Source organism: Heyndrickxia shackletonii (assembly GCF_001420715.1).
GTDB lineage: Bacteria > Bacillota > Bacilli > Bacillales > Bacillaceae_C > Margalitia > Margalitia shackletonii.
The window spans coordinates 1,950,177-2,007,847 of the sequence record NZ_LJJC01000004.1 but is presented as its reverse complement, the minus strand read 5'-3'; the positions used below and the strand labels follow the sequence as shown (position 1 = coordinate 2,007,847).

The 57,671-nt window shown below is 35.0% G+C and carries 67 protein-coding genes and 1 riboswitch (1 of these 68 only partly in view); of the genes, 7 read left to right on the top strand and 60 right to left on the bottom strand.

From position 1 onward, the window contains the following. The 7 genes in view from AN964_RS09570 to AN964_RS09540 are tightly spaced (at most 50 nt apart) and all read right to left on the bottom strand, a layout consistent with a single transcriptional unit that may run on beyond the window. A protein-coding gene (locus AN964_RS09570) for a biotin--[acetyl-CoA-carboxylase] ligase (protein ID WP_055739462.1) crosses the window boundary here: on the bottom strand, positions 1 to 399 show its 5' portion. The gene continues 582 nt to the left of window position 1, outside the view; the window shows 399 of its 981 coding nt (coding positions 1-399); the start codon lies at positions 397 to 399; its stop codon lies beyond the left edge, outside the window. Next, positions 372 to 1,577, bottom strand: coding sequence for a CCA tRNA nucleotidyltransferase (locus AN964_RS09565; protein ID WP_055739461.1), 1,206 nt, complete (start codon positions 1,575 to 1,577; stop codon positions 372 to 374). The genes AN964_RS09570 and AN964_RS09565 overlap by 28 nt, the downstream gene beginning before the upstream one ends. A gap of 50 nt (positions 1,578 to 1,627) precedes the next feature. After that, positions 1,628 to 2,791: an N-acetyl-alpha-D-glucosaminyl L-malate synthase BshA gene (bshA, locus tag AN964_RS09560; protein ID WP_055739460.1), complete on the bottom strand. Its 1,164-nt coding sequence runs from the start codon at positions 2,789 to 2,791 to the stop codon at positions 1,628 to 1,630. Beyond that, positions 2,776 to 3,495: a bacillithiol biosynthesis deacetylase BshB1 gene (gene bshB1 / locus AN964_RS09555; protein WP_055739459.1), complete on the bottom strand. Its 720-nt coding sequence runs from the start codon at positions 3,493 to 3,495 to the stop codon at positions 2,776 to 2,778. The genes bshA and bshB1 overlap by 16 nt, the downstream gene beginning before the upstream one ends. After that, positions 3,492 to 3,899 carry a methylglyoxal synthase gene (gene mgsA / locus AN964_RS09550; RefSeq protein ID WP_055739458.1) on the bottom strand — a complete coding sequence of 136 codons (408 nt, stop codon included), beginning with the start codon at positions 3,897 to 3,899 and terminating at the stop codon, positions 3,492 to 3,494. The genes bshB1 and mgsA overlap by 4 nt, the downstream gene beginning before the upstream one ends. A 24-nt stretch (positions 3,900 to 3,923) precedes the next feature. Then, positions 3,924 to 4,724 (bottom strand): 4-hydroxy-tetrahydrodipicolinate reductase, encoded by an 801-nt coding sequence (gene dapB / locus AN964_RS09545; RefSeq protein ID WP_055739457.1) that lies wholly within the window; start codon positions 4,722 to 4,724, stop codon positions 3,924 to 3,926. A gap of 40 nt (positions 4,725 to 4,764) precedes the next feature. Continuing rightward, positions 4,765 to 5,073, bottom strand: a complete 309-nt coding sequence (locus tag AN964_RS09540) for a nucleotide pyrophosphohydrolase (RefSeq protein WP_083489433.1) — start codon at positions 5,071 to 5,073, stop codon at positions 4,765 to 4,767. A gap of 202 nt (positions 5,074 to 5,275) precedes the next feature. Between AN964_RS09540 and AN964_RS09535 the strand changes: the two genes are divergently transcribed. Beyond that, a complete protein-coding gene (locus AN964_RS09535) occupies positions 5,276 to 6,148 on the top strand; it encodes a YitT family protein (RefSeq protein ID WP_055739455.1) in 873 nt (290 codons plus the stop codon). A 199-nt stretch (positions 6,149 to 6,347) separates the two neighbouring features. Here AN964_RS09535 and AN964_RS09530 read toward each other — a convergent pair whose 3' ends face one another. From AN964_RS09530 to AN964_RS09380, 30 genes are all read right to left on the bottom strand, one after another. Then, complete coding sequence (locus AN964_RS09530; RefSeq protein WP_055739454.1) at positions 6,348 to 7,031, bottom strand: zinc metallopeptidase; 684 nt, start codon at positions 7,029 to 7,031, stop codon at positions 6,348 to 6,350. 57 nt (positions 7,032 to 7,088) lie between these two features. Further along, positions 7,089 to 7,883, bottom strand: a complete 795-nt coding sequence (gene ypjB / locus AN964_RS09525; RefSeq protein WP_055739453.1) for a sporulation protein YpjB — start codon at positions 7,881 to 7,883, stop codon at positions 7,089 to 7,091. Positions 7,884 to 7,958: 75 nt separating this feature from the next. Next, the gene (lhaT, locus tag AN964_RS09520; protein WP_055739452.1) at positions 7,959 to 8,555 is read right to left on the bottom strand and encodes a lipoprotein heptaprenylglyceryl N-acetyltransferase LhaT; all 597 of its coding nucleotides are present in this window, start codon (positions 8,553 to 8,555) and stop codon (positions 7,959 to 7,961) included. Positions 8,556 to 8,639: 84 nt separating this feature from the next. Beyond that, positions 8,640 to 9,413, bottom strand: a complete 774-nt coding sequence (locus tag AN964_RS09515; RefSeq protein ID WP_055739451.1) for a menaquinol-cytochrome c reductase cytochrome b/c subunit — start codon at positions 9,411 to 9,413, stop codon at positions 8,640 to 8,642. A 51-nt stretch (positions 9,414 to 9,464) separates the two neighbouring features. Continuing rightward, complete coding sequence (qcrB, locus tag AN964_RS09510) at positions 9,465 to 10,139, bottom strand: menaquinol-cytochrome c reductase cytochrome b subunit (RefSeq protein ID WP_055739450.1); 675 nt, start codon at positions 10,137 to 10,139, stop codon at positions 9,465 to 9,467. A gap of 14 nt (positions 10,140 to 10,153) precedes the next feature. Then, the gene (locus AN964_RS09505; protein WP_055739449.1) at positions 10,154 to 10,663 is read right to left on the bottom strand and encodes a QcrA and Rieske domain-containing protein; all 510 of its coding nucleotides are present in this window, start codon (positions 10,661 to 10,663) and stop codon (positions 10,154 to 10,156) included. A 228-nt stretch (positions 10,664 to 10,891) separates the two neighbouring features. After that, on the bottom strand, positions 10,892 to 11,353 hold the full coding sequence (locus AN964_RS09500) for a YpiF family protein (RefSeq protein ID WP_055739448.1): 462 nt from the start codon (positions 11,351 to 11,353) through the stop codon (positions 10,892 to 10,894). 117 nt (positions 11,354 to 11,470) lie between these two features. Then, a complete protein-coding gene (locus AN964_RS09495; RefSeq protein ID WP_055739447.1) occupies positions 11,471 to 12,010 on the bottom strand; it encodes a ReoY family proteolytic degradation factor in 540 nt (179 codons plus the stop codon). Between the two features lie 186 nt (positions 12,011 to 12,196). Then, positions 12,197 to 13,459 carry a tetratricopeptide repeat protein gene (locus AN964_RS09490; RefSeq protein ID WP_055741199.1) on the bottom strand — a complete coding sequence of 421 codons (1,263 nt, stop codon included), beginning with the start codon at positions 13,457 to 13,459 and terminating at the stop codon, positions 12,197 to 12,199. A 25-nt stretch (positions 13,460 to 13,484) separates the two neighbouring features. Continuing rightward, positions 13,485 to 14,162 carry a hypothetical protein gene (locus tag AN964_RS09485; RefSeq protein WP_152982366.1) on the bottom strand — a complete coding sequence of 226 codons (678 nt, stop codon included), beginning with the start codon at positions 14,160 to 14,162 and terminating at the stop codon, positions 13,485 to 13,487. Between the two features lie 552 nt (positions 14,163 to 14,714). After that, entirely contained in the window at positions 14,715 to 16,007 is a 1,293-nt protein-coding gene (gene aroA / locus AN964_RS09480; protein ID WP_055739445.1) for a 3-phosphoshikimate 1-carboxyvinyltransferase, read from the bottom strand. 29 nt (positions 16,008 to 16,036) lie between these two features. Then, entirely contained in the window at positions 16,037 to 17,140 is a 1,104-nt protein-coding gene (locus AN964_RS09475) for a prephenate dehydrogenase (protein WP_055739444.1), read from the bottom strand. A gap of 39 nt (positions 17,141 to 17,179) precedes the next feature. Continuing rightward, positions 17,180 to 18,271, bottom strand: coding sequence for a histidinol-phosphate transaminase (gene hisC, locus AN964_RS09470; RefSeq protein WP_055739443.1), 1,092 nt, complete (start codon positions 18,269 to 18,271; stop codon positions 17,180 to 17,182). A 13-nt stretch (positions 18,272 to 18,284) separates the two neighbouring features. Continuing rightward, positions 18,285 to 18,653: a chorismate mutase gene (aroH, locus tag AN964_RS09465; protein ID WP_055739442.1), complete on the bottom strand. Its 369-nt coding sequence runs from the start codon at positions 18,651 to 18,653 to the stop codon at positions 18,285 to 18,287. A gap of 117 nt (positions 18,654 to 18,770) precedes the next feature. Then, positions 18,771 to 19,835 (bottom strand): 3-dehydroquinate synthase, encoded by a 1,065-nt coding sequence (gene aroB / locus AN964_RS09460; RefSeq protein ID WP_055739441.1) that lies wholly within the window; start codon positions 19,833 to 19,835, stop codon positions 18,771 to 18,773. Position 19,836: 1 nt separating this feature from the next. After that, positions 19,837 to 21,009 (bottom strand): chorismate synthase, encoded by a 1,173-nt coding sequence (aroC, locus tag AN964_RS09455; protein WP_055739440.1) that lies wholly within the window; start codon positions 21,007 to 21,009, stop codon positions 19,837 to 19,839. 153 nt (positions 21,010 to 21,162) lie between these two features. Continuing rightward, positions 21,163 to 21,936 (bottom strand): CheR family methyltransferase, encoded by a 774-nt coding sequence (locus AN964_RS09450; protein ID WP_055739439.1) that lies wholly within the window; start codon positions 21,934 to 21,936, stop codon positions 21,163 to 21,165. A 112-nt stretch (positions 21,937 to 22,048) separates the two neighbouring features. Further along, positions 22,049 to 22,495, bottom strand: coding sequence for a nucleoside-diphosphate kinase (gene ndk, locus AN964_RS09445; protein WP_055739438.1), 447 nt, complete (start codon positions 22,493 to 22,495; stop codon positions 22,049 to 22,051). Positions 22,496 to 22,682: 187 nt separating this feature from the next. Beyond that, positions 22,683 to 23,645 (bottom strand): heptaprenyl diphosphate synthase component II, encoded by a 963-nt coding sequence (gene hepT, locus AN964_RS09440; protein WP_055739437.1) that lies wholly within the window; start codon positions 23,643 to 23,645, stop codon positions 22,683 to 22,685. A gap of 16 nt (positions 23,646 to 23,661) precedes the next feature. Continuing rightward, complete coding sequence (locus AN964_RS09435) at positions 23,662 to 24,363, bottom strand: demethylmenaquinone methyltransferase (RefSeq protein ID WP_055739436.1); 702 nt, start codon at positions 24,361 to 24,363, stop codon at positions 23,662 to 23,664. A gap of 3 nt (positions 24,364 to 24,366) precedes the next feature. Further along, complete coding sequence (locus AN964_RS09430) at positions 24,367 to 25,185, bottom strand: heptaprenyl diphosphate synthase component 1 (RefSeq protein WP_055739435.1); 819 nt, start codon at positions 25,183 to 25,185, stop codon at positions 24,367 to 24,369. 311 nt (positions 25,186 to 25,496) lie between these two features. Next, entirely contained in the window at positions 25,497 to 25,730 is a 234-nt protein-coding gene (mtrB, locus tag AN964_RS09425; protein ID WP_055739434.1) for a trp RNA-binding attenuation protein MtrB, read from the bottom strand. Between the two features lie 25 nt (positions 25,731 to 25,755). After that, on the bottom strand, positions 25,756 to 26,322 hold the full coding sequence (gene folE / locus AN964_RS09420; RefSeq protein WP_126648624.1) for a GTP cyclohydrolase I FolE: 567 nt from the start codon (positions 26,320 to 26,322) through the stop codon (positions 25,756 to 25,758). 220 nt (positions 26,323 to 26,542) lie between these two features. Then, entirely contained in the window at positions 26,543 to 26,815 is a 273-nt protein-coding gene (locus tag AN964_RS09415) for an HU family DNA-binding protein (RefSeq protein ID WP_055739433.1), read from the bottom strand. A gap of 251 nt (positions 26,816 to 27,066) precedes the next feature. Beyond that, the gene (spoIVA, locus tag AN964_RS09410) at positions 27,067 to 28,545 is read right to left on the bottom strand and encodes a stage IV sporulation protein A (RefSeq protein ID WP_055739432.1); all 1,479 of its coding nucleotides are present in this window, start codon (positions 28,543 to 28,545) and stop codon (positions 27,067 to 27,069) included. Positions 28,546 to 28,837: 292 nt separating this feature from the next. Next, complete coding sequence (locus AN964_RS09405; RefSeq protein ID WP_055739431.1) at positions 28,838 to 29,548, bottom strand: LptM family lipoprotein; 711 nt, start codon at positions 29,546 to 29,548, stop codon at positions 28,838 to 28,840. 70 nt (positions 29,549 to 29,618) lie between these two features. Next, positions 29,619 to 29,822, bottom strand: coding sequence for a DUF2768 domain-containing protein (locus AN964_RS09400; RefSeq protein ID WP_055739430.1), 204 nt, complete (start codon positions 29,820 to 29,822; stop codon positions 29,619 to 29,621). Between the two features lie 416 nt (positions 29,823 to 30,238). Continuing rightward, positions 30,239 to 31,279 carry an NAD(P)H-dependent glycerol-3-phosphate dehydrogenase gene (locus AN964_RS09390; protein ID WP_055741197.1) on the bottom strand — a complete coding sequence of 347 codons (1,041 nt, stop codon included), beginning with the start codon at positions 31,277 to 31,279 and terminating at the stop codon, positions 30,239 to 30,241. Between the two features lie 19 nt (positions 31,280 to 31,298). Next, entirely contained in the window at positions 31,299 to 32,609 is a 1,311-nt protein-coding gene (gene der / locus AN964_RS09385) for a ribosome biogenesis GTPase Der (protein WP_055739428.1), read from the bottom strand. A 271-nt stretch (positions 32,610 to 32,880) separates the two neighbouring features. After that, complete coding sequence (locus AN964_RS09380) at positions 32,881 to 33,483, bottom strand: YphA family membrane protein (protein WP_055739427.1); 603 nt, start codon at positions 33,481 to 33,483, stop codon at positions 32,881 to 32,883. A gap of 183 nt (positions 33,484 to 33,666) precedes the next feature. Here AN964_RS09380 and AN964_RS25445 point away from each other — a divergent pair, with 183 nt between their 5' ends. Further along, the gene (locus tag AN964_RS25445; protein WP_083489282.1) at positions 33,667 to 33,801 is read left to right on the top strand and encodes a YpzI family protein; all 135 of its coding nucleotides are present in this window, start codon (positions 33,667 to 33,669) and stop codon (positions 33,799 to 33,801) included. Positions 33,802 to 33,864: 63 nt separating this feature from the next. Here the strand turns inward: AN964_RS25445 and rpsA are convergent, their stop codons facing one another. From rpsA to prsW, 8 genes are all read right to left on the bottom strand, one after another. After that, positions 33,865 to 35,004: a 30S ribosomal protein S1 gene (gene rpsA, locus AN964_RS09375; protein ID WP_055739426.1), complete on the bottom strand. Its 1,140-nt coding sequence runs from the start codon at positions 35,002 to 35,004 to the stop codon at positions 33,865 to 33,867. Between the two features lie 198 nt (positions 35,005 to 35,202). Continuing rightward, positions 35,203 to 35,784, bottom strand: coding sequence for a lysophospholipid acyltransferase family protein (locus tag AN964_RS09370; RefSeq protein WP_055739425.1), 582 nt, complete (start codon positions 35,782 to 35,784; stop codon positions 35,203 to 35,205). Then, positions 35,781 to 36,458: a (d)CMP kinase gene (gene cmk / locus AN964_RS09365; protein WP_055739424.1), complete on the bottom strand. Its 678-nt coding sequence runs from the start codon at positions 36,456 to 36,458 to the stop codon at positions 35,781 to 35,783. Before cmk ends, AN964_RS09370 begins: the two co-directional genes overlap by 4 nt. A gap of 134 nt (positions 36,459 to 36,592) precedes the next feature. Continuing rightward, a complete protein-coding gene (locus AN964_RS09360) occupies positions 36,593 to 36,775 on the bottom strand; it encodes a DUF5359 family protein (RefSeq protein ID WP_055739423.1) in 183 nt (60 codons plus the stop codon). Positions 36,776 to 37,060: 285 nt separating this feature from the next. Beyond that, on the bottom strand, positions 37,061 to 37,711 hold the full coding sequence (locus AN964_RS09355) for a flagellar brake protein (protein WP_055739422.1): 651 nt from the start codon (positions 37,709 to 37,711) through the stop codon (positions 37,061 to 37,063). Between the two features lie 136 nt (positions 37,712 to 37,847). Next, positions 37,848 to 39,197, bottom strand: a complete 1,350-nt coding sequence (gene ypeB, locus AN964_RS09350; RefSeq protein WP_055739421.1) for a germination protein YpeB — start codon at positions 39,195 to 39,197, stop codon at positions 37,848 to 37,850. 13 nt (positions 39,198 to 39,210) lie between these two features. Further along, positions 39,211 to 40,008, bottom strand: a complete 798-nt coding sequence (gene sleB, locus AN964_RS09345; RefSeq protein WP_055741196.1) for a spore cortex-lytic enzyme — start codon at positions 40,006 to 40,008, stop codon at positions 39,211 to 39,213. A gap of 228 nt (positions 40,009 to 40,236) precedes the next feature. Next, on the bottom strand, positions 40,237 to 40,911 hold the full coding sequence (gene prsW, locus AN964_RS09340; protein ID WP_055739420.1) for a glutamic-type intramembrane protease PrsW: 675 nt from the start codon (positions 40,909 to 40,911) through the stop codon (positions 40,237 to 40,239). Between the two features lie 149 nt (positions 40,912 to 41,060). Between prsW and AN964_RS09335 the strand changes: the two genes are divergently transcribed. After that, a complete protein-coding gene (locus tag AN964_RS09335) occupies positions 41,061 to 42,035 on the top strand; it encodes an asparaginase (protein ID WP_055739419.1) in 975 nt (324 codons plus the stop codon). Between the two features lie 101 nt (positions 42,036 to 42,136). On the opposite strand, the gene AN964_RS09330 is transcribed toward AN964_RS09335, so the two are convergent. The 5 genes from AN964_RS09330 to AN964_RS09305 all read right to left on the bottom strand — a co-directional run bounded on the left by AN964_RS09330 (position 42,137) and on the right by AN964_RS09305 (position 47,167). Beyond that, a complete protein-coding gene (locus AN964_RS09330; RefSeq protein WP_055739418.1) occupies positions 42,137 to 43,105 on the bottom strand; it encodes a YpdA family putative bacillithiol disulfide reductase in 969 nt (322 codons plus the stop codon). Positions 43,106 to 43,466: 361 nt separating this feature from the next. After that, the gene (locus AN964_RS09320; RefSeq protein WP_055739416.1) at positions 43,467 to 44,744 is read right to left on the bottom strand and encodes a Glu/Leu/Phe/Val family dehydrogenase; all 1,278 of its coding nucleotides are present in this window, start codon (positions 44,742 to 44,744) and stop codon (positions 43,467 to 43,469) included. A gap of 200 nt (positions 44,745 to 44,944) precedes the next feature. Next, positions 44,945 to 45,496: an adaptor protein MecA gene (locus AN964_RS09315; RefSeq protein ID WP_055739415.1), complete on the bottom strand. Its 552-nt coding sequence runs from the start codon at positions 45,494 to 45,496 to the stop codon at positions 44,945 to 44,947. Positions 45,497 to 45,597: 101 nt separating this feature from the next. Then, entirely contained in the window at positions 45,598 to 46,371 is a 774-nt protein-coding gene (locus AN964_RS09310) for a metallophosphoesterase (protein WP_055739414.1), read from the bottom strand. A gap of 163 nt (positions 46,372 to 46,534) precedes the next feature. Next, entirely contained in the window at positions 46,535 to 47,167 is a 633-nt protein-coding gene (locus AN964_RS09305) for a CBS domain-containing protein (protein WP_055739413.1), read from the bottom strand. A 166-nt stretch (positions 47,168 to 47,333) separates the two neighbouring features. Between AN964_RS09305 and AN964_RS09300 the strand changes: the two genes are divergently transcribed. The 3 genes from AN964_RS09300 to AN964_RS09290 are packed head-to-tail and all read left to right on the top strand — an operon-like array spanning position 47,334 to position 48,422. Further along, the gene (locus AN964_RS09300; protein WP_055739412.1) at positions 47,334 to 47,552 is read left to right on the top strand and encodes a spore coat associated protein CotJA; all 219 of its coding nucleotides are present in this window, start codon (positions 47,334 to 47,336) and stop codon (positions 47,550 to 47,552) included. A gap of 7 nt (positions 47,553 to 47,559) precedes the next feature. Continuing rightward, complete coding sequence (locus AN964_RS09295) at positions 47,560 to 47,820, top strand: spore coat protein CotJB (protein ID WP_055739411.1); 261 nt, start codon at positions 47,560 to 47,562, stop codon at positions 47,818 to 47,820. Positions 47,821 to 47,852: 32 nt separating this feature from the next. Beyond that, a complete protein-coding gene (locus AN964_RS09290; RefSeq protein ID WP_055739410.1) occupies positions 47,853 to 48,422 on the top strand; it encodes a manganese catalase family protein in 570 nt (189 codons plus the stop codon). A gap of 9 nt (positions 48,423 to 48,431) precedes the next feature. Here the strand turns inward: AN964_RS09290 and AN964_RS09285 are convergent, their stop codons facing one another. The 5 genes from AN964_RS09285 to AN964_RS09265 all read right to left on the bottom strand — a co-directional run bounded on the left by AN964_RS09285 (position 48,432) and on the right by AN964_RS09265 (position 52,909). Next, a complete protein-coding gene (locus AN964_RS09285; protein ID WP_055739409.1) occupies positions 48,432 to 48,887 on the bottom strand; it encodes a DUF2663 family protein in 456 nt (151 codons plus the stop codon). Between the two features lie 110 nt (positions 48,888 to 48,997). Then, positions 48,998 to 49,714, bottom strand: a complete 717-nt coding sequence (locus AN964_RS09280; RefSeq protein WP_055739408.1) for a LysM peptidoglycan-binding domain-containing protein — start codon at positions 49,712 to 49,714, stop codon at positions 48,998 to 49,000. Positions 49,715 to 49,730: 16 nt separating this feature from the next. Further along, positions 49,731 to 50,309: a CPBP family intramembrane glutamic endopeptidase gene (locus AN964_RS09275; protein WP_055741195.1), complete on the bottom strand. Its 579-nt coding sequence runs from the start codon at positions 50,307 to 50,309 to the stop codon at positions 49,731 to 49,733. A gap of 84 nt (positions 50,310 to 50,393) precedes the next feature. After that, complete coding sequence (locus AN964_RS09270) at positions 50,394 to 51,860, bottom strand: RecQ family ATP-dependent DNA helicase (RefSeq protein ID WP_055739407.1); 1,467 nt, start codon at positions 51,858 to 51,860, stop codon at positions 50,394 to 50,396. Between the two features lie 5 nt (positions 51,861 to 51,865). Further along, complete coding sequence (locus tag AN964_RS09265) at positions 51,866 to 52,909, bottom strand: YpbB family protein (RefSeq protein ID WP_055739406.1); 1,044 nt, start codon at positions 52,907 to 52,909, stop codon at positions 51,866 to 51,868. 190 nt (positions 52,910 to 53,099) lie between these two features. Here AN964_RS09265 and AN964_RS09260 point away from each other — a divergent pair, with 190 nt between their 5' ends. Beyond that, positions 53,100 to 53,348, top strand: coding sequence for a ferredoxin (locus AN964_RS09260; RefSeq protein ID WP_055739405.1), 249 nt, complete (start codon positions 53,100 to 53,102; stop codon positions 53,346 to 53,348). A 38-nt stretch (positions 53,349 to 53,386) separates the two neighbouring features. On the opposite strand, the gene AN964_RS09255 is transcribed toward AN964_RS09260, so the two are convergent. The 5 genes from AN964_RS09255 to AN964_RS25440 form a co-directional block, all read right to left on the bottom strand. Next, positions 53,387 to 53,944: an ECF transporter S component gene (locus tag AN964_RS09255; RefSeq protein WP_055739404.1), complete on the bottom strand. Its 558-nt coding sequence runs from the start codon at positions 53,942 to 53,944 to the stop codon at positions 53,387 to 53,389. 153 nt (positions 53,945 to 54,097) lie between these two features. Then, positions 54,098 to 54,232: riboswitch (FMN riboswitch) on the bottom strand. 99 nt (positions 54,233 to 54,331) lie between these two features. Then, on the bottom strand, positions 54,332 to 55,198 hold the full coding sequence (locus tag AN964_RS09250; RefSeq protein WP_055739403.1) for a peptidoglycan DD-metalloendopeptidase family protein: 867 nt from the start codon (positions 55,196 to 55,198) through the stop codon (positions 54,332 to 54,334). A gap of 397 nt (positions 55,199 to 55,595) precedes the next feature. Next, complete coding sequence (locus AN964_RS09245) at positions 55,596 to 56,762, bottom strand: RsiX family anti-sigma factor (RefSeq protein WP_055739402.1); 1,167 nt, start codon at positions 56,760 to 56,762, stop codon at positions 55,596 to 55,598. Next, entirely contained in the window at positions 56,755 to 57,291 is a 537-nt protein-coding gene (sigX, locus tag AN964_RS09240) for an RNA polymerase sigma factor SigX (RefSeq protein ID WP_055739401.1), read from the bottom strand. The genes AN964_RS09245 and sigX overlap by 8 nt, the downstream gene beginning before the upstream one ends. A gap of 238 nt (positions 57,292 to 57,529) precedes the next feature. Then, a partial coding sequence (locus AN964_RS25440; protein ID WP_200915575.1) for a transposase occupies positions 57,530 to 57,671 on the bottom strand: 142 nt, incomplete at its 5' end.

Genomic DNA, 57,671 nt, shown 5'->3' with positions numbered 1-57,671 from the left:
TTTAGGAGAATGCCAATTGCGTGCTAACCTTCCACGTCCGTTTGTTTGCTCTTCCGCAATCACTAGTGTCCCGTCCGGGCAACCTTCTTGCGCCAATTGATGGGCGACTTTTTGAGTGGAATCGGTTGATTCTAAATATTGAATGGTTTTGCCGAAAATGGTTGTTTTTAGTCCTAAGCGTAATTCATTTTCTGTCATATTTTTAGGAGTACTTATTATTCTGTACCCCTTATTGCGAATTGCCTCTAATTCAAATCCTTCCTTCCGCAATTCCTCTATATGTTTCCAAATTGCGGTTCTGGAACAACCTAAAATATTTGCTAAAGCTTGTCCTGATAAAAACTCTCCATTTGCATGAGAAAACGCTTCAATCAGTTTTGTTCTTGTTGGTGATTGCATTTATTTAATATCCACCCCTTAATAGCATCCTTACTATTTTTAATTTTTTTCAACAACACTGCTTCTTCTATAATGTTTAATGCCTCTTTAATCCAAGGGCCAGCGGGACGATTAAACCAACCGATTAAATCATTGCCACCCACTTGCAATTCCTCTCTGCTTTTAATAACTAATCTCTCATATTTATTGGAAATCTCATCATCAACGTTATCCACGCTCTGTTTTTGTAAGGTTCGATAAACCATTTCGATATCAATCGCCATTTGCAATTTTAACGGATATAAAGTCAGCTCGGACCATTCCCTGTTTTCTCTGACTTTTAATGATCGAAGACAAGTCGTTAAATATTTTACTTTTTGATTAGGAAGCCGCCATTTTTTTAAATACTCAGCAGGGTCACCATTCTGAAAGTATAATATTATTAACCACATTTGGTCCTCTGATAATATATCTATTTGATAATGGATACATTTGGTTAATGAATATTTAGTATCATAGGGATTCGGCATAAAATTGACCAAGGCAGACTCTAATAAAATGGAAATTGCCGCTGTTTTTGCCGTGCCTTTCAACAACTTAATAAATTCGTTTGTAATTCTTTCTACGGCAATAAAATGTAACAAATTGGCATGTTGAAACAGAGCATTACGTGTATCCTTATCAATCGAGAATTCAAGTTGACTTACAAATCGAACCGCTCTCATCATTCTTAATGCGTCTTCATGAAAGCGGCTTTCTGCTGCACCTACTGTACGGATGATTTTTCTATTGATATCAGTCTTACCATCAAATGGATCCTTTAGATTGCCGAACTGATCCATAGCGATGGCATTCATCGTAAAATCTCGTCTTTCTAAATCCATTTGCAGTGATCTGATGAACTCCACTTTATCCGGGTGCCTGTAATCCTTGTACTGCGATTCCGCTCGAAAAGTTGTCACTTCATATCTTTTATCTTTATGTAATACTAATACAGTGCCATGTTCGATACCAACATCAACTGTTCGGTCAAATATCTTTTTGATTTCCTCTGGGGTGGCAGATGTGGCAATATCAACATCCGATATGGTGCGATTTAATAAAAGATCTCGTATCGACCCACCAACAAAATATGCTTCATAGCCATAAGATTCTATTTTTTTCAATATCGGTATCGCCTGTAGGAATGGTTCTTGCATTTAACCACCTTTTTCCCTTTTCAAATATTAATAACTAAATACAAAATTTTTTATTCTAAAGCCAGCGATGATTTAAGAAAAGAGCCAGGCAATAATCGATAATAAATTTCTTCGTACTCACCCACGATATTTCGTGACATAAAATCTTCTTTTACGCTGGCAACAGCATTGCGAGAAAATTCTTCATGTAGAACCGGATCTGTTAATAAATACAGTGCTTTTTCAGCGATGGCTTCAATATCCCCAACCTCACAAATATACCCATTCTTGCCATCCTTGATTACTTCAGGAATTCCTCCAATATTGGTTCCTATACAAGGGACACCGCAAGCCATGGCTTCAAGAGCAACTAAACCAAAGCTTTCCTTCGATGAGAGCAATAATTTTAAATCACTTATTGAATATAATTCCTCTAGATTGTCTTGTCTTCCTAACAATAACACACGGTTCGAGAGGTTTAATTCATTAACTAATCTGCATACAACGGTCATTTCTGGTCCATCTCCAACCAATAATAACTTAGCAGGTATTGATTTACTTATTTTAGCAAATGCCTTTACTACATCCTGTACTCGTTTGACAGCACGAAAGTTCGATACGTGAATAATAACCTTTTCGTTCGGTAATATACCATATTCTTCGCGTAAATGATTGGAATTTACCTTTTTATATACCCGCTCGTCAATAAAATTGTAAACTGTCTGAATTTCCTTTTGTGGTTGAATGAGTTCATTGGTTTGCCCGACAAGTGCTTTTGAAACTGCGGTTACATAATCTGATTTCTCAATACCAAATCGAATGGCATCTGTTAAAGAAGGATCATATCCTAAAACCGTTATATCTGTTCCGTGGAGAGTCGTAACTATTTTTACATCCGTTCCGGCCATTTGTTTAGCAAGTATGGCGCAAATAGCATGTGGAATTGCATAATGAACATGAAGAATCTGTAAATTTTCCCGTTTCACGACCTCTGCCATTTTACTTGCCAACGCAATATCGTATGGAGGATATTGGAATACCGCATATTGATTTACTTCTACTTGATGATAATAAATATTATGATACATTTTATTTAATCTAAATGGGATACTAGATGTGATAAAATGAATTTCATGTCCTCGTTCTGCAAGAAGTTTTCCTAATTCAGTCGCTATGACACCAGATCCGCCAACACTTGGATAGCAAGTGATGCCAATCTTTAATTTATTTCCCATGTTGAATTCACATCCAAATTAAGTAAAATTGGTTTCTTTGTTTTAAAGCCTTCTGCATATGTAGTGCCAACTTCCTTGCCAAACATCCGTTCACGCGCCTGAACCGTTTCTATATATCCATCAGTAAGCGGTGTTTTAACCCCATCTTCTGTTTCTACAAACTGACTTTTATAGGCATAGAGGCTTTCAATCTTTTTTTCCATATAATCAGTGATATCCACAGCAAAGTCCGGACGATGGAAACCATTGATCATATAGTGGTAAAGGCTTTTCGGCTTATGTACAGCAGTGGCACCCTGTGTTTTAATCTTGCGTATTCCTGCAGAAAAAAAAGCCTCTTCCACTAAATAAGAACAATTTGCATGGTCCGGATGACGATCCTCATAGTATGGTGCAAATACTATGGCCGGTTTAAACTCGCGAATAATCTCCACAATTTTCAAGATATTATCCTCATTTTTGTATAGCCCACGATCAGGTATACTTAAAGTAAGGCGTTCTTTAACACCTAGTTTTTCTGCAGCATTTTTTGCTTCCACTTGCCTCATTTCAACCGTTCCATTCGAGGACAGTTCCGCTTTGGTTAAATCGCAAATAACTACTTTTTTTCCTTCGTGGACCCATTTCGCAATGGATCCGCCCATACCAATTTCAACGTCATCAGCATGGGCGCCAAATGCTAATATATCTATGTTGTAACTCATTGAATTTCACCTCTAATAATCGATCTCCAACTTATATCACCTTTTTCCAAGCCTCTGATTAACACCTCAGCTGTTCCCATATTAGTAGCTAAAGGTACAGAGTATACATCACATAATCTCATTAAAGCAGATACATCCGGTTCATGTGGCTGGGCAGTTAATGGATCCCGAAAAAATATTACTAAATCGAGAAGATTTTTTGCTATTAATGCACCAATTTCTTGATCTCCTCCGTATGGACCGGACTGGAAACGGTGCACACTCATCCCTGTCGCTTCCGTAATTCTTTTTCCAGTTGTTCCAGTTGCAAATAAGTGATGCTCCTGAAAAATATGCTTATATGCTGTTACAAATCGAACCATATCATCTTTCTTTTTATCATGGGCAATTAAAGCAATCTCCATCTTTTCCATCCCCTTCATTTGAAGTTAATCTAATATATTTTCAAGACCGTAGACGAGTGTGGAAAGGTTCAATACTGTCTCAATAGAAACCTTTACACCTGACATAAAGGATGCACGGTTATAGGAGTCATGGCGAATTGTTAATGTTTGACCGTCTGCACCGAATAATACCTGTTGATGGGCAATTAACCCCGGCAGCCTAACACTATGAATATGCATTCCGTCCATATTTGCTCCCCGTGCTCCACTCATGGTTTCCTTTTCGTTTGGATGTCCCTGCTCTTTCTTTTGTCTGTACTCCGATATCATTTGAGCTGTTTTTACAGCTGTTCCGGAAGGTGCATCCAATTTTTGATCATGATGAAGTTCAATAATTTCCACATCGGGAAAGAATTTTGATGCCATTTGAGAAAACTTCATCATAAGAACTGCTCCAATTGCAAAATTTGGAGCGATAATACAACCGATTTCCTTCTCAGCTGCCAAATCAGTCAGTTCCTCTAATTGTTCCTTTGTAAATCCCGTTGTACCGACAACAGGTCGAACTCCGTAAAGAATAGCTGTTTTAGTATGTATATAGCCTGATTCTGGAATAGTTAAATCAACGAGAACATCTGCATTGCTTTTTTGTAAGCATTCTTCAATATTTGTATAAATCGGTACATTAATGTTGGAAAATCCATCAATTTCAGAAAGCAGCATTCCGTCATTTTTATGATCGAGAACACTTACCAATTCAAATTCCTCAGTTTCTTGAACCATTTTCACCGCTTCTTGACCCATGCGTCCTCTTGGGCCAGCAACAATAATTTTTACTTTTTTCATCTTAATCTCTCTTTTCTATTTTTTATATGTAAAATGACGTTTATTTCTTTGTCCAACGGTCTTTATCTCTAGTATTAAATTTATGCATAACACGATTATGGGCTTCTTCTAAATCAATATGTAAGGAATTCGCCAGACACATTATAACAAACTGCAGGTCTCCTAGTTCTTCCTCTACAGTATTTTCTTTTTCCGTTACTTTCTTTGGTTTCTCGCCATAATAATGATTCACTTCCCTTGCAAGTTCACCTAATTCTTCAGTCAACCTTGCAAGCATGGCTAGCGGACTAAAATATCCTTCTTTAAATTGACTAATATATTGATCAACTTCAGATTGCATTTCTTTCATTGTTTTATGATCATTCAAGATATTGCACCCCAATCAAATATTCTGCCTCTAATCATAACCTTTTCCACCTTCCATGTTAGCCAATTATCTTTTTATTTACAAATGTTTTAAATCAATTTCATAATCTATTTGATAGTTTTCTTTCCATTATATATAATAAGGACGCCAAGCTTATGTTTACATATTCAGGAGGAACTGCTGCATGATTTTTGATTTAAAAATAAAAAATATCCTGTTTATATTATTAGGATCCGCCATCTTTGGTTTTGGTATCGTTCATTTTAATATAGAAAACCATTTGGCAGAAGGCGGTTTTACGGGTATTACTTTAATATTACTTGCCAAACTAGGGATAAATCCATCCTATACGAATTTAGCTCTAAATATCCCTGTTTTTATTATCGGGTGGAGAATGCTCGGAAAGAAGTCTTTCTTATACACTATCATCGGTACGGTTGGTACTTCTGTGTTCCTATGGATTTTTCAGCGGGATCATATAAGTTTTCCTCTAACTGATGATTTATTTCTTGCTTCCCTCTTTGCTGGGGCATTTATCGGAGTTGGATTAGGTATTATATTCCGTTATGGGGGAACCTCTGGTGGGGTTGATATTATTGCAAGATTATTTTTTAAATATAAGGGCTGGGCAATGGGTAGAACAATGTTTATTTTCGATGCATGTGTGATTACTCTTTCACTCCTTACCTATTTGGATTATCGTCATGCAATGTATACGCTTGTTGCCGTCTTCGTAGGTGCAAGAGTGATTGACTTCATGCAAGAGGGAGCATATACAGCTAGAGGAACTTTAATAATCTCCGAAAAGCATAATGAAATAGCGGATAAAATTTTAAAAGAAATGGAAAGAGGTGTGACAGTGCTAAAAGGTCACGGCTCTTATACTAAGGCTGATAAAGAAGTACTATACTGTGTAGTCGGAAAAAATGAAATTGCCGCATTAAAAGGAATTATAAATTCTATCGATCCGCATGCCTTTGTATCGGTAACCGTTGTACATGATGTATTGGGAGAAGGTTTTACCTTAGATGAGAATAAAGAACCCATTGAAAATTAAATAAGCGTAAGTGATGCAGTTCTACCGTACGGATGAGTGAATAGGAAGTACCAATTTCACTACCTAGTCATAGACGTGGGGCAAGTCATGTCTTAGACGCAGAAATCTGTTAGCCGATAGGCTGCTAGTACTAGATGGAGACAAAACTTATACTTTCATCTTTTTAAAACAAAACGGACTACTAGTGTAGTCCGTTTTGTTAATCGTCGTTTCGATTCATATTTGTAAAAATTAGCACCATACGCAGCAATTCAATAACAGCTACTGCAGCGGCAGCTACATATGTTAATGCAGCGGCATTTAAAACTTTCCTTGCTTGCCGTTCCTCGCGATTATTAATAATTCCCAATCCAACCACTTGATTCATCGCTCTTGATGAAGCATTAAATTCAACAGGTAATGTTACAAGCTGAAACAAAACTCCGGCCCCCATTAATATGATTCCTATCAATAACATATTGGGGATATGGGAGAATAATCCAATCATTAAAAATATCCATGAAGCATTTGATCCGATATTTGCAATTGGAACTAATGAATGGCGAAACCTTAATGCTGCATAATTTTCTTTATCTTGTATGGCATGCCCCACTTCGTGTGCCGCGACGGCAGCACCTGCAACAGAGTGGCCATGATAGTTTTCTGATGATAAATTTACTGTTTTAGACATTGGATTATAATGATCACTTAAAAAACCTTGATGTTCCAGTACTTTTACGTGATATAATCCATTTTCATCAAGAATTTTCCTTGCTACTTGTGCACCGGTCATACCTGCAGTTGACTCAACTTTGGAGTATTTTCCCATCGTACTTTTCACTCTTAGTTGTGCCCAAATTGGTATTAAAGCAATAATGATGAAGTAAATGAAAAACAACCCCATTTTCAACCTCCATTATCTTTATATTACTAATCATTCTAGTCAATTTTACAATAAAGGTCAATCATTATGCTCAGTACGTTTTCTATCTTCTTTTTGCCCTATATATTTTCTCCAGCCTACGTAAGAAAGCGTGAAAATAATAATCGATCCTGTTGTAATAATTACCCACCACAACTGTGGATCTATTTCATCCCTGGACATATCATCAAAAACCTGCTGCAAATCATTCCCAAGTGCTTCCATCTGCTCTTGCTGTGAAGGATTTTGCACCATACTTCCTCGATATTTATCCATAAAAGTAATTTTTGCATTTAGTTTTTCCAGCTGATGATTAGGAAGATCTACAGCCAAACTAGGTTCAATAATGGAAAACTCAGTTAGAAATGTGTTTAAATTTGCTTGGAATTGATCAAATTCTCCGTTTTTTGCTGCATCTTTAACGCTATTAAATGCAGAAAGAATCGGCTCTTTCATATTCGTCCATAATGGCTGATATTTAGAATTTAATGCATCCACCACAAGACGAAAAGCAATCACGTCATTCAGTTTTTCTACCGGAAGGGCATTACTGCTTGAAATCGTTTTTAATGCCCTGTTTTGGGCAAGACTTAATACTCGGACTTCATCCAAGGAAAACAAATTCTCCTTTTTGGTAAATCTGGATAATTGTTTCGAAAATGATTGTAGCAGTAGTTTTGCCTCGTTATAATGATTCATTTTTGTTACTTGCAATATTTCATCCGCCGCATCATCCATTTGCTTTAAAGGCATAGATAATGGTGCAGTTGCTTTTGCATGATGGATAGATAAAAGGATGATAGATAATAGAAGGAATATCGTTTTAAGTTTCATTTCTTGTCCCCCCTCCAAACTATTACTATATTTATGAGAGATGGGACAAGAGTAGACCAAAAAGCAAAAGACTGCTTAAGGTTTAATGGATAATTCCAGACGATCTTTTCTTATGCATAGATAGTAAGTAATTGCTAATGATAAAATACTTAACCAAAATGTGAAATAACCTATCTCACGGACATATATATATAAATCTTGGTATTGCGGAAATTGCATAAACACATAGTCAATAATATCATTATGTAAAGTCCAAACTGCTGCAATAAATAAATGACGTAATTTTATCCTATAGAAAGGTGCATATAATAATCCCTCAATAGCCATTGCACCATGTGAAATAATCAGCATATACCCTTCCCAAGGTAAATAACCAGTTACCATCTTCGTAAGGATATTCATGACAACCGCCCAAATGCCATATTTAAATAAAGTAACGATTGCAAGCGCTTCAAATAAAGGCCAGTTCTTACCAAATATTAAAGCTATTAATACGAATACAAAAAATAAGCTTGCAGTTGGGCTATCTGGAACAAAGGGCAGAAACTGCGTTGGGGTCATACTTAGTTGACCTTTGTACCAATAGAATCCATAAATAGTTCCTACTATATTAATAATTAATAAAATCCATAAAATTCTCCGATCTGCTAAAAAAGGGAATAATAATCGCAAAAAGAGCACCTCGATATAACTTTTTAATAATTCAAATATTTACAAGTGAAATAAAAGCTGGCACTTAGCCAGCTTTTATTTCACTTATTTAGATTTAAGACCTGCGATGAATTCCGCTAGTTTTTTCAACTCATCAGGAGAGCCTTTAAACTGATTTGGCGGCATTTTGCCCATACCATGCTGAGCAATTTTTTCAATTTCTGCTGGACTCTTACCAGTATCAATTAGAGAAGGTGCAGCAGCCCCGCCTTGTAGTTTATCTCCGTGGCAAGTAATACATGTTTGTTTAGAAAAGATTTTATATCCTTCAGAATTCTTATCAATTTCCACTTGAGCAACAATCTTACCTTGATCATGAACTTTTTTCCAGTCTTCATGAGCTGCAGCTTCCCAAGTAAGATAAATGACAGAAGCAAGAGCAAGCAACATAAAACCAGTTGCAAATGGTCTTTTCATTGGTCGGCGTTCTGGTCCGCGATCAATAAACGGAGCTAATAATAAACCTCCGAATGCCAATCCAGGAATTGCAATAATACCGATAATGCTATATGGGCCAGATGCATATGAATATTTAAGTAATTGATAAAGGAATAAGAAATACCAGTCAGGTAAAGGTATATAACCTGTATCTGTTGGATCCGCAATACGTTCAAGCGGTGATGGATGTGCTACAGTAAGACATAAAAACCCGATTAAGAAAACGGCACCAACCAACCATTCCTTTAAAAGAAAGTTTGGCCAAAAGGCTTCCGTTTTTCCAGGATATTCCGAATAATCTTTCGGAATCATTCGCTTGCGGTGAGACGGAGCAGCAACACGGGAGTCGCCAACAAACTTCATCCCTTTTCCACGATGCATTTAGTCCCCCTCCTTTGTTAAATATCTGTCAGTTTTTAATTACGCGAAAATTTACAACGGTCCTGAAATACCTTGTTTACGAATCATTAAGAAGTGTGCTGCCATTAAAGCCATTAACACTCCAGGCAAGAAAAATACGTGAATGGCAAAGAAACGAGTTAATGTTTGTGCACCTACGATATCAGGGTGACCAGATAATAAAATTTTTGCATAAGGTCCAATTAAAGGAACAGAATCCGCAATTTGAAGACCTACCTTCGTTGCGAATAACGCTTTCATATCCCAAGGCAGTAAGTAACCTGTAAATCCAAGACCCATCATAACAAAGAATATAAGTACTCCGACGATCCAGTTAAGTTCACGCGGTTTTTTGTATGCTCCTTGGAAGAATACACGTAACGTATGTAAGAAAATCATTACAATTACTAGACTTGCGCCCCAATGATGCATACCACGAACAATTTGTCCGAAAGCAACTTCATTTTGAAGATAATATACCGATTCCCAAGCGTTTTTAATATCTGGTACATAGTACATTGTTAAAAACATACCAGATAATATTTGGATGACTGTAACAAAAAATGTTAATCCTCCAAAACAATAAACAAATGCGCTAAAATGATGTGCAGGGTTTACATGTTCTGGTACTTCATGATCAGCAATATCCCGCCACAAAGGCGTAATATCTAATCGCTCGTCAACCCAATCATATAGTTTATTAAGCACGAATTACGCCTCCTTTATTTAACGAAAACATTTGCTTCTGGTTTACCTAAATATAGATAACCGTCTTTTACTTTTGTTGGATATGTATCCAACGGTTTGGCAGGTGGTGTGCCTGGTACGTTTTTACCATTTTTCTCATAACGACCACCATGACAAGGACAATAGAATTGATTTGGATGATCTTTATTTGCATTCCAGTTTACAGTACAGCCTAAATGCTTACAAATAGGTGATAAAGCAACAATATCTCCCTTGCTGTCTTTATATACCCAAGCAGTTTGAGTAACATTTGACTTATACCAAGCATCAACTTGTTCGTATGTAAAGTCAATCTTTTGTGGCTGATCCGTTAAATCGCTTACTTTTAGCTTCGTAGCATGATAATCGCCACCAGCTTCAGTTTTTAGCACTGGATCTACTGCAAATCGCACCATCGGCATCAAAATTCCAGCAGCCATAAAACCACCTACACCAGTAAGTGTATAGCTAAGAAACTGACGTCTTGATACAGGATTCTTGCTCATCCCTTTTTCCCCCCTCTAGCAGTAAGGTAAGTCCAATGGACATAATTATCGCACAAATACAATCTAGGACATAACCATGATATATCAAACATAATAGAAGGTCAATAACTTCCATTAGCAAAAGATGACAACAATGTGACGGAAAATCGAATTTTTCCATGCCAATTTTGTCCTATTTTACGTATTAGTGAGAAAAAAATAGTTATTATTTCACAAATAGAAGCTTCATTATATATTTTGCCATTTTTGCACTATAATATTTATTAATTGTTTTACTTGGTCCTCTAAAATGGAATGTTTAAATTGTTCCTCCATACTTTCTAAAGGTATTGATGGAAGCCATATCACATTATCCGGGAAAGACTCATTTCTATCCCTCCAAAAAGGATCAGAGGTAATATAAAACACGTGCGAAAATTCGTTCTCCTTTAATTTAACCTCCCATTCCTGTAATAAGTTTAGCTTTTTCATGTTTTCTGATTCCGATAAATACGTTAATGGTGGAAATAAGAGCATTCTTCCTCTAAACTGTCTTTCAAGATGGAGTGTTAATAAAGTTATGAACTCTCCTTGAGATGCTGATTGTTTTAAATTTTCTCCGAATGAAACTGGAAGAAGTGGTACAATGGCAGTATCGATAAATTGCTTTTCCTTTAAATAGAGTTCTACATCTTTTCCATTCCAATTCATATAAACACTCCTATACATAGTTTTCCTGCAAATCTATCATATCATGCAATATTTTTTATTTAAATGTATTGAAATAAAATAAAAAATCCTCTTGCAAAACACAAGAGGATGGTTCTTTTATAGTTTTTTTAGCTGCTCTGTTAATTCTAAAAATGTTTCCAAATCATTTCTATCTAAGGCATCATCAATTTCTTTCAAGATTTTTTCTTTTTGAAAGCTTTTAATGCTTCGCTCCAGAAATTTTTCGGCAAGTCTCCTATCTTCATCATTAATTCTTAATAATTTAGGCATGAATGGATTTTCTTCTAAAACAGCAGCATAGTGATAAGAAATGTTGGCATCTTTAAAATTTAATTGAATATAAATATCTTCATCGCGGTTTAACCGAATATCATGAAATGATTTTTCCGCATCTGTAGTCATGATATTTTCTTTATAAAATCGAAACGGGACTAAATCGACACAATGGGTGGACATGATAAGGCCTCTTGGACAATACTGTGCTTCCTCTACGAAATGGACCTTCTCCATCAATTGGTCATGACTCATTAAATAATTCAAGATCCACACTGATTCTCTTCTCTTTAATTGATAATGATTTAAAAACCAGCGAATAAAATCCTTCTTCTCGTTGACAGATACAGGAGTTGCAGCCAAAGGAATCCCTCCTCTGCATAATTAGTATAGTCCATTAATTTTTATTTTTGTCGCATAAGATCTGTTTTTCAATCCAAAAAATCCTAACGGGATAACGTTTTTGGCAACTTTTCTTGAAAGGATGTTTATCTCTTAGGTGAAATAAAATTATCCCCATATAAAATAAACAAAGATTAAAAAATATCCTTACTCATTTTCAAAACGTTCCAAAAGCAAAATCCATTCTTCGTTGGTCGGGTCTTCTTTCAATAGGCTGTGAAAAATTTGCGCCGCTTCATCTCTCTTTCCTTCCTCAATAAGGAAATATCCATATTCTTCAAGGAATTCAAGGTTATTCTTTAAATCATTATATGCGAGTTCATAATATTTTAATGCCTGTGAATATTGTTCTATATGTTGATAAGCGATTGCCATATCCCAATATATACTCGGGTCAGGATCACCCTCTTTTTCTATTTGTTTTGATATTTCTAGAACATCTTCAAATCGTTTTTGATGCAATAATAATTTATTTAATGTAATAGCAGCATCAATATATCCGGGATCAAGGGCTAACGCATTTCTAAAATAATCTTCCGCTAAAGCCTCTTCACCGCTTTTTAAAGCGATTTTGCCTCCAAATTGATATAGTTCCTTATTAAATTCATCTACTTTTAATCCTGCTTTAACAGTTTCTAATGCCTGTTTTACATCTTCTTCTTGCTCATAAGCTCTGCCTAAATAAAGGTAAAGCGAATGGAATTCCGGATCTATATCCTTCAGTTTTAAAAATATTTCAATAGCCTTTCTATAATGCCCAGCTTTATAAGCGGTAAAGCCAAAGCCAAATAACGTATTAATTTCCAAATGTTCCTCTAGCGCTTGATCATAATGCGGTAAAGCTTCTTCAAATTCACCTGCAGAACTAAGTACTTCAGCTAGTCGACCGTGAATATTATTTCCCGCAATGGTTTCATGCCCTTGATTAAGGACAGTTCTATAATATTTTATTGCATCTACGTAATTACCGCTGGCTGAATAAAGTTCACCCAATGCAAAATCAATAATTGGTTCATCAGGAAGTATTTCCTTGGCTTCCTGCAATTTCCGCTCGCTTACCTCTATAAGTCCTTGCATTTGATATAAATCAGCTAATAAAAGTAATGCCCGCGGATAATCGGGATCTGTTTCCATTATGGTATCGAGTTGAAAAATTGCTTCGTCCTCTTGATCTAAATCTAAATAAACCTCAGATAATAATATCTTAAGCTCTCCTTCATCAGGATAAGATTGTATCAATTGTTCATAAAGCTCCTTTGCTTCAAGAAGAAATCCTAATTGATGAAGTTCCTCTGCAGAAGTAAATATTTCTTCATCTGTTCCTGTCTCTTTAATACTTTTCAAATACTTTTCAGCTTGATTCATATTCCCTTCTTCTATATGTTTTAACATTTGCTGTACATTTGACATAATATTACCCTTTCCAAACACAAAATTATACAAAAAGAGAAGTACTTTCAATCATAAGTTCTTCTCCAAAGCCTGGTCGATAAATAACCTCATGACAAGAAGTTGTGATTTGCCCTTTTTGGACCATAACTGCTAACTTATCTTTATCATAATGAATTAAGCCTCGTTCATCAACTTTATTAGCTTTAAAATATAAGTTATAATTTATTTCGCTCCCAATGCTTAAATCTCCTCTTTTCGGGAACACACCAAATTTTTTCAAATTTTTTAGCTCGATTGGAGTTTTTTCGGGAATTTCATCGAAAATATGCGGAATCTTTTCTTTGTCCAATATTTCATTCCATATTTTTAACAAATTTTTTTTAGCTTTTTGTTGCGAAGTAAAAATCGGAACTAGTATTGGATTATAAGGGAACATTGCTTCCTTAATCCATCCCCATGGCTTTTCAATTAAATCCTCAAAGCCGTTCAATTCAACAAAAATAATAGGAATTTTATTTCTTTTGCATTTTCTAATAATGGTTGTGGAGATTTTCCCTAGAGGAAGTTTAACAGCAATGACATAATCAATCGGACTGTTTATTAGAGAGGTTCTTTTTTTTCTCAATTCATCTTCAAATTGATTTTCAAACTGAATGGAAAAAGCACTAATTATGGTACCCGTTCCCTTTAATAAAAAATTATCTATAAAATATTGTTTCATCTCTTGAAAACCGGAAGGAGGAGCATTCAGGTCGGCCATAACATGTGTCGGAGTCATAATAAACTCTGAAAGATTCATCCTTATATAATTATTTCTTTTAAAAGAATCCTTCATAGAATAGATTTTGTTATCTTTTATCAGTAATGAAGTTACTTTTTCCCTATTCTCCATTTCTATATTTGCTTTCTCAATAATATACATTTCTTTCCCTCCCGCTTTATTTATCTATAGACAAACTATGAAAAATAGGGGAAGAAAATGACAAAAAAGAAACTAGTAATAGTTTCTTTTTCATCATTTTTTATAAGAGAAAGTATAATTTTTTCATAAACAAAAGATTACACTTAGTCTAGCACAAGCAGCCACCGGCTAGCGGATTTCACGTCTCCTCCCTACGATAAGTCAACGAGTAAAATTACATTTCAAATTTTACTCGTTGAAAATGAAAGTGCTTATTTTCACTTGTTCGTGAACTACCTCACTGTGTTTCCTTTATCTCGAGGTGAGCGACTACGAAATCCGTACGCTAGTGCTGCGGCGCTTGCGCTTTTCTTATTTAATCAGTGATTGTAAATCCTCAAAAAAGTTGGGGTAAGAAACTTCTATGGCTTCATATCCTTCTAGCGTCACCTTATCTTTACAAATTAAAGAAGCAATGCCTAACATCATCCCAATTCGGTGGTCACCATGGCTTGAGACGGTTTCACCGTGTAAAGGTGTTTTTCCGGTAATAATCATCCCATCATCAGTCGGTAAAATATTTGCTCCTAATCGTGATAATTCTTTTGCTACTGCATCGATGCGATTCGTCTCTTTTACTTTTAATTCCTCTGCATTTTTTATAATAGTTTTTCCATCAGCTTGTGTAGCCAACAAAGCAATAATAGGAAGCTCGTCAATTAATCTAGGAATTAAATCTCCAGATATTTCGATTCCTTTTAAAGTAGAATTTCTGACTGTAACAGTGCCAACAGGCTCAAAGGAAGTGTTCGTATCCTTTTCGATTGTAATATCTGCTCCCATTTTTATTAATACATCGATAATCCCTGTTCTGGTTGGATTCAGCCCCACATTTTTCAAGATGACTTCACTATTTTCCATAATTGCTGCTGCGACCATAAAGTAAGCGGCTGAAGAAATATCACCTGGAACGTCGATGGTTGTACCCGTAAGCTGTTGATTGCCCTTAACGGTTATTCGGTTATTTTGGACGGATAATTCTCCTCCAAAATGCTGAATCATTCTTTCCGTATGATCTCTGGTAGCAGTTGGCTCTATTATGGTTGTTTCTCCATCTGCTTGCAAACCGGCAAGAAGTAGGCAAGATTTCACTTGTGCGCTAGCAACTGGAAGTTCGTAAGTGATAGACTTTAATGGACTACCACCTTGTATAGCGATTGGAGTATAGTTTCCTTTTTCACGTCCGTTAATAGTAGCCCCCATTTTCCTTAACGGCAAAACGACGCGATTCATCGGTCTCTTGGCAATAGAATCATCCCCTATTACAACGGAATGAAATGGTCTTCCAGCAAGAATTCCCAACATTAATCGAGTAGTGGTTCCTGAATTTCCGACATCAAGGATAGAGGAAGGTTCTTTCAGTCCATTCCAACCTTCTCCATAAATTTTTATTTCATTTTGCTCTTGTTCAATTCGAACTCCCAGTTTCCGAAAGCAAGAAATGGTACTTAAACAATCTGCACCAAATAAAAAATTTCTTACAATCGTTTCCCCGCGTGAAACCGCTCCAAACATAATGGCACGATGGGAAATTGATTTATCCCCAGGCACTGAGATCGTCCCGAATAAATTGTGTTGGTTACATATAAGCTCTTTATACTCCACTACATTCACCCTTTTCAAAAACAAACTTATTATTGGATAAACAAGTCATATGTTGTTCTTTTTTCTAAACATTCTTTTGCAAGACTTCTATCCTGCTCATTTTGGAAACTAATTCGTAAAACTCCATAGACATCTTCCCTAGTTTCTAAAATTCTTATGTTCGTAATACTAATTTTTTCTTCAGCTAAATAACCTGTAATTTCTGATATAATCCCCGGATAATCGGGGATATCAATGAACAAGTCATAGAAGGAATGAATAACACCCGTAGAATGAACTGGAAGTTCATCCCTAAAAACTTTCGCTTCCTGAAAAAAGGCATAAAGTTCATCAAAATTTTCTTCCTGAATTAAATCGGTAATATGATTCATTTTACCAATCCATTGTTTTAATAACCTCACTAACACGTCTCTATTTAATAAGCTGATGCTTGCCCACATCGTCGGGTCGCTAGAAGCAATTCTCGTAATATCACGAAAACCGCCAGCAGCAAGTCTTGATAGCAATGGGTAGTTTTCCTCTGCCTCTTTTGCTTGTTCTACTAATGACGAAGCAATAACATGCGGAAGATGGCTTAATATTCCTGTCATTTCATCATGATCCTCGGCAGTAAGTTCCATAAATCTTGCTTTTGTTCCACTTAGCCACTCTTTTAATGTATTGATTTGTTCTGTCTTCTGGCTGGAATTTGGTGTAAAGATATAAAATGCATTTTCAAAAAGTTGTTCTTTGGCAGCTGTAACACCACTTTTATGTGATCCAGCCATCGGGTGTCCTCCGATAAATTGTATCCCCTTCTCGGTAAGGACTTTGGCTTTATCGACAATAGTTTTTTTCGTACTTCCTGTATCAGTAATTAGAACGTTTTCTTTTAATTGCAGATTTGCCAATTGCACCATTAATTTTTCGGTTACTAAAACCGGTGTTGACAGGATAATTAAATCAGCAATTTCAGCTCCTTGCTGAAAGGATTCTGCTTTTTTATCAATGATTTTAAGAATTATTGCTTTATTCATTTCCTCTTCGTTCACATCATATCCATGAATAATCACATCTGGATGCTGTTTTTTGATGGTTAAAGCCAATGATCCTCCAATTAAACCAAGGCCGACAATAAATACATTTCCCCGCATGAAAATCCTCCTGTAGAAAAAACCGTTTAAGCTCTTTAATTAAGAATTTAGTTCCATAAATTCTTTAATGGCGTTTCTTACCTGTTGATTCTGCGCCTTCGAACCTAGCGTTATCCGGACACCTGTTGGATATCCTAATGCCTTTCCTGAACGAACAATAAGTCCTTTCGATAATAAAAATTGGGATATTTTATCTCCATCACATGCAAAATCAATTAAAATGAAATTTGCTTGTGTTGGAAAATAACTCAAATGATTCTCTTGACAAAAATCATAATATTTTTGTTTTTCCGTTTCGTTTTTTAAGCGACAACTTTCAACAAAATCCTTATCTAAAATAGCTGTAGATGCGGCTAATTGACCAAGTACATTCGTATTGAAAGGAGGACGTGCCGGATCAAGACTTTGGATATTGGCAATAGATGAAATTCCATATCCTACACGAAAACTAGCCAAACCATAGATTTTCGAAAAAGTTTTCATCACTATAAGATTAGGAAACTGTTCAAGAAATGATAGAGAATTATATGCGATATCTTTGTCGACATATTCAAAGTACGCTTCATCAAGCACTACCAATACATCGCTTGGAACTTGTTCTAAAAATACTTGCAATTCTTCTTCAAGCATATACGTACCAGTTGGATTGTTCGGGTTGCATACCCATACAATTGCTGTGTTTTCATCTATTTGTGAAAGCATTCCTTTTAAGTCGTGCTTACCATTAAGTAAATCTACTTCCCGAACTTCCGCTCCCTCGATAACGGCATTATGCCTATACTGTGAAAAAGTCGGATTCGCCATTACAGTATTTTTCCCTGGTTCAAGTAGGGCTCGTGAAATAATTTGAATTAACTCATCCGCACCATTTGTAAAAATAAGCTGCCTTGCATCCACATTTAAAAGATCTGCCATTACTTCCCGCAAATTAGATGCATAACCATCTGGATAAAGGATATAAGATGCTTTAAAATCTTTTAATGCCTGGTCGACTTTTGGTGAATATCCATATGGGTTTTCATTTGACGCTAATTTTACAATTGACTCAAGTTTATATTGCTTTTTTACTTCATCTATCGTTTTTCCAGGCTTGTATGCCTCTAAATTAAGAATTTGATTTTTCCATTTCATCTTCGTAACCTCCCTAGTTATTTGAAGCTAAATCTGGACGCAGAATGACAGCATTTTTTAAATAAATATGGTTAATGGAAGCTTGTGATTTGGTTGTGTTTACATGAAGCATCACTCTAATACACAACGGTAAACTATCCACGACAGGAATTTCCTGCATACACATAATGGGAACAAACTTCCAATCTGGGAATCTTCTTAAAGCCTTCGAAGGAAATGCTGCATTTATATCAGATGTTACAGATATGAAAACAGAAGCAACATCCGTTGCTTCTACTTCATTCGACTCAATCATCTTCCGCAATAACTCATCAGCGGCATCAATGACTTGTTCTTCTTGGTTATTAGAGACTGTTGTTGCACCACGAATTCCGCGAATCATTTCATTCTCCCCTTTAAATTCTTTTCTCTATATTAAGAAAATTATTAAATATGTGGATGATTTCTTGAAAAGTTGTCTACGTTTTGATTCAGCGCCGATCGGCTTGCGCATTAGTTTTTATGCTTGCAATAGATGATAGGTTTTCTGTAAAAGTGATTTATCGACTTTTTGCATTACAGGCTTGCCTATCTCTTGCAATAATACAAAGGTTGGTGTATTAGAAACAGATTTTTTGTCTCTTACCATCCATTCAAATATAGATTCAAAATCCATATCAGCTGGTATTCTCCATTTATATCCCAAACTTTCAAGCCATGTGGTAAATTCCTTTATAGGAAATTGTAGTTGAAGCACTTCTATACTTAATTGCAGAGCATATACGATGCCAATCATAACTGCTTCTCCATGTGTTAAATTACCGTAACCTGCGGTCGACTCTAATGCATGGCCAAGAGTATGCCCAAAATTTAAATATGCACGGATATTTTGTTCTTTTTCGTCTAAACGAACAATATTCGCTTTTACTTCCATTCCTTTTCGTAAAAACATCTGTAAATCATGAACTGGAATAGAGTCTAAGGAATTAACTTTCACCATTAAATCTTGTAAAAATGTTGGATCAGAAATTAAAGCATGTTTTATTACTTCTGCAAATCCGCTTCTTCTTTCCTTGCTTGGAAGAGTTGCTAAAAATTGAATATCATATAAAACTAGTTCTGGCTGATAAAAAGCGCCAATCATATTCTTTCCTAATGGATGATTGATAGCAACCTTTCCGCCAATCGCGCTGTCATGTGCTAATATTGTTGTCGGAATTTGAATGAAGGGAATTCCTCTCATATAGGTTGCAGCCACAAAGCCTGCTAAATCTCCAATTGCTCCACCGCCGAAAGCTAATACAATTGACTTTCGATCAAACCCGTTTTGAAGTGCATATGTAATACAATCCTCAAACACCGAAAATGTTTTTGCGTGCTCCCCATTTGGGGCTATGTAAATATGTGTTTCTATCTCCGGAAGATGCTGTGTTAATTTTTGCAAATGCAATGATTCCAAATGTTTATCCGTTACGATGAAAATTTTGGAATATCCCTCTACTTCTTTTGTTAACAGGTGTACAATCTCATTTCCTATATATACAGAATAGTTTTTAGATGACGTACAAATATTTATTGAATCCATATCAAAACTTCCTAGCATATTCTCTTTGTTCTGCAATGATTTTTTCTAATTCGTCAAAACGATCGCTGGAAAATTGTTCTGTAATCGCAGACGCTAATTCCCAAGCGACAACCGCTTCTGCAACAACACTTGCTGCCGGTACAGCACAGCTATCCGACCTCTCGATACTTGCAGTAAATGGTTCCTTTGTTTCAATATCTACACTTTGCAATGGCTTGTACAGAGTTGGGATTGGTTTCATAACCCCTCTAACTACAATAGGCATACCTGTTGACATACCGCCCTCAAAACCGCCAAGACGGTTCGTTCTTCTTGTATAACCATCTTCCTTGTCCCAAACTATTTCGTCATGAACTTGACTGCCAGGTATTCTGGCCATTTCAAAGCCTAATCCAAACTCAACACCTTTAAAGGCATTAATACTTACGATTGCTCTAGCAATTTTGGCATCTAACTTGCGGTCATAATGAACATAGCTTCCTACACCTGCAGGCATTCCTTCGACAATAACCTCAACAATTCCTCCAATGGAATCTCCGTTTTTCTTCGCCAAATCAATTGCTTCCATCATCTGCTTTTCCGCAGTCTCATCAAACACTCGTACAGGAGAATTTTCAGTTTTTTGCTGTAATTCTTTTATGTTTTGATAGATAGGTGGGTTTGCTTTTATTCCGCCTATTTCCAGTACATGTCCCGCAACTTCTATTCCTAATAAGGACAATAACTTTTTAGCCACCGCTCCTGCAGCAACCCTTACCGTTGTTTCTCTAGCAGACGAACGTTCCAAGACATTTCTCATATCGCGATGTCCATATTTGATTCCGCCAACCAAATCAGCATGACCTGGTCTTGGCCTTGTTACTTTACGCTTAACCTCGTCTGCTTCATTTTCCTCTAGTGGTTCTATACCCATGATCTTTGTCCAATGCTTCCAATCATTATTTTCTACTACTAATGCTAGAGGAGAACCAAGTGTATGCCCATGCCTTACACCACCGGCAATTTTTACGGTATCCTTTTCAATTTGCATTCTTCTTCCGCGTCCATGACCCTTTTGTCTGCGTGCCAGCTCATAATTAATATCCTCTGAGGTTAATGGCATTCCCGCAGGCAATCCTTCTATAATTGTTGTAAGCTGCGGCCCATGTGATTCACCAGCAGTTAAATATCTCATTTGTTTATACCCCCTTCATCACTTTAAAGGAATTATGTATCACTATATCATAAAACCCTTTGCACAAACATAGTATATTATTAAAAAAATTAGAACTTTTTATCCTTTTAACAAACATTAATAACAAAAAAACTGTTGATAAGCAACAGTTTTTTACACTTTTCTGTAGAAAAATGTATCCTCAATTTCAAGTCCATACTTTATAGGATTAAAAATTTGTTCTGTACTTCCAACAAAAAGCACTCCGCCTGGTTTAAGCGCATCACTAAATTTTTGATATAATATTTCTTTTGCTTCCTCTGTAAAATAAATTAACACGTTTCGGCAAACAATTAGATCAAAATTCTTTTCAAATCGATCCGCTAGCAAATTATGTTTTTTGAAAGATACTGTTTGTTTTATTACATCAGCAATTTCATAATAATCGCCTTGTTTTTTAAAGTACTTTTCTTTTGCAGACATAGGTACTTCCTGTAATGACCGTTCAGGATATACTCCTATTTTTGCCTTTTGGATGGCATTAGCATCAATATCGGTAGCCAGTATCGAAATTTTGTTTAGTGGTATATAGTTTGATAAAACAAGCGATAATGTATATGGTTCTTCACCAGTTGATGAAGCCGCACTCCATACTTTTATTGTTTGATTATTTTTTAATAGTCTTGTCAGAATTTTATTCTCCAGAACATCCCATCTTTGTTTATTACGGTAAAATTCCGACACATTAATGGTCATTCGATCTAAAAATTGATTAAGTAAATCTGCATCACTATTTAGCGCTTTAAAAAAATCATGAAATGATGTATAGCCCTTTTTTTCATAAAAAGTAGTGAGTCTCCTTTTCATTTGTGCTTCTTTATATAACGCTAAATCTATTCCTGTCTTTCTTTTTATTTGAAAGATAAAATCTTGATAATCACGATCCATGCCTGTACTCCCAAAGGTATTTTTTAAATTAATTATAGCGAAAGATTTTCACTTTAGACAAAAAATTTTTTCAAAATGAAAAAGGATTGGTAGTTAACCAATCCAAACGTTATTAATAAATCCATTCATTTATTAATTTTGTATAATCTACTAATTCTTCTGACTTAAAGAACAGACCAATTTCTCTTTCTGCACTTTCAGGAGAATCAGAACCGTGGATAATATTCTTTCCAACAGTGACACCAAAATCACCGCGAATTGTTCCAGGTTGTGCATCCTTTGGATTTGTAGACCCCATCATTTGACGAGCTGTGGCAATGACATTTTCACCTTCCCAAACCATCGCAAAAACAGGGCTGGATGTAATAAAATCAACTAATTCTCCAAAGAAAGGACGTTCTTTGTGTTCGCCATAATGTTTTTCAGCTAATTCAGTCGAAACTTTCATTAACTTAGCACCAACTAAATGAAAGCCTTTTTTCTCAAAACGGGAAACAATTTCACCGATTAATTGTCTTTGTACCCCGTCAGGTTTCACCATTAAAAATGTTTTTTCCATTATTACCACTCCTAGTTATGTATCTTGTTGATACGGGCAAATACCCATGAAAATAGTAACATTAATAACGGAATTTGACAATAAGTTATTGATAACGCTTTCGAGATATATAAGTTTTTCAGTAATAAATATAATTCCTAACAAAATCATTTGATATTTAAGCTTCAGCATTTTTATCTTTTATAAATTAAAATTTTCGCTTGCCGACAAAATTAGCAATATCAATTAATGACTTTTTTGTTCGATTTTCAGGAAGGTCTTTAATGACGGATAATGCTTTTTGTAAATAGCGTTGGCTTATTTTGTGGGCTTTTTCAATTGCACCTGTTTCTTTAATAACAGAAATAATTTCTTTCATTTCTTCTTTATTCAAATTCTCGTGTACCGTTAAAATCTTGGTTCTGGCATTCATATTATTCATTGCATAGAGGACCGGCAGTGTAATATTTCCTTGGAGCAAATCATCTCCTGCAGGCTTTCCGAGCACTTTTTCCGTTCCTGTAAAATCAAGAATATCATCCGTAATTTGGTAGGACATTCCAACATAATATCCGAATTGATAGAGCTTTTTATGTATATCTTCACTTGCGCCAGAAACGATTGCCCCTAATTGGCAGCTTGCCGCAATTAATAAAGCTGTTTTTCTTTTAATACGTCTTAAATAATCTCTTAAATTTTGGTTAAATCGATATTTATCTTTTATTTGTTCAATTTCACCTAAACACACTTCTGTAATTGTATTGGCTAAGATCCGATGTGCCTCGACATTTTCGATTTTAGTCATATACTCTAAAGAACATGCCAAAATATAATCTCCAGTATACATAGCAATTCGGTTATCCCATTTTGCCTTTACGGTGAGCTTTCCTCTTCTTAGTTCAGCATCATCAATAACATCATCATGAACAAGCGAAGCCATGTGTATTAACTCTAACGCCACAGCAACATTCTTAATTGCTTGGATATCATATTTCCCAAATTTCGCGGAAAGCAATACAAAAATTGGTCGCAGTCTTTTTCCACCAGCTTCAATTAGATTAAGTGATGCTTTTTGAATCAGATCCGAATCAGAAGTTATTGCCTTATGCAGCTCTTTTTCAATTAGATCAATATCCGCTTTCATAAACGAATACATCATTTGTAATTTCATATTATATCCACCCAGCTTATTGTCTCTCTTTATACCCTATATGCGATGCAGCCACACCCCCGCTGTATGGCTTATATTGTATATTGATAAATCCTGCTTTTTCAAACATCACAGCTAATTCTTTCATTCCCGGAAAATCTCTAGCAGATTCTTGGAGCCAGGAGTATTCTTTATAACTCTTCGCCAATAGTTTTCCTAGAACAGGCATGATAAAGCGAAAGTAAAAATAATACCCTTGTTTAAATCCAAACATAGTCGGCTGTGAAGTCTCCAAGCAAACTGCCATTCCGCCAGGTTTCACAACACGATACATTTCTTTTAACACATGCATATAGTCAGGGACGTTTCGGAGACCAAATCCTATTGTGACATAATCAAAAGTATTATCATCAAATGGGAGTTCCATTGCATTGCCGTGGATTAACTCTACCTGCGGTAACCCTGTTACTTTTTCCTTGCCAATTTTCAGCATATTTTCACTAAAATCTAGCCCGTATACTTTTCCATTAGATCCTACTGCATTTGCCAGAGCAATGGTCCAATCGGCGGTTCCGCAGCAAACATCAAGAGCTTTGGCACCTTCCTTGACATTCATTTTCTTCATCGTATCTCGGCGCCATTTTAAATGTTGCTGAAAACTAATAACGGAATTCATTTTGTCATAATTATCATAAATATTTTCAAATACGGTATGGACACGTTCTTCCTTTGTAGACATAGCTTATCCTTCCTCCAAATGTAAATTAAAAACAGTTTGACGTTCCATCACCAAAAACTTTATTCTTTGGCCTAATAAAAGACTAGGATTTTTTAGCTCTTTCAAATATTCCTTTAACCGGTTTTTTGAAAAAGTTATGTATTGATCATATGTATCGGTAATTCTTCTCTTCATTTCAGCTGATAATTGGTGAAATAGTACTTTTTTTGTTGGGAAAATACATTTGACAAGTCCTTCAAATAATGCCGATGTTTCGCCACCATTCACCATTTCTCTTTCCCTTATTAGGCGATTTAGGAACAAAATGTCTTCCACAATCGGATACAGATGACTGCTTCCAAAATAACTGCAAAATTTGGTTACAATTGTTGACTCTGCATTCTTCAGGTTATTCATATATGTATCAATGTCATTATCTTTATTTCGATAAAGTGCAATTTTAGATTCATTAACGATTTTAATCCCTTCTGCTAATACTTTTATTAAAGGAATATTATCAACTTCCGCTAAGATTTTATAATATAATCCGCTAAAGTAATCTCCGGATAGAACTAAAAGCTGTCGTTTTTTTAAATCCTCACCGTGGTTTGTTACTTTATCATGGGTATCAAGGGCAATTTGAATAAGCATAGCACTAGTGACAAACTTTTCCACATCATTCTTTGGAATATTTTGATCCACCATACTATTTAATAAAAGAATAATGCGGTCTTCATCGATGAAGGGAAGCTCTATGTATTTAGTTAAATAATGATGTGTAATCTTTTGTTGGACGTTCTCCTTTATAGAGGCCACTAGATTTAATGATTCTTGCAATGACATAACCCTTAATCCCCATTTCTTTCCTGGATATATATCTTTTCTTATGCTTCATTTAAGAAAGCTGTTATCGTATAAAATGTTTTTTTATAAAATATTAAAATCAAATTAATTATATTCACCAGGGCATTTTTTCGTAATTTTTAAACATTGTTTCATTTTAAAGTAAATATTTGCAGGTATTCTAAAGTACCAATAACAATAAGTTTACGAAAAAAGCCATTAAAAATAGAACAAAATATATTATAACATAAAAATATTTAAACTGTATGTATTTGTGATTTATTTCACTAGTTTCGATCATTTCATGACTTTTATTTCTTCGATTCACTGTTTAATTCAGCAATACTTGTATAAATTTTAGCATTTCCTCTAATCTTAATGGCTGATGTATGCTCCGTAAACTGAGCAATCATTACTTCTCCGCGATCTAATTTTTCCGTATGATGGAATCTAGTATCAGTTCCTCGCGTTAACCCAATTACACTTACTCCATCATCTACAGCCTTTATTACGATAAAATCATTAGTTCCATTTGGTGTTGGCATTGAACTTCCTCCTTTTTTGTTAAAATTAATCCCTCATTATGGAAAGAACTTCGGACCTTACTGAATTATTCGTTTTAAAGATGCCTCTCGCAGCAGTAGTAATTGCTTTCGTTCCTGGTTTTTTTATACCACGCATAGTCATACACATATGCTCAGCTTCCAGCATAATCAATACCCCCATTGGATTTAGCTTCTCCATTAACACATCGGCAAGGTTAGTCGTAATTCGTTCCTGTAGCTGCGGTCTGCCTGCAATAGACTCAACAGCTCTGGCTAATTTGCTTAAACCAGCAACTTTTCCATCTTGCGGAATATACGCTATATGTGCCTTCCCATAAAAAGGGATAAGATGGTGCTCACACATAGAAAAAAAAGCTATATCTTTTACAAGCACTAATTCTTCATGATTTTCACTATAAATGACATCAAAAAATTCACTCGGATCCTGCTTTAATCCTGCAAAAATTTCCTCATACATTTTTGCTACACGTTCTGGAGTATCTACTAAACCTTCACGCTCGGGATTTTCACCAATGGCCTCTAGAATCATTCGAACACCTAGTTCAATTTTCTTTAAGCTTGCCTCGTCCACCTAATATTCTCCTTATTTACATATTAGTATCACAAATATCGTTACATGCTGATCTATAATACAAAATAATAATGATAGCTTTTTAATATTAGCACACACTACGATGGTCAGCAAAATTCAATTCAGCTTTTATCCATGCATGAAACAATCCAAAGAAGGGAAAATAAAAAGGACTGCGAAATGCAGTCCTTTTAATATACGCTCAAAGTAAAGTATGTACTTATTTAACAGCGTCTTTAAGCGCTTTACCTGGTTTGAATGCAGGCACTTTGCTAGCTGCGATTTCGATTTCTTCACCAGTTTGTGGGTTACGTCCTTTACGAGCCGCACGTTCACGAACTTCGAAGTTACCGAATCCAATTAGTTGTACTTTATCGCCATTTGCTAATGCGCTTTGAATAGTATCGAAAATAGCATCAACAGCTTTTGTCGCGTCTTTTTTTGATAATTCTGTGCTTTCTGCAACAGCATTGATTAGTTCTGTTTTGTTCATGCCATTCACCTCCTCCCAAAAAAGGAACATTTTTTTGTTAAATATTACATTTGTAAACAAATTAAACGGTTTCTATACATAAATAGTGAAAAAACCGTAAAGAACGTTGTTGATTCCTGTAACAACAACAATTCTGATAAAAGATTATCATATTAAAATTGGCTTAGCAAGAATAAATATTGATTTAATGGGAAACTTTTCATAAAAACACAAAAAAAGTGCCATTTTTTTTAGATGGCACCTCTTTTTGCCTATAAAATGATGGCGATTAAACCACCAGATCCCTCATTAATGATTCTTTCCAATGTTTCTTTTAGTTTATACCGAGCATTTTCCGGCATAAGCGAAAGTTTAGCATGAATCCCTTCTCGGACAATTGAGCTTAAATTGCGACCAAAGATATCAGAGTTCCAAATGGACAGCGGATCATCCTCAAAGTCCTGCATTAGGTACCTTACTAGTTCTTCGCTCTGCTTTTCTGTGCCGATAATCGGTGCAAATTCAGATTCCACATCTACTTTTATCATATGGATGGATGGTGCTACTGCTTTTAGACGTACTCCAAATCGTGATCCTTGTCGGATAATTTCAGGTTCGTCAAGACTCATATCCTGCAGGGATGGAGAGGCAATTCCATAACCTGTTTGCTTCACCATTTTCAACGCATCGGAAATTTGATCATATTCTGTCTTTGCATGGGCAAAATCCTGCATTAATTCAAGTAAATGATCCTTGCCGCGAATTTCTACCCCCACAATTTCTTTTAATACCTGATCGTACAGTTCATCAGGTGCAAATAAATCAATTTCCGCTACACCTTGACCCATTTCAATTCCTGCTAATCCAGCATTTTCAATAAAATCATACTCATTGAAATATTGAACAACACGATCTACATCTCGTAGTCTCTTAATGTCCTTTACTGTTTCTTTCACGGCTTCTTGATAATTTTCCCTCAACCAATGATTTTCTTTTAATACCATTACCCAGCTCGGAAGATTAACGTTGACTTCCAGAACAGGGAATTCGTACAACGCTTCACGAAGGACGTTTAAAACATCCCCTTCACGCATACTCTCCACTGACATCGCCACCACTGGAATATCATATTTTTCGGCAAGCGACAATCTGAGTGATTCTGTTTCTGGGTGATGTGGTCTAGCAGAGTTAACTACCATAATAAATGGTTTACCTACTTCCTTTAATTCGGCAATTACTCTTTCTTCAGCATCCACATAATCATAGCGTGGTATTTCCCCAATCGATCCATCTGTCGTAATTACGACTCCAATTACGGAATGTTCTTGAATAACTTTTCTCGTACCGATTTCTGCTGCCTCATGAAAGGATATTGGTTCTTCATACCAAGGTGTATGGATCATCCGCGGACCATTTTCATCTTCATAGCCTTTCGCACCTGGCACAGTATACCCTACGCAATCAACGAGACGAATATTTACATCAAGACCTTCACCAACATGTACTGAAACAGCTTGATTAGGAACAAATTTTGGTTCTGTCGTCATGATCGTCTTTCCTGCCGCACTTTGCGGTAATTCATCTTGTGCTCTATTTCTGTCTGCCTCATTGGAGATATTAGGTAAAACAACCAGCTCCATAAATTTTTTAATAAATGTAGACTTACCGGTACGAACTGCTCCCACCACTCCTAAGTAAATGTCTCCACCAGTTCTTTCAGCGATATCTTTAAAAATATCTACCTTTTCCAAGAAATTCCCTCCCCACATTAAGTTACCGGGACTTTACATCCGTTAAATATGATTGGACAATATATGTGTATGATGTTGTCCTATTATGATATGACTATAAAGAGTAATTTTTTTATAGATTTAATTATAATTAGTGTTCAAAAAGATAGATAAGTAATGTTTAGCTTCAAAAATATTGAAGACTAGTACACTGTTTCGTCAAACCTAGTTTGTGTTAGCTTTTTTGAACAACCACTTATAATAAATAAAAACCCTTCCTCTACAATATATATTGTCTGAGAAAGGGTTATGACTATTTTGTCATAAAGACTGGTTCATTTTTTTTATTTATAGTGTAGGGCAATGAATAAGCGGGTACAAAGGAAGAATGTCTTGTTAATAAAGGCCTGATGTCATCACCCTGTTTGTAAGAAGTATGATCCTTTTTAAGTGCTTGATATAAATCCATGCGATAATCAACAAATATATTACCTGAACCATTGATAACAAAAGGAAGATTGTTATTTGTATATGGCGATACAACATATTGTTCATCTTTATATCCTAGTTTCTTAAAGTTAATGGAATAAACATTATATGCAACTTGCTTACCAAACGGCGGATACCCTTGGGCAGCAATACGTATCTTAATTTCACGTATTTTTTCAGCAATACGCAAATCAAATATTTTAACAGCTGGTTTTGTTTCAGCATTGATAATAACATATTGAAAGATTCCGCCATTTTCATATGAATTTCCAGGCGGTTCGGACATGTATCTGTTCTGGATTAATTTATTAAAATCTACTGGATATTTTTCATATATTGATGCACTTTTTTCCTCCGTTTTAATTGGGAGAATTCCATCATTATCTTTTTGAAACTTTTCGACAGCTGTTTGTACTGTTTGTATTTGGTCATCATAAGGAACTTGATTTTTTGCAAGCTTGTCTTGAGGATACAAACATCCGCTCAATAATGAAATAGAGGTAATCAGAATAACGCCAAGTATTATTTTTTTCAAACCTATGGGACATCCTTTCATGGTTATATAAACCAAATAAATTAAATATTAAAATTCCTTTCAAAATCAACTAGCTGTCCGTCGGGCCGCTAAGTACAACATAAAACATCATTAATCCGCCTACTATTAAACATATGTATGCTACTAAAGCAGTAATAAATTTAAACGCCTTTGATTTCAACTTGTATCTGCTTACATATATGGTTACCATTGCTATGGCCATAATCCCCATTGCAGCAATGGAAATCCACATTTTGAGCATGGACAGTGACATCCATCAAACCACCTTTATAAAATATTTATAAAATTAAAAGAGTGCATACCCGCCAAATATTATATCATAAGCGAATAAAAATGGAATGATATGACTTTGACAGGAAAATGAAATGTATTCATATATTCCCTAATAAATTGTATTTTTTGGATGAGTGTTCGGGAAATACAAAAAAAAGAAGTAAGGGAGCGTTACCTTACTTCTTAATAAAAAATAGACAAATACCCATACCTTTGGCTTAAAGCTAATTACTTCATAGCATTTTATGCCACATTGTTCTGGTTGGCATCCTCGAATGCCCATATAATTAAATTCTTGTCTATGGATATCCCTTTTAGACAAAAAATTAATCCCCAGTGAAAAATTCAAGAAAACCTCAGTTGGATATTAGCATTAAATTTTTTCGATGCAAATGGTTAATCAACCAATCCATTAGTTAAATCTTCCATTTCATTTGTTTTTAATCGTCCCATTAATTGATCCACTGCTTCCTTTGGATTATTATCATTAAATAGAACGCCATATAAACTTTCCGTTATCGGCATTTTTACATTATATTTTTCCGAAAGCTGATAGGCCGCTTTTGTCGTTCTTACGCCTTCCACTACCATCCCCATGCTTTCTAAAACTTCATCTAGTTTTTTTCCTTTTCCCAGCATATTACCAGCACGCCAATTTCTAGAATGCACACTTGTGCAAGTCACTATCAAATCCCCAATTCCCGATAAACCTAAGAAAGTTAAGGGGTTTGCCCCCATCTTTGTACCAAGACGTGCAATTTCTGTTAACCCTCTAGTAATGAGTGCTGCCTTCGCATTATCTCCATACCCTAACCCATCAGAAATTCCTGCAGCAAGGGCAATTATATTTTTTAATGCGCCGCCAATTTCCACACCAATTACATCAGGGTTTGTATAGACACGAAAATGTTGATTCATAAAAAGATCCTGTACCATATTTGCCGCATCCATATTTTCAGATGAAACTGTCACAGTTGTAGGATGTCTTAAACTAACTTCCTCAGCATGACTTGGTCCGGAAAGGACGACGATATCTTTAAGTACGGAAGAAGGTAATTCCTGTTCGATCATCTCTGAAATTCTAAGTAGTGAATCTGGTTCTATTCCTTTACTTACATGAACAATGGTCAAAGGGAATTTTTGAAATTCACGTATTTTCCCAAGGACTTCTCGAATAGCCTTTGTCGGAACTGCAAGAATGATTATGTCCATGCCCTCCAAAGCGGCTGACAGTGAACTTATCCCAACAATTGTTTCCGGCAGTTTTAAGTTAGGTAAGTATTTTTCATTAGTGTGCTTACTATTAATCTCGTCGATTTGTTCCTGCTTATGTCCCCACAATCGTACTTCATGGCCATTATCCGCCAAAACTAATGCTAATGCCGTGCCCCAGCTCCCTGCTCCGATAACAGCTACTTTTTCTTTTACATTTGACATGATATCACCTGCACATGTGTTATTTTCTTTGACGTGATAAAATTCGAATTGGTGTTCCTTCAAAATTAAACGCATCACGAATTCGATTTTCCAAAAATCTCTCATATGAAAAATGCATTAATTCAGGATTATTAACAAAAACAACAAAGGTTGGTGGTTTTACCGATACCTGAGTGGAATAATATATTTTTAGCCTTTGTCCTTTATCTGTAGGGGTTGGGTTCATAGCAACCGCATCCATAATAACTTCATTTAAGATGCTGGATTGCACCCTTAAAGCATGATTTTCACTTACCATCTTAATGACAGGTATTAGTGTATTGACCCTCTTCTTCGTTTTAGCAGATAAAAATACAATCGGCGCATAGCTTAAAAAGAGAAAGTGCTCTCTAATCGTTTCTTCAAACTTCTTCATTGTTTTCTCGTCTTTTTCAACTGCATCCCATTTGTTCACTACAATAACGATTGCTCTTCCAGCTTCATGAGCATAACCCGCAATACGTTTATCTTGCTCTCTTATTCCTTCTTCACCGTTTAACACAACACATACTACATCTGAACGTTCAATAGCTCTTAGAGCACGCAATACACTATACTTCTCTGTGCTCTCGTATACTTTCCCTTTTTTTCGCATTCCTGCCGTATCAATTATCACGTACTCTTGATCTTCAAACGTATAAGTCGAATCAATTGCGTCCCTAGTGGTACCTTCTATATCACTTACAATAACACGTTCTTCCCCTAATATAGCGTTCACAAGTGACGATTTCCCGACATTTGGACGGCCGATAAAACTGAATTTAATAACATCTTCATCATATGATGTTTCATCCTGCGCAGGAAAATGCTTCGCAACTTCATCCAATAAGTCTCCTAAGCCTATTCCATGAGCACCCGAAATCGGAAAAGGTTCCCCAAAACCTAGTGCATAAAAATCATATATTTGATCTCTCATTTCAGGATTATCAATTTTATTTACTCCTAATACAACTGGCTTTTTAGAACGATACAAAATTTTAGCCACCATTTCATCAGCAGATGTTACTCCCTCACGGCCACTTACAATAAAAATAATGACGTCCGCTTCATCAATGGCAATCTCAGCTTGGGCACGAATTTGTTCTAAAAACGGTTCATCCCCAATATCTATACCGCCTGTATCGATAATATTAAAATCATGAGTCAGCCATTCCCCTGAACTATATATACGGTCTCTTGTAACGCCGGGAATATCCTCTACAATGGAGACACGTTCCCCCACAATTCGATTAAAGATTGTCGATTTCCCCACATTTGGACGACCTACAATAGCGACAACTGGTTTTGCCACTTTCATCACCCTTTCATATATTTCAAATTTCATCTTTTATTCGACATTTCATATCCGTTATTTTGTCCATCACGCTAGCAAAAACAAATATTTATACACCATCATAAGTGATATATCTCATGGGTAATAATGCATAATAATCAAGAAATCCATTCCATTCATTATAAAGTATTGGAATGAGCACTAGCTTTAATAGTTTAACAATAATATGTTTTGCAATCAATGAAAGTTTATTTTCCTTTTCTCAAAATTTACACCTATTCCCTAACCCTTAACCATGTTTTTGTTTTCCAATTGAGTTCTTTAAAGACATGCTGGAAGATATATACCGGATAAAAAACCAGGTTAAAGAAATAAATAAATAGATGGTATAAGTGTCTAAATAATCACCAGAGCAAGCACTATAAGAAAATCCCCATTTAGACAATATAACCCCATAAACTACTTCTCCCTGAATAGTACCTAGAACGGAACAAACTAGGTGAGAAAATAAATTTTTAGGAAAAAGAATTTGTGCAATAAAAAAAATAAATATTGCCGACATTAAATGATAATCGAAAATGATCCATACGGGATCATATAAGGTCATTAATAAAAAGCCAGTATATCCGGTAACCATGACAATAATAGCAATCATCATAAATAATCTTTTTACAAATGAAAGATAAGTAATATAAACATATCCAATAATAAGAAGAATAATAGCTGGAAGTTGAATGCTAAATGGGGATATATGAATTTTATATGGATATACGATTAATAATATTAAAGAAAGCAAGGCTAACGGAAAACGATATTTATGTTGTTTATGCATAAGAAAAGTGGCGACGATCCATGTCCCCCACAAAAAACCAATAAAAATTGAGCCTGACACTCCAATCCCTCCCATCACTAACCATTATTCATTATGGGAAAATAAAAAAAGTTCTAATCGTGAATAGCAAATATTTATGGAGATATCCTTAAGATATAAGCGGATCAAAACATCAGGGTGTCAAGGCATCACTCAAGTTATCCCTGTTGATCCTTTTTAACATAACTAAAGGGGGTGTTATGGATGGGTAAAGACAGACAAGAAAAGAAGTTAAAAAATAGCAGGAGAGTAGAATCTGATCGAGATCAAGCATTACATTATGACGGCGCAACCAAATTAGAAGGTCCTGAGGAAGCAAGGAAAAGACAGCGTGGATAATTTGCAAGTGAGAAATAAAAAAGGAAAAGAGCTATATTAACGATGAGCCCTTTTCCTTTTTGGTTAATTTTTTAAACCTTTTAATTTATCTCCAATCATTTCACCGAGTTGGAAACCTTTTGCTTCCTCCGGTAATTCGTATTCAACATGATTGTCGGCTTCTTTTTCTTCTAATTCCTTAATACTCAAGGAAAGTCGTTGTTCTTTTTCATTTACATCTAAAACTTTCACTTGAACTTGTTGCCCTTCTTTTAATACCTCATGTGGAGTACCAATATGTTTGTGGGAAATTTGTGAAATATGAACAAGGCCTTCTACTCCAGGTAATACTTCCACAAATGCACCGAAGGATACGATTCGTTTCACTACTCCAGTTAAAACGGAATCTACTGCGGCTTTTTCTTCAATATTAGTCCAAGGTCCAGGCTGGGTTTCTTTTATAGACAAAGATATACGCTCATTATCTAAATCAACAGAAAGTACCTTTACTTGTACCTTATCACCTTCTTGAACAACTTCCGAAGGCATCGAAACATGTTTATGGGAAAGTTGAGAAATATGAACTAATCCGTCTACTCCTCCAATATCTACGAATGCACCAAAATTAGTAATTCGCTGTACAACACCTTCCAAAATTTGACCGGCACTAATATTCTTTAGTACTTGTTTCTTCTTTTGTTCCTTCTCTGTTTCAATAACAGCACGGTGAGACAGGATAAGACGATTTTTTTCTTGATCTAATTCAACAATTTTAAATGATAATGTTTTACCTTTATAATCCGTGAAATCGTCAACATAGTGATCCTCTACTAAAGATGCAGGCACAAATCCCCTTACACCCAGATCAACTACAAGACCGCCTTTCACTACATCATTTACTAAGCATTCGAAAACTTCTCCAGTTTCAAAACGCCGTTTCATTTCTTCCCATGCTTTTTCAGCATCTGCTTTTCGCTTAGAAACAACTAGAGCATCTTCTTCCACTTTTGTTACGACTAATTCTAGTTCGTCTCCTTCTTTTACTACATCTGAAGCATGCTCAACATGCAGACTTGAAAGTTCGCTTATTGGAATAATACCATCAAGTTTACTTCCAATAATTGAAACAAGCACTTGCTTTTCTTCAATTTTGGTTACAGTTCCTTTAACTTTATCATTCTCTGAAAAAGTTCTGACTTCTACTTGATTCATATCCTCTGTCATATGTACTCCTCCTTAATCGAACTGCTGAAATCTTTCTGCTTTTCCTATTTGCTTATTATAAGGAACAAGCGACAAGAATTTTCAGTTAAAAACAGAATGATTTTTATGACTTTATCATTCTAATATCTAATAATTCAAAAAGATATTCTCTCTACTAACTTCTTACAAATATGATATTTTGTCAAGTAAAGTAGTCGCTTATCGATGTTTTTCCAAAAGCATGCGAATATTATTCATAATGACTTCAGTTACCTCATCCGCACTAGCTTTATTTTCTCTGTAGATATCCATGTCAATTGGTTTTCCGTATATAACTTTCAGCTTTTTAAAAGGTTTATACGGGCCGATAATTGCACAAGGAACAATATGTGCATTTGATCTTAAAGCAAAAAAACCTGCACCTGCAAGCCCCTTACCAAGCTCACCAGTCTTACTGCGATGTCCTTCGGGAAATAATCCTAATACTTTATTTTCTTTGAGAACCGCTAAACCTTTTCTAAGCGCCTCACGATCGCTCATTCCTCTTTTAACAGGAAAGGCATTTAAATTAGTCACTAAAGTTTTAATAACTGGTGTGTTAAATAGCTCTTCTTTAGCCATAAAAACTACAGGTCGCGGACATGTAATCCCTACTACTGGCGGATCAAAGTTATCAATATGATTTGAACATAAAAGGACACCGCCTTCTTTAGGAAATGTTTCTAAACCAATAACTTCCATTCTGTATAGCGGCCTAAAAATCGAATTGACTACTGCTTTAGCAAATGAATAAAATGTCACGCCATTCCAATCCTTTCATGGACAAGATGCATAATGTTATCCACCACCTCATTAATGTTTAACGAAGTAGTATCTAACTCAATAGCATCTGCTGCTTTACGCAAAGGAGCTACTTCTCTTTCAGAGTCTAATTTATCCCTTAATTCGATTTCTTCTTTAAGCTTATTTATATCTGAGGGAAATCCTTTAGATATATTTTCTGCATGCCTTCTTTCTGCCCGTTCATCCACACTTGCTAATAAAAATATCTTTAATTCAGCATCCGGTATGACATGTGTTCCTATATCTCTACCATCCATCACGATACCGCCATCCTTTGCCAAATCCTTTTGGCGCCTAACCATTTCTTCTCGTACAGAACGATATTTTGATACGATGGATACAGAATTTGTCACCTCTGACCCGCGAATTTGATTGGTAACATTCGTCCCATCGACAAAAACTAATTGTCCATTTTCACTTGCCATTAGTTTGATATCTGTATTAAGCAAAAGATCTGCCAATGCATTTTCATTATCTAAATCCACCTGATTTTTAATGGCCTTATATGTTAATGATCTATACATCGCGCCTGTATCAATATAAATATATGATAGCTTTTCTGCGATAATCTTAGCTACTGTACTTTTTCCAGCAGCTGCTGGTCCATCAATTGCAATACGAATTTTTTTCATTGCCTATTCACCTACTAATCATAACCTAAGTAATTAATCTTTATTATATTAACACAAAAATGGTAGATAAGTGATACAATCACTTTTGTTTTTGAAGATAAAAACAGAAAAAAAGACAGGAAAACTTTCCGTCTTTATTGATTCTTCTTCCATGTTTCCATGATTGGTGTTTCATTTTGATGATTGACGCCTTCGTAAAACGTTATTCTTTGCAAGTCTTTCATAACTTGAAATTGACCGAAAATAAATTGAAAAAATAGTAGTAATAGGACATGGCAAATAACTATTTTAATCATCCAGCGTTCCACTATTTTCATCCTTCTCACCCCAACGAGTAAATTGCTCTTCCATCGTTTACAGTATAGGGATTTGAAAAATGATTTATACTAAGAAAAGCGAAAGCGCCTTGCTCATCGGCGTACGGATTTCGTAGTCGCAGGCTCGAGATAAAGGAAACACAGTGAGGTAGTTCACGAACTGATGTTGACTTATCGTAGGGAGGAGACGGAGAAATCCGCTAGCCGATAGGCGCTGGAGCTAGACAGTTACACTATTTTTTATAATCTAAATCGTAATTAATTTCTTCTTTTTTAAGAAAAAACTCAGGATAATAATCCTTTTTTCCTGTGTTCTAACTGCCTTTCAAAGCAAAATCTTAATAATGACTGTTTTTCTTTCGCTGAAATATCTAAAAATTTTAGCGATGCTACATTCTTACCATCACTTTCCCACATCCGAATCACAGAAAAAGGCAAGCGAAGGTATACATGTCCCGTTTGTAAAGGAAGAACAAATAAGCCTTCTCCCTCTTCATTTTGATCCACTTTTATATTTCTGGGCAAAAGTACTGCACAACCGCCAGCACTGATATCTTCCGTAATTGTAGGTATCAGTTGTTTAGATTGAGGCAATGATACAGAAACATCTACTGCTGTTTCTATACGTACAAATTGTCTTCGCTGAATCTTTTCTAAATGATCAGCACCTGGAAAATGAAGAATAATTAAAGGAATGTTTTTTTTAACCTTCCCTATTACTTGAGTCCTAAATTTATATGCAACGTTATTTTCGGATATATACACAACATTTAAAGTCATTGAATTTACCAAAAATGTTGTTCTGTTGGTTTTAGTATTAATAGGATAATCGATATAGATTCGATCTCCTTCAAAATCCGCTACCTTACATTTGTATTGTTCATCTGCGTCATTATCTAGTGGTTCTAAAGTTAAAGACATTCCAACTTTTAACATAATTTCCGTAACCCTTCCCTGTCATTTATCTTAATACTATAACTATTTTATCAATAAATAAAGTAATATTGCATTAGATTAATGTTAAATTTTTCATTTTTATAATATAAAAAAGAAAAGCTGATCAGGCTTTTCTTTACAAGGCATTTTTATAAATTGGTTCAGCATTTTTTAGTTTTTCTACTTTTTCCTCTATTCCATTATCAGCATTAATATAAATTCGATACGTGTCATTTCCTAACGTGCCAATAAATTCATAGCAAAGAACTTCCTCATTTAAATCATTCACAATGACAGCTAATCGATCTTCCATAATTTTTAGTTTTGGATTAACATACCCTTTTGCTTCTGCCATACTTAAAGCTGGTTTAGAAATATTCCGCATATGATGATTTTGCAGATAATCTTCCGTCGTGAATCCAATAACCTGCCCATTATCAAGAGCTATTTTTATTTTAATCGTTTCAGGATAAATCCTTACTCCATTTTGAACAGTGGCAAAAGAATATACTCCTACTGTATCATATTGGGAACTTTCAAAAACTTGCATTCCACTAAAATGATGATTATTTAAAAAGCTTGCTGCATATTTTTCACCATTATTTAAACTGATTTTTTGCTTTCCGATAGCACGTTCATTCATATACCAAATCGGGTAGCCGCCCTTTTTACTAATATCCATTACTTCCTCACGATTATCTGTTCCTCTCATTGTTATACTATAGAAACCAAATTTAGCCCCTTTTCTGTTTTCCGTTATGTTCACCACGTTGGCATTTTTAATATTAGAATATTTCTTCGCTATTTGTCCTGCCCTTGCCTTCGAAATAACTTTCCCTTGAATATGTTGGTATTCTTCATCCCTTTTACTGAAGCTGACAAAGGAAGGATTATCCATATTTGCTTCATCATATCCTTTAGCTGTTTTTTCTACAGTTTTAAATCCATCAATAATCGTATTGTCTGACGCTTCTTTTCCGTTTGCCAATGCCATTTCTACATCCATCCATCTTAAATTATTATTTAAAACTAAATGTTGTACATGACGAAGTTCATTTTGGATATTTTCACTTTGGCCATACAATTTTTTTAATGTATTATATTCTTGGTCCGTTAATGGTTTTTTGTCCAAATCTCTAATAGCTGTTTGATAGCTGAAGTTTCCTATTTTCGATAGAAACTCATCTGTCTTGTTAAACGGCAATAATGTTAGCGGCAACTGCCCTACACTGCTGTGTGCTTGCGAAGTCAATCTCCAAACTTCTGCTAGACCAGGTGATAATGATTTTCTAGAATTCATGGCGAGTGTAGTGCCAATCTTATCGTGCAATAAATCCATTTGAAATGCCAGGTCATGGAAAGCGCGTTGATAATTGTTTTCCGAGTTGATTAATATTGCATTTTTTTCTCGATGTTCCTGATATCCCCATACGGCTGTACCCACTACTCCGAGTGACAAAACGGTAATTAATATGCCTCTGAACAACTTTCATCACCCCTTATTTACAAAAGATATGTTTACCTATTTGTTTTATTTGTGGTCTTCCCCAAATCCATTTACTAGTTGCTGTTGCCGGATTAAAGTAATATAAAGCATTTCCCGTAGGATCCCAACCATTAATCGCATCCATTACTGCTTTTTCTGCAGTCTTATTGGGGGTTAACCATATTTGGCCATCTGAAACTGCTGTAAATGCTCCTGGTTGAAAAATAACCCCCGAAACAGTATTAGGGAAAGACGGACTGGAAACTCGATTTAAAATAACAGCTGCTACCGCTACTTGACCCTCATAAGGTTCTCCTCTTGATTCCCCGTAAACTGCATTGGACATTAATCGAATATCATTTTGAGAGTAGCCATTTGGTACATTTGATGCTGTGACATTGGATGTATTATTTGCTGTATTTGGCTTGGTGGAATTTGATTTAGTGGAAGAAGAATTCGTCTTGATTTGTTTATTAATATCGACTCCGCCATAATAGGTAAAATCATTACCTTTTTTTATTTGCCCCATAACAAAATCCCGATTGTAATTCGAAGCTGCTACAAGTTTTGCTTTTGTGTCAGCTCCTGCCAATCCATCTATGGGAAGTCCAAATTTTTCTTGGAAATTCCTCAATGCCCAGTATGTACCCCAGCCAAAGACTCCATCAATTTTCCCATTAAAGAATCCAATATTTTGTAATCGCGCTTGTAATTCTATAACATCGTCACCTGTAGCACCTCGCTGAATAACTTGATTCGAAAAAGCTTTTGCGTCGTGGTGCTGATTTGAAATAGTAAAAAAGGGTACCATCACAATTACGAAGAAAACTTTCAGTAAGGTGCTATACTTCATGAATCTAACCCTCCAAAAATGATGTAGAATTACCACTAGTTTTTGAAATAAGAGGTATTTTATTCAAGAAAAATATAAAGAGTGGTGGGATTGGAAAAGAGGAACAACTACGAATATGAAAATTCACAGAGTAGCTTTTAACATCATCATACAAAAAAGTAATAGGATTCGATTTTCCTATTACTTTTATTTTTCCAATGCTTTTCGATGAAGTTTTTCTGTCAATATATGTGCATGCTTTACTTTTCTTAAGCCATACCACCAGAGAAAAAGCATAAAAGGAACCATGCAATAAATCCAATTTTTAACTGAAATAAGGATGAAATCATATATACCGTGAAGAAGAAAGGAGATAAAAAAGGATAAAAATAGCCACTTTATATATTTTTTATCACTGGAGAATTTTCCTTTTCCAAGATAATATCCCATAACGACACCAAATAAAGCATGACTAGAAACCGGAAGCAATGCACGTCCAATGGCAACCTCGATGCCATTGCCTAACAGTGATAAGATATTTTCCACCGTTGCAAAACCAAGGGAAACACTGACTCCATAAACAATTCCATCATATGGTTCATTAAAATCACCATGCATATAAACTGCAAAATACAAAATAAACCACTTGAAAAATTCCTCTAGTAAGGATGTACTTATAAATGCACTCCCTATTTTTCCTTGAAGTACATTTTCCGTTATAAGTACATGTTGTATAAACATAATTGGGAACGTAAGAATAGCCCCATACATAAAGGATTTAAAAACTAACAAGATAGGTTCTTGTTCATATTGATCCTTTAGATAAAAATAGCTTAACAATGCTAGACCAGGTGCAATACCTGCTGATATAATTACCAGCATGAAACGCCCTCTTTTCTTTCTGTTTTCTTAATCGTATCATGTATATATACGGATGGAAATAACATAATCAAAAAGCACTATCCAAATGAACAATACTGCCCTTATATGCAAGGCAAATTAACTAATTATACATCGTTGGGGGAAAACTTATGAAAAAAAATATTTTAATCATTCATACAGGCGGGACAATATCTATGTTTGAAGATCAAGAAACCGGAGCAGTAAAACCCGGAGAGGAAAATCCTTTAACCTCACAAACATCGATTCTTTCTGATCTTGCCAATCTAATTATTAAAGAACCATTTAATCTTCCGTCACCGCATATTACTACAAATGAGATGCTTTTCTTAAAAGACTTAATTGAAGAGGAGCATCAAAAAAATAAAATTGATGGCGTAGTTATTACACACGGAACTGACACACTAGAAGAAACAGCTTATTTTCTTGATCTGACGATACCTTTTGATTTTCCAATCGTGGTTACGGGGGCGATGCGCTCAAGTAATGAAATTGGTTCAGATGGTCTTTATAATTTGATTTCCTCGATTCGAGTTGCAGCTAGTGATGGCGCAAAAGGAAAAGGTGTTTTAGTCGTTTTAAATGATGAAATTCATACAGCGAAAAATGTTACGAAAACCCATACAAGCAATGTTTCCACTTTTCAAAGTCCACAGTATGGACCTATTGGCATCGTTGCAAAGCAAGGAATCATTTTTCATCATCAGCCTACCGATCGAGAATACTATAATGTAAAAGATATTTCTAAGAGAGTTGCGCTTATTAAAGCTCATGCAGGAATGGACTCTTCTCTGTTTTTCGCCATCCGAGATATGAAGTATGAAGGGGTTGTCATTGAAGCATTGGGACAAGGGAATTTGCCCCCTGCAACAGTAGAAGGTATTAAAGCGCTATTGGACGAAGATATTCCTGTTATATTAGTTTCCAGATGCTTTAACGGAATTGTACAAGATGTATATGGCTATGAGGGCGGCGGTAAAAGACTAAAAGAAATGGGTGCCATTTTTTCTAATGGTCTCAATGGTCAAAAAGCAAGAATCAAACTTTTAATAACATTATCTTATACACAAAATATTAAAGAGATTGAAGAAATATTTCATCACTGAGAATAAATCCATAAGTGCTGAAGCCAGACGCAGAAAAAATTTTTAAGTAGTTATCCAAAGGGATAATTTTAAGAAATAAACTCCCGCCTTTTCGCGGGAGTTTATTTCAGTTCACGTTTTTTTATCGAATTTGCAATTAGTCCGCCATGGAAACGTCCATTTTCAATAAAGATTTCATTCGCATTATTTCCAGCAGCAATCACACCGGCAATAAAAATACCTTCTATATTTGTTTCCATTGTTTCTTCATCAAAAATGGGCTTTCCGGTTTCCTCATCAATATTAACGCCCATATTTTGAATAAATCGATGGTCAGGATGATAACCAGTCATCGCAAATACAAAATCATTTTTAATTTCCTTTTTGATTCCATTCACATCATAAATTAAACTTTTCTCTTTAATCTCTACGACATTAGCGTTAAATTCCATTTGTATCGCTTCGTTTCGAACAAGGGAGTCAAATTCAGGCAAAATCCATGGTTTGACGCTTTTGGAATACTCACTTCCCCGATATAAAACAGTGACCCTTGCACCTGCTTTATTTAGCTCAATGGCAGCGTCTACAGCAGAGTTTTTTCCGCCAATAACGGTGACATCCAAATCAAAAAAAGGATGGGCTTCTTTAAAATAATGGTGAACTTTTTCTAAGTTTTCACCTGGGATATTCATATAATTGGGGTGATCATAATAACCAGTAGCGATAATTACATACGAAGTATTATATTGCCCTTTTGATGTGGTTACGATAAAATCACTCTTATGCTTTTCAACCTGCGTTACCACTTCGTAGCGATGTATTCTAATCTCTTTTCTTTTCACCACTTCTCGATAATAAGTTAAGGCTTGATTTCGCTTCGGTTTAAGGTTTTCCGTAATAAACGGAACTTCTCCAATCTCGAGCTTTTCACTCGAACTAAAAAAGGTTTGGTGGGTTGGATAATGATAAATGGAATTTACAATATTCCCCTTCTCTATGATGAGCGGACTTTTACCGATATCCTTCATGGCGATTGCCGCTGCTAAACCACATGGACCACCGCCTACAATAATACAATCCTCGCGTTGCATAATTTCACCTCTATAAATACACTGAAATTCAGAATTCAATTGATATACAATAATGTAATATCGAATGGTGCTTTAAAACATTATATCCTTAAAAATAAATAAAGCCCCTATCAACATGATAGGGGATAACTATTTTTCCTGCAATGAAATTGAATGCAAAAAGAAAAATTAAAATAAGTCCGGCAATAAAGGCTCTTTTCTTTAAGCTTGTTACTTTTGTAATTAGAACTAATAAGTTCCTTAATTCGGCTTTAGAATGGATATCCCTATTAAAGAAAAGATGCCCCAATCCTAAACCTATTTTAAAAGTCTTACTACAATACGAAAATCATAATTTATCAGGAATAAAGTCCATTCAGAATTAAATCCAACCTCTAAAACGTGATGCTTCTGCAGCTTTTCTTACACCAACCATATATGCCGCAAGTCTCATATCAACTCTTCTAGTTTGGGAAGTATTATAAACATTTTCAAATGAATTAACCAAAACTTTTTCAAGTTTTTCATCAATTTCTTCTTCAGTCCAATAGTAGCCTTGATTATTTTGAACCCACTCAAAGTAAGAAACTGTAACTCCTCCAGAAGAGGCTAGTACATCGGGAACTAATAAAATTCCGCGTTCTGTTAAAATTCGAGTAGCTTCAAGTGTAGTAGGTCCATTTGCAGCTTCTACAACAATCTGAGCACGAATATTATGTGCATTTTCTTCTGTAATTTGATTTTCAATAGCTGCTGGCACAAGAATATCACAATCTAATTCAAGTAATTCTTTATTTGAAATCGTATTGTCGAATAGTTTCGTAACGGTACCAAAACTGTCTCGACGATCAAGTAAATAATCTATATCAAGACCATCTGGATCATAAAGTGCACCATATGCATCGGAAATCCCGATTACCTTTGCACCTTCATCATGCATGAATTTGGATAAAAAGCTTCCGGCGTTACCGAATCCTTGAACTACTACACGAGCACCTTTAAGATTAATGCCTCTGCGCTTTGCAGCTTCATGGATACAAATTGTTACACCTTTTGCAGTTGCAGATTCACGACCATGTGATCCACCTAGTACTAACGGTTTTCCAGTAATAAATCCAGGAGAATTAAATTCATCAATTCGGCTGTACTCATCCATCATCCACGCCATAATTTGTGAATTCGTGAATACATCTGGAGCCGGAATATCCTTTGTAGGACCTACAATTTGACTTATAGCCCGTACATATCCACGGCTTAACGCCTCAAGCTCTCGGAAAGACATTTCACGAGGATCGCAGATAATGCCTCCTTTACCTCCTCCATAAGGAAGATTCACAATTCCGCATTTTAAAGTCATCCAGATAGACAATGCTTTTACTTCATTTTCTGTTACATTTGGATGAAAGCGAATTCCACCTTTGGTAGGACCAACGGCATCATTATGCTGTGCACGAAATCCGGTAAAAATTTTAGTAGTACCATCGTCCATACGAACCGGAATTTTTACTGTTAACATTCTCATCGGTTCTTTCAACAATTCGTACACTTCTTCAGGGTATCCAAGTTTTTCTAATGCTTCATGGATAACTGTTTGTGTTGATTTTAAAACATCGTGTTTTTCTTCTAATGCTTTTTGTTCTGCACCCTTCTCGGCTGCCATTATTGCAAACCTCCTAAATAATCACTTAAGTCAAAAAAAGTATCAGCCTTTCAGACATAGTATACACTTTTAATCCATGATTGCAATATAAAAAATGATACTTTTAAATTTTTTGTAACCGCTATCAAAATATTGTTGACAAATAATCAAACAGAAAAGGAAGTCCGTATTTATAAGACCTCCTTTTAATACATTTACATTTATCTTGAAAAGTAAGTTGAAATAACATCCAATGCATTATGCTCAATGATTGGTACCCCATATTCCTCCAAAAACTCAGCGGATGTGTTAGTTTGTGTTCCATATTCTTCACATAAAAAAGGAAAAGTGTTCAAATTATCTGATTGAATAATTATATAATATTGATTTTCAAATTGTATAAGTTTACTGGCAATGTTTAATTGTAAGTTGTGCACACATAATGAAAGCAATATGACATCCTCGATCGATTGAAAGCAATAGATATTTTTTCGATTTATCCCATTATTTTCGATACCCTCTTCTATTAGCTCAGAAATTTCATCAATCGTTAAGATTAAGACAATTTCTTTCGGGTTCAGAGAATAAATTTCTATTGAAATGGAATCGGTAACCTCAAAATGATACTCTTCTTTTGCAACCTCCACCATTTCGTCAAATAAGTCGTGCCAAATAAAGGATTCCAGTCCTTCTTCCAGAAATCCTTTTTTAACTAGTTCCTCAAATGTAATGGAGTACTTTAGTTTGTTCTGTGATAAACGTTCTAACTTCATTTACTTCGCCCCCTGAACTTTGGCTCTTAACACCATAGTATGAAAAGCGAATTAGATGGTTCATTTTAATTAACATTAGGAAAAGAAACGCAAAATAAAGGTTAATTTTCCTCTCTAGTTATGGTAATGAAATGAGTTTCCGGCTTTGCACCGAGTCTTAAAGGCAACATGCTTGTTCCATAGCCATTGCTTACAAACAATGTTGTAATATCTGATTTATAAATCCCGCCTTTTTGATACGGGCTATATCCGAAAAATTGTATTTGACCGCCATGGGTGTGCCCGCTCATTACGAAAGAAATCTTATCTTCCTTTCGCATTTTCTCTGTAATTCGTGGATTATGACTGATTAATATTTTAAAATCTACGAATTCTGTTCCATATAAAGCTAAATCTAAACGATCATTTTCTTGTGATATGTCATCTATTCCTAAAAGGGCAAGAGATTGACCGTTTGGCGCCCGAAAAATAATGGATTCATTTCTTAATACTTTTACATCATTTCTTTTTAGTACTGCCAGCAATTCATTTTCCATCATCTCATAATCATTATTTCCCCAAACAAAATATAGGGGGCCAACTTTTTTCAATAATTGTAAATTGTACTCCACTCTATCCAGAGGTACACCTTTTTCAAGCAAATCCCCGCCTATTATAACAAAATCCGCATTTTTCCCCACATCCATTATGATTGATTCATGAATTTTTCGGCGATGGATATCTGAAATAAAAAATATTTTCAGATCCTTAAATCCTGTCGGAAAATCTGGAAAGGCGATTATTTGGTGTATTACCTGATTTAAAAAGGCTTCTTTAAGCATGTAAAATACCAGCAATCCGATAAAAATAAGCAATACAATCCATAAAAATACCATTTATTACCTCCGATTTATTTATCAGTGTATTTATCATATCATAAAAAAAACAGATGATATTTCAATTAAAACATGGATGAAATATAATAAAAATCCTCTCATAAAAAGAGAGGACTATAGTAATAAATCTATTTTCAATTCATTCCAAATGTGCATGCTCCATTTAGTCTTCAACAATATGTAATATCCTAAATCCGGAGCTTTCCAATTTTGAAACAAATTTATCAATATTATCTCGCTTTTCAATCTTTAACACGATTCTGCGCACAAGCTTATCTGTTTCATCAAAGGTTACTAGTGAAATCACTGATTCATGGAATTGCCCGATAATATCGGCCAATCTTGAAATTCTGCCTTCCACTTCTACCGAACTAAAGGCTATCCTTACACCAGGTTTATACACCCCAAATGCGCTTTGAAACTGCTCTAATACATCAAAACGAGTGACGATTCCTAAAAAAATATTATTCTCATCTACTACAGCAAGTAATGGAAAATCCTTCAGCACAACTAATGTTTCCTCAAAAATTTCATTGCCTTTTAAATATTTATCTTGGTGAGTTGCGACATCCTTTACTTTTTTTGATTGGAGAAATTCCTCTTTTGAAACGTTTAATTCATAGAAATTCTTATAAATATGATAATGAGTAATAACCCCTGCATACTCATCTCCATTAAGCACAGGAAGGCAATCTATTCCTCGTGTTTCCAAAAGATTAAGTGCTGTTTCAACTGAATCATCAACACTTACTACTACACAACGATGTTTAGGAATCATAATACTTTTAGCAAACATACCATCACCTCATCAGAATTTATAAGCTTGAATAAATAATTCAACATATTTCGAGAAAATTCCTTTTTTCGAATAATAGAATTTTCGATTATTGACAAAAAATTAAGACATTTATTATAACAATTATCCATACACTTAAATATGAAATGCATAAGGAGGGGAAAAAATGTCTTCCAATTATAAAAGCTATAAACCTTTTGTCAGCCCGTTTGATCCATGTCCACCCATTCTTGAAAAAACCTATTCTACCCCGCCACATTTATATATGGGATTTCAACCGCCTAATTTGCCGCAATTTTCACCATTTGAAGCACTAAAGAAAGGGACATTATGGCAGCCTTTATATGATCCGTATTATAGCCCGTATGAAAGAGCAAAGGAGTGAGCAAAGCATGAAAGAATTACCGCCAGAATATTATCAAATGCTTGAAGAAATCCAAGCAATTGATTTTGTCATTGTGGAACTAACATTATACTTAGATACTCATCCAGATGACCATGAGGCAATTCAACAATATAATATGCTTATTAAACAAAGGAAGCCCTTAAAAAGAGAATTTGAAAAACGTTTCGGATCTTTAACGAGCTTTGGACATAGTTATTCCCATTATCCATGGGATTGGAAAGAAGCTCCGTGGCCATGGCAGGTTTAAACGTTCATAATCAAAAGGAGTGAGGGAAAAACATGTGGGTATATGAAAAAAAGCTGCAATATCCAGTAAGAGTCAGCACTTGTAATCCCATGCTTGCAAAATTACTAATTGAACAATATGGTGGTGCAGACGGTGAATTAGCTGCAGCATTACGCTATCTAAATCAAAGGTACACTATTCCAGATAAAGTTATCGGTCTATTAAATGATATTGGGACAGAAGAATTTGCCCACCTTGAAATGATTGCAACTATGGTTTATAAATTAACAAAAGATGCTACACCTGATCAATTAAAACAGGCTGGGCTGGCACCTCATTATGTTGACCATGATTCGGCATTATTTTATCACAATGCCGCTGGGGTACCATTCACCGCGACCTACATCCAAGCAAAAGGAGACCCGATTACAGATCTATATGAAGATATTGCTGCCGAAGAAAAGGCAAGAGCGACGTATCAATGGATCATTAATATGAGTGATGACCCTGATTTAAATGATGGGCTTCGTTTTTTACGTGAAAGGGAAATAATTCACTCCCAGCGCTTTCGTGAAGCTGTTGAAATTATTAAAGAGGACAGGGAAAAACGACAATTTTTTTAGATCTACTCCCTACTTAGCTTCATGATATAAATTTATATCATATTGTTTTTTCATCATTTCAAAAATTTCATGACGTGTTTTCCATGCTTCATTCTTCCAAAGGTCTTTGCTTCGATCAATGATTTCACACCGCAATTCATGATATTCCTTTTCATATTTCTCTTTTTTATCGTAAAGCACTTTTGTAGCTCCCAAAAAGAAAACCGCAAGAAATAAGAAGAACATGTGATTTTGATTATTAAAAACAATAGAAAAGATTTCAAAGAAAGAATAAGAGTATGGTTTTAAAATCATATGATACATGAGATATATGGTGATAAAACAATAGAAAACACTAATCCATAAAAGAAAAAAGTGATAGTTTTTGTATCTGTCAAATTTTCTTTTTTTATTCACTACATTTTGCAACATTTGTTTTGTAGCTTTATCCGTCTTTTCACTAAGATTAATTATGGCAGTATCCATTTCATTACAACCTCCACATTTACCGCTCTTACTTTATTTTATGAGGCTGTCCAATAACTATGTCATACCTAAAGAAAAAAGAGCAGCATTTTTTTAATGCTGCTCTTTTCTTATTTAGGTAATGGTATTTGCAATGTTTGGCCGGCCTGTATTTGATTATTAATAATATGATTTTGCATGATTATTTTTTCAATGCCGTCTTTGGAATGATAATATTTCATTGCGATTCTAAACAATGTCTCCTTAGGCTGAACAACATGATTAATGATTTGGATGTTTGAGTTTTCATTTGTTTGTGTATTGCTTACTTGTTCGGTATTATCAGAATTCTTTTGCTCCTGATTCGCTTGCTCTACATTATTTGTAGTGTTTTGCACAGTGGTTGTTCCTTTAGTTGAGTTATCGGGATTGATTTCGGTATTAGAACCAGAACCTTGATCAACTGAATTAGAAGTTTCATTTGAATTTTTATCGGGTTTCCCAACCGGAATGCTATTTTGGGTAGAATCGCCGCTATCAGATTCGAATAATACTTCCTCTCCACCAGAAGAATTAGAATTAGTGTCTGCCTTTAACGTTGGATGTTGAGAAAAATATGTATAGGCAAGAATAGTGCAAACCGGTAAAAGAATAAAAAATGTTAAAAGTACTTTTAATAATGGAAAATTTGCTTTTTTCTTTTTCTTTTTCTTCCTTTTCTTTGCATGATGAAGTTCCATTCTTGTTGGCAAAGAAGATTTTTCTCCGTCATTGTCTTCAATAGTAGTTATCTTTTCTAACCTTTGTTTCTTCTTTTCTACTTGGTCGAGATATGTTTCTGAATACATGAGATCCCCCCTTTCATTATTTTGTTCTAAGCTTAATTGCGATTCCTAAAAAGAAATCAATAACAAAGTGCATAGTAATGGTAGTTAGCAGATTATGGTTGGACCATTCGTAAACAAAACCAATCCAAAAACTTAGAACGACAATGTTTAGAATAAGAAACCAATGTCCCCAATATCTAATATGAACCAATGCAAAGATTGCGCTTGCAGCAATTACTCCGAAATGGGACTGAATCATTCCGCGAAATAAGATTTCTTCGCTAAGTGCAATCATGAGGGTTAATCCGATTATTTCAAGAATGGAACGATCTCGAAAAATTTTTTCATTAATACCACCATCATTATAATAATCATTCGGTAACACTTTCATCAAAAATAAATCTAGGATAACAACCAATATACCATTCGTTATCCCTATTACATATATAGACGAATCAAATCGAAAAAGGTTGAAAAAAGAAGAAAAATCATTTAATAAAAATATACCTAAAATGATAGAAATCGTTAATAGGACTATTTGAGTAGCCACGAGATGAAAAGTTAATTCTTTTTTCGTAAGCTGTTTGATGATTTCCGCTTGATTCATTTTTTTCATGTAAAACATCACTTTCTTCATTATTTGTCTAGCTACAACGCTATCGACCAGCATCTTCCGGTCTTTTCCTACTATAAGTCAACATTAGTCATGCTCTTTTGCTTTTCGTACTAATAAATTTTTAAGCAATACATCCCACGGTTCATTCTGGTTGTCCAACTCAGCTGTTTCGATTGCTTCATATTCGCTAAAGGATATCCCGCAATTGTCACAGCATATTTCTACCTTATACGTTTCTGCTTTTGTTTCATTAAAATAGGTTAATATCTCTTTTCTTCTGCATTCAATGGATTTTATCCATTTATCCATTTGCAGTATTTTTATTTGCTTATATTGAATCCGCTGATCTCTAATTTGTTTAATTTTTTCTATTTGATCTCTTTTAGTTTTATCCGTTGTACAATAAAATTCCAAAAATCGTTGCTGCGTATCGGTTAAGTCTAAAATCATTGATTTTGATGGATTTTCCAAGCCTTCTATATATAAATCAATTTGATAATCTGAAGGGAGTTCATTTTCAATCAATTGCATAGGAAGCTGAATATCGCCGGGACTGGATAGCAATATTGCGATACTCTTTTCACCATCCCTGCCTGCCCTTCCTATTTCCTGCAAATAGGATTCTAAGCCCTGAGGCATATGAAAATGAATAACAAATCGAATATTCGTTTTATTAATCCCCATCCCAAATGCACTGGTCGCACAGATTATCTCCAATTCATCATAAAGAAATTGCTGTTGAATCAGCATTCTTTGTTCTTGATCCATTCCCCCGTGATATGCTGCCGTTTTTATGATTCCTTCTTGTCTTAATAATTGGGCCATCTCTTCACACATTTTTTTACTAGAAAAATAAATAATACCTGGTTTTTCTAATTTTTTTACAAACATACGTAATTCATTGATTTTTTCTTCATAGCTTTGTACTTGATGAACTACCATGGATATATTTGGACGATCAACAGAGAATACACATTCCTTCACCTTATCCAGTTCTAATAAGCGAACGATATCCTTACGGACTTCTTCCGTGGCTGTTGCAGTTAGAGCAAGTGTCGTTGGATTTCCCAATAGCTTTCTTGCATCACCTAATCGTAAATAATCAGGACGAAAATCATATCCCCATTGCGATATACAATGTGCTTCATCAATTACAAATAGAGATATGGTAATTTTTCTACAATACTCAATAATTGAGGGATTAGATAGCATTTCAGGTGATATATAGATAAATTTATATTGATGTAAAGATTTCAAAATGTAATAGCGTTCATTTGCCGGAAGAAAGGAATTTATTGCAATAACCTTCTTTTCACCCAACAATCTCATTTGCTCTACTTGATCTTGCATCAATGATAAAAGTGGTGAAACAATTAAAACAGAACCTTGCATTAAATAGCCCGGAAGCTGATAACATAATGATTTTCCGGTTCCGGTTGGCAGCATTGCCATTGTATGGTGGCCGTTCAAAACAGAAGTAATAACTTCCTCTTGACCTGGGCGGAACGAATCAAAATGAAAATATTTTTGTAATGCTTCATATACATTCATTTTAGTCACCTATTTTTAGCTAGAGCCAATCTAATTTGAAAGTAAGAAACATTTTCAAGCTTTTCTTTAATGGGCTTAAGCTTTTGTTTTCCTATTTCTTTAGCAATCTGCAAAATTTTTTCTTCTGTATTAGAGTCGATAAAAGGTTGTATACAAAAATTAGGATTATTTAATGCAATTTCAATAATATGGTCTTGAATGGTATTTTCTTTTAAGTTCCTCATTTTCGAAATATCAGCAATCGTGTAGTTATTTAATAAAAGCTGATACGTTTCCATTGTTGATTTTGTCATTGGAAATGGTTGATATACATCTTGAATAATGGAAAATAATAGAGGATATTTATACCTTTTTTCTAATACTTCATCCAATACATAATGAAGTAAATTTAAAAATCGATACCAATATTCCGTAGTTTCTAGTGATAATTTGCCAGCAGATTGTTCTACTGTTTTCCCAATTTGCTTATACCCAGTTAACCTAAAAACTATTATTTCCGGTCTTTCAGGTGGATCATCTAAGAATATAGAATAAAGTTCATCATACAGCGCGGCAGCTAATTGATGCTTTGACATTTTTTGTGACATCATAAACTGCTTTACCCAATATAAAATCTTCGAATCCCTACTAATTGGGTAATATTGACGGTTGTTGTTAACTAAGTTCGAAAGAGCCTGAATAAGAATCCCTAATCTGTCCCAAAAAACAAATGCATGCTCCTGATATTTCATTCCATTTAGGAAAGCTGGGAAGGATTTCTTTGTAAAATAGTCATGCAGTCGATATTCACCCGACTCCGTAATGTGATAATTTGGACCTTCTTTCATTTGTAAAAATGATTGGCTAATCAGCGATTGTATGTTTTCATCAAAGGATGACCTCGTTAAATTAGGTAAAGTATAATATACTGACTCTACTTGATAAAGATACGCATCTTGAATGGTTTGGCTTGATTTTTTCCCTTTAAATAAATGAAATACTGCATATACAGTACGCTCACTTTTCAATTGTTTTAAAGTCCATAATAATAAAGCCTCTAAAAAGGTCATCATCAACACCTATTGTCTTTTTATGTCTAATTTTAGCATACTATCCTTTAAATACATCATAAATTATGAACAAAATTAGAAGAATTTCCTATAGCGAACCTTTTTATTGAAATGTGGAAAAGGGAGTCTTAGAATGAAGTGTGGGGAATAATATTTTTTTCTATATGATTTACCAGGAGGTTTAACACGTATGCCTAAATATACGATTGTAGATAAAGATACATGCATTGCCTGTGGTGCTTGTGGAGCAGCTGCTCCTGATATATTCGATTATGATGATGAGGGACTTTCCTATAACATCTTGGATGAAAATCAAGGAACAGCGGAAATACCAGAGATTCTTGAGGATGATTTAATGGATGCATTTGAAGGGTGCCCTACAGAGTCAATAAAAATAGCAGATGAACCATTTGATGGAGATCCATTGAAATACGAATAAAAAGCATGCGGCAAATCTGCTGCATGCTTTTTTACTCTTTATTTTACTAATGTATTCTTCTCCAGCCATTTTTGCAGTCGTATAAAAAGCAGCATAAAAAGAATAGTTACCGCTAAGCCTTTTACTATATTAAACGGCAAGACAGCAGAAATAACATATGCTTTCGGAAGTTCAAAATGCATTAATGCTAAATATGCCGGAAGAATGACAAAATAATTTAAAATACTCATTAAAATTGCTAAGGAAACAGTGCCTACTATCAATCCGATTGTCATGCCTTTTTTAGTTTTATTATGTCTATAAACAAAATAAGTAGGCAGTACAAAGAAAATTCCCGATAAAATATTGGCTAAATGTCCAATTGGAATACCCGATTCACTTCCCCATGTGAAATAATCAAGCAGATTTTTAATGACTTCCACAATGATAGCAGCCATCGGACCAAATAAAACTGCAGCAACTAATGCCGGAATATCACTAAAATCGACAGTTAAAAAGTTGGAAAATGGTGTTGGGATTTTAATTAACATCAATACATACGCCAAACTGCTTAGCAGTGCAATGCTTACAAATGTCTTCAATTTCATTTTTTGCAAAATTCCTCTCTCCTTTTGAGATTCATCTCAGCTTGAAGAAAGGTTGCCACATACCTAAAATAAAATACCCCCAAAGAAAAAATTTCTTTGAGGGAGAATTTAAGGCATGCATAAATAGGTATTCAAACGTAAGCAATTTGAATACTGGCCAACCTTCACCTTCTCCCATCCAGACTATACTGTCGGCTTTGGAATCACACCAAATCCTGCCCTTTACAGGCTCGCGGGCTTAGAAGCATACGCTTCATCACCGCCGGTCGGGAATTGCACCCAGCCCCGAAGATGAATCATATTCATTTTTTTCTTCATTATTATAACTCAATAAGAACGATTTGTGAAGAATTTAGTATTTCACTAATAAAATGTATTTTTAAGAAATAATCAATGCTATCTTGGAAAATTCCCATTGTGCCATTTGTTCATATGTAATGAATCCACAACAATTTTCTGATCAGGGAAAATGAGATCTTTATTTTTTATATGATTTAATGATATTAAAGTTTTGATTGGTATATTCCATTTTTTAGAAATATCAAACAAGGTATCTCCCTTTTTAACTGTATATGTAATTTCCATATCATAAGTATTTTGGACATTCATCGTAGGATATGTTTGATAGGAACTTTCATCATTTAAGCCTATCGATAATTCTTCGACTCTATATATAGGGATAATATCTTTTCCTTGGGATTCTACTTTTACTGGCTGGGAAACTTCTGTAATGCCATATGGATCGTGCTGCAATGCAAATACAAGCTGCCCAATCTCTCCATATCCATATACAATGAACGGATTAATAGCATTCTTTTTATCGATTGTCCATTCACCCTCGTGAATTTCAAAATGAAGATGGGTTCCTGTAGACTCCCCGGTATTTCCCATTAATCCTACTGTTTCTCCCTGTTGTACATGGTCACCCTCGGAGACTATACGTTTTGCTAAATGTGCATAAACTGTTTCAAACCCATTGTCATGCCGAATAAACACTACATTTCCATATGAATAGGATAAATACGATTTTACAACCACTCCATCCGCAGCTGCGTAAATTGGAGACATATACTTACCAGCTATATCTATTCCCTTATGTTCGCCTCCTCTTGAATCAAAGATATCTGATATTTCCCCTTTTGCTGGAAAAAACCACTTTTCCGTGCTTCTTTTTATATCTACACTAGAAGCGTGAACACTTCCACAATTTATGATAAAAATTACGCAAATAGCCATTAATAATTGGATTATGACTTTTTTCATCATTTTCCCCTCCTTGGACTACTCATGCTTAACCATATGAGCATCTATTCCGCATTAGAACAAATTGTTAAAAATGAGTATACTAGAGCAAATTTTAGTGTTTACTGTTCAGGAAAATATATGCATAAAAAAGTTAAATCTAACCATTCGTGTCTAATAGTACAAATGTGGAAGGGAGAAACTTGCTAGACTGTAGGCATCGGACTGACGTGGACATTTTTTTCAAAAAGGTTATCCACACCTTTCCTAAACGATTAAAAAATAAAAGAAGCCATTGAAATTTTTGGCTTCTTTTTAAATAGCGATTATTATTTTGTATTAAGTCCTATTTGTAGAACATTTATTTAGAGAAGTACATGCAAATATTCTAAATCTACAACTACATGCAATTATAATATTATTCTATATTTATCCGATTAGGTGCGAGTGGAACCTCCACTGGTTTGGAAAAATCAAAACCATTCCATTGTAACGGTTCGATATTTTCAAATTGAATAGAAGAATATCCAAAATTTTTAGCGGTAAGTAAAATAGCTTCAATCATATCCATTGGATTTTTTTCATTTTCTAACTGAACATTTTTCGTAAATTGAACGGTAGCCTGATCCGCATTTTCTTCGTTTACTTTAATACTTAAATCCTGTCCAATAACGGGATGATGAAAATCATCTGGTTTCGTCTTCATAGCTTCTAACGCTGCTTGCAAATTAGAAAACTTCTCATCTGTTGGTAATAAGTATTCTTCACCATCACCGGATGTATATAAATAAAAGGCAGTATGTGGAGTTTTATTTATATCTTTACTCGTTACCTCTCCTAATTCCCCTATTTCTATCGGATTGCCATTTTCATCTGAAAAATCAACTTTTTTCACATCTTGATAAGCAAAAGAGTATTGAATAATTGAATCTAAATTCAATTGAAAAAGTTCCGTAATAGATGGAATATCCTTCTTTTCTATGATAATATGCATCTTTTTGGTAGCAGCATCATACTTCATGTCACCATGTAAAGGCAGGTAGTTATCGAGTGACGGCATTTTTTTAGCAAGGCTTCCGGCTATTTTTTTATACTGAGTTACCCAATCTGTATTTTCTTTAAGAGCCAATACACTCACTGGAACGACAACGGCATCCTTCGTGAAAACTCCGTAAGTAAAAACATTATTCTTTCCCAAGTCTTCTTTATAAATAGCAGTTTTGCTTATTTGATCATTTGCACTTTGGACAGCATTTATATTTGCACTAGCTTTCTCCGTCTTTTTCGGCTGTGCTTTTTGTTTAGCTGCTGACATCACCACTGCATCTTTACGACTTGACACATCCATCGATTTGCTTTCTTGATGGTCTTCCTGAAGAAATACAGGGGATATTAGTATAAAAGCAATAACAACTGCTAGAACGGATAGTACCGGTATGAAAATTAGCTTTTTGTTTTTTGTTTTTTTATTCATTTTCGTTTGAACACTCCAGTAAATATTTTCTGCATTTCTACTATCTGTTATTTTGGGCATATTTCGAAGAAGCTTTTCTAAATGATTTTCATCAATAGGATGATTAGCCATATTGCTGTACCCCCCCTTCCCGTTCTTTTTCGTTCATCAATTTTCTTAGGACATTCAGTGCCCGATGCTGAGTTGTCTTTACCTTACTTTCGCTCCATCCCAATATTTCAGCTGTTTCAGAAATACTAAAGTTATTAATGTAACGAAAAATGATCACCGCTTTCTGATCCTTTGTACAAAGATCCAGGCAATGATAAAGGAGGCGAATATGCTCATTTTTCATAACAATTTCCTCTGGCAATGGACCAATATCACTTATTTGATTTTTCCTCCATTCAAAAGCCTCCATTATTCTATTTTTCAAGCTTTTTTGTTTACGAAAATAGTCTATTGCGACATTTCTGGCTATCGAAAAAAGCCATGTTTTTTCCGAGCTTTTCCCTTCGAAATTGTGATAGGATTTCAATACTCTGATATAAACATCTTGAGCTAAGTCTTCTGCCACATCACGTTTTTTTACCATATACATTAGAAATTGAAATAAGTCTTGATGATATTTGTTATATATTTCTTTAAAGACGGAGTCCATTTTCCCCCTCCTCCGTTATTATTTTAGTCGTATATGCCGCTAAAAAGTTACAAAAAATCTAATAATTTTTTATCTTGTCTTATTCTACCAAAGAACAAAAAGAAATGCGCTAATTTTTTAGCGCATTTCAGATTGTAGACAAAAGGGGTTCGGAATGGTCACATTCCGAACCCCTTTTGATTTTGTTCTTACTTTTTTACCTTTTTGGGTGTATGCTGACCTCTCTCATCCTCATCTACTAGGCCATTTCCGGACCTTTCCATATCCAGTTGGCCATTTTCTTCAAATTCATGGCAGCGAAAGTAAGCATCGCCTGCATCGACAATTTTTTAAGTCCCCTTAACGTTGTCCAACGCATACCATGCTTTTCTTTTGCGTCT

Coding starts and splice junctions, on each gene's coding strand:
- AN964_RS09565 (WP_055739461.1), bottom strand. CDS start 1,577: ATGCAAGAACCATTCCTACAGGCGATACCGATATTGAAAAAAATAGAA.
- bshA (WP_055739460.1), bottom strand. CDS start 2,791: ATGGGAAATAAATTAAAGATTGGCATCACTTGCTATCCAAGTGTTGGC.
- bshB1 (WP_055739459.1), bottom strand. CDS start 3,495: ATGAGTTACAACATAGATATATTAGCATTTGGCGCCCATGCTGATGAC.
- mgsA (WP_055739458.1), bottom strand. CDS start 3,899: ATGGAGATTGCTTTAATTGCCCATGATAAAAAGAAAGATGATATGGTT.
- dapB (WP_055739457.1), bottom strand. CDS start 4,724: ATGAAAAAAGTAAAAATTATTGTTGCTGGCCCAAGAGGACGCATGGGT.
- AN964_RS09540 (WP_083489433.1), bottom strand. CDS start 5,073: ATGAAAGAAATGCAATCTGAAGTTGATCAATATATTAGTCAATTTAAA.
- AN964_RS09535 (WP_055739455.1), top strand. CDS start 5,276: ATGATTTTTGATTTAAAAATAAAAAATATCCTGTTTATATTATTAGGA.
- AN964_RS09530 (WP_055739454.1), bottom strand. CDS start 7,031: ATGGGGTTGTTTTTCATTTACTTCATCATTATTGCTTTAATACCAATT.
- ypjB (WP_055739453.1), bottom strand. CDS start 7,883: ATGAAACTTAAAACGATATTCCTTCTATTATCTATCATCCTTTTATCT.
- AN964_RS09515 (WP_055739451.1), bottom strand. CDS start 9,413: ATGCATCGTGGAAAAGGGATGAAGTTTGTTGGCGACTCCCGTGTTGCT.
- AN964_RS09505 (WP_055739449.1), bottom strand. CDS start 10,663: ATGAGCAAGAATCCTGTATCAAGACGTCAGTTTCTTAGCTATACACTT.
- AN964_RS09500 (WP_055739448.1), bottom strand. CDS start 11,353: ATGAATTGGAATGGAAAAGATGTAGAACTCTATTTAAAGGAAAAGCAA.
- AN964_RS09490 (WP_055741199.1), bottom strand. CDS start 13,459: ATGTCAAATGTACAGCAAATGTTAAAACATATAGAAGAAGGGAATATG.
- AN964_RS09485 (WP_152982366.1), bottom strand. CDS start 14,162: ATGAAACAATATTTTATAGATAATTTTTTATTAAAGGGAACGGGTACC.
- AN964_RS09475 (WP_055739444.1), bottom strand. CDS start 17,140: ATGCGGGGAAATGTATTTATTGTCGGCCTTGGTTTAATTGGAGGATCA.
- hisC (WP_055739443.1), bottom strand. CDS start 18,271: ATGAAATGGAAAAATCAAATTCTTAATTTAGAGGCATACAAGCCTGGA.
- aroH (WP_055739442.1), bottom strand. CDS start 18,653: ATGATTCGCGGAATTCGTGGTGCAACAACAGTCTCTAATAACCAAGAA.
- aroB (WP_055739441.1), bottom strand. CDS start 19,835: ATGGATTCAATAAATATTTGTACGTCATCTAAAAACTATTCTGTATAT.
- aroC (WP_055739440.1), bottom strand. CDS start 21,009: ATGAGATATTTAACTGCTGGTGAATCACATGGGCCGCAGCTTACAACA.
- AN964_RS09450 (WP_055739439.1), bottom strand. CDS start 21,936: ATGGATCGTGATTATCAAGATTTTATCTTTCAAATAAAAAGAAAGACA.
- ndk (WP_055739438.1), bottom strand. CDS start 22,495: ATGGAAAAAACATTTTTAATGGTGAAACCTGACGGGGTACAAAGACAA.
- hepT (WP_055739437.1), bottom strand. CDS start 23,645: ATGAAATTACAAATGATGTATTCGTTTATGAAAGCGGATATTGATCTA.
- AN964_RS09435 (WP_055739436.1), bottom strand. CDS start 24,363: ATGTCTACAAAGGAAGAACGTGTCCATACCGTATTTGAAAATATTTAT.
- AN964_RS09430 (WP_055739435.1), bottom strand. CDS start 25,185: ATGTCATTGCAAGAATCATTAAATCTAGTGGCCTCTATAAAGGAGAAC.
- mtrB (WP_055739434.1), bottom strand. CDS start 25,730: ATGCCAACACCAAATGGAACTAATGATTTTATCGTAATAAAGGCTGTA.
- AN964_RS09415 (WP_055739433.1), bottom strand. CDS start 26,815: ATGAACAAAACAGAACTAATCAATGCTGTTGCAGAAAGCACAGAATTA.
- AN964_RS09400 (WP_055739430.1), bottom strand. CDS start 29,822: ATGTCACTGTCCATGCTCAAAATGTGGATTTCCATTGCTGCAATGGGG.
- AN964_RS09390 (WP_055741197.1), bottom strand. CDS start 31,279: ATGTCAAATGTAAAAGAAAAAGTAGCTGTTATCGGAGCAGGGAGCTGG.
- AN964_RS25445 (WP_083489282.1), top strand. CDS start 33,667: ATGGGTAAAGACAGACAAGAAAAGAAGTTAAAAAATAGCAGGAGAGTA.
- rpsA (WP_055739426.1), bottom strand. CDS start 35,004: ATGACAGAGGATATGAATCAAGTAGAAGTCAGAACTTTTTCAGAGAAT.
- cmk (WP_055739424.1), bottom strand. CDS start 36,458: ATGAAAAAAATTCGTATTGCAATTGATGGACCAGCAGCTGCTGGAAAA.
- AN964_RS09360 (WP_055739423.1), bottom strand. CDS start 36,775: ATGAAAATAGTGGAACGCTGGATGATTAAAATAGTTATTTGCCATGTC.
- AN964_RS09355 (WP_055739422.1), bottom strand. CDS start 37,711: ATGTTAAAAGTTGGAATGTCTTTAACTTTAGAACCACTAGATAATGAC.
- sleB (WP_055741196.1), bottom strand. CDS start 40,008: ATGGTACCCTTTTTTACTATTTCAAATCAGCACCACGACGCAAAAGCT.
- prsW (WP_055739420.1), bottom strand. CDS start 40,911: ATGCTGGTAATTATATCAGCAGGTATTGCACCTGGTCTAGCATTGTTA.
- AN964_RS09335 (WP_055739419.1), top strand. CDS start 41,061: ATGAAAAAAAATATTTTAATCATTCATACAGGCGGGACAATATCTATG.
- AN964_RS09330 (WP_055739418.1), bottom strand. CDS start 43,105: ATGCAACGCGAGGATTGTATTATTGTAGGCGGTGGTCCATGTGGTTTA.
- AN964_RS09320 (WP_055739416.1), bottom strand. CDS start 44,744: ATGGCAGCCGAGAAGGGTGCAGAACAAAAAGCATTAGAAGAAAAACAC.
- AN964_RS09315 (WP_055739415.1), bottom strand. CDS start 45,496: ATGAAGTTAGAACGTTTATCACAGAACAAACTAAAGTACTCCATTACA.
- AN964_RS09310 (WP_055739414.1), bottom strand. CDS start 46,371: ATGGTATTTTTATGGATTGTATTGCTTATTTTTATCGGATTGCTGGTA.
- AN964_RS09305 (WP_055739413.1), bottom strand. CDS start 47,167: ATGTTTGCTAAAAGTATTATGATTCCTAAACATCGTTGTGTAGTAGTA.
- AN964_RS09300 (WP_055739412.1), top strand. CDS start 47,334: ATGTCTTCCAATTATAAAAGCTATAAACCTTTTGTCAGCCCGTTTGAT.
- AN964_RS09295 (WP_055739411.1), top strand. CDS start 47,560: ATGAAAGAATTACCGCCAGAATATTATCAAATGCTTGAAGAAATCCAA.
- AN964_RS09290 (WP_055739410.1), top strand. CDS start 47,853: ATGTGGGTATATGAAAAAAAGCTGCAATATCCAGTAAGAGTCAGCACT.
- AN964_RS09285 (WP_055739409.1), bottom strand. CDS start 48,887: ATGGATACTGCCATAATTAATCTTAGTGAAAAGACGGATAAAGCTACA.
- AN964_RS09280 (WP_055739408.1), bottom strand. CDS start 49,714: ATGTATTCAGAAACATATCTCGACCAAGTAGAAAAGAAGAAACAAAGG.
- AN964_RS09275 (WP_055741195.1), bottom strand. CDS start 50,309: ATGAAAAAAATGAATCAAGCGGAAATCATCAAACAGCTTACGAAAAAA.
- AN964_RS09270 (WP_055739407.1), bottom strand. CDS start 51,860: ATGAATGTATATGAAGCATTACAAAAATATTTTCATTTTGATTCGTTC.
- AN964_RS09265 (WP_055739406.1), bottom strand. CDS start 52,909: ATGACCTTTTTAGAGGCTTTATTATTATGGACTTTAAAACAATTGAAA.
- AN964_RS09260 (WP_055739405.1), top strand. CDS start 53,100: ATGCCTAAATATACGATTGTAGATAAAGATACATGCATTGCCTGTGGT.
- AN964_RS09250 (WP_055739403.1), bottom strand. CDS start 55,198: ATGAAAAAAGTCATAATCCAATTATTAATGGCTATTTGCGTAATTTTT.
- AN964_RS09245 (WP_055739402.1), bottom strand. CDS start 56,762: ATGGCTAATCATCCTATTGATGAAAATCATTTAGAAAAGCTTCTTCGA.
- sigX (WP_055739401.1), bottom strand. CDS start 57,291: ATGGACTCCGTCTTTAAAGAAATATATAACAAATATCATCAAGACTTA.